This is a genomic window from Budvicia aquatica DSM 5075 = ATCC 35567 (assembly GCF_000427805.1).
In the GTDB taxonomy this organism is placed as follows: Bacteria; Pseudomonadota; Gammaproteobacteria; order Enterobacterales; family Enterobacteriaceae; genus Budvicia; species Budvicia aquatica.
On sequence record NZ_ATYS01000011.1, the window covers coordinates 115343 to 157572 of the forward strand.

Genomic DNA, 42230 nt, shown 5'->3' on the forward strand with positions numbered 1-42230 from the left:
TACGCTCCATAACCAAAACGTTTTCATGGCAGTAATCAGAATAAATTTCAGGAATATAGAGCATCGGGCTGCCGTCAAAATTACGGCGAAGCTGGATAGTATTTGCTGCCTCACGCCGCAGATTCAGCTCATCTAACAGTGTTTTTTCATACTCACGCACCACTTCGCGCGGCTTTAAGCGGCGGCCATCAGGCAGAAGTTTAGGAAGCCATCCTGCCAGACGATACATCAGACGAATATCAGCTTTTATAATCGGTTTGATATCCGGTCGAATAACTTTTATCACCACTTCTTTGCCGTTACTTTTTAAAACGGCAGTATGGACTTGAGCAATGGAAGCCGACGCTAATGCATTAATATCAAAATCATCAAACCACTGCTCGATACTTCCACCCATCGAGGATTCTATTTGTTGACGGGCAAGCACGCCGTCAAACGGTGCTACCTGATCTTGCAATAACGCAAGTTGATCGGCAATCACTGGCGGGAACAGATCCCGGCGGGTGGACATCATTTGCCCAAACTTAATCCATACCGGGCCTAAGGTTTGTAGCGCCAGACGCAGACGTTCCCCCAGCTCTTTCTCAGGATACTGGTTTCTCATCCAAAACAATAAACGACAACCAAATCTTAATGGCCAGGTTAAGCGCATTTTAGGAATCAGTTCATCTAAGCCATGGGTGAGAAAAACGCGAATAATCACATAGAATCGGAAAAATTCAGACGGGGTCATAGGGATTTCTCCAGCTTTTCTATTCTTTCTATTAGGGAATCAACCTGTTGAGAAAGCACTTCGGTTTCATCACTAAAATGAAGAACTTCTAGTCTGCCGGGAGCTAAACGCCACTCTTCCGTTACAGCCTGAGCCAGATAGGCCTGTTTTTGCTCTACCCAATGTTTAGCCTTGCGGCTACCGGACTGAACGCCCTGACTGATAGTTTCAGCAGCAACGTCGCCGATATAAGGAGATAACCATTCGGCCGGATCCCATTCTGCGAGATCAATCAACGTCACAAATTGCTGTATAACCTGTATATCACCTTCAACCACGACTTCGCCTTCACGAAGTAAGGCTGAGAGGCGCTGGCGATCGCGTAAGGAAAAAAGAACGGGTAATTGTGTTATCAGTGTGCAATCCGCCGGTTGTTCCCACTGGCTCACAACATCGATATGGTTCACGCTAAATACCAGCGTCAGCGATGTTGATAATTCTTGCAAACTTAGCTTGAGAGTCTTACCTGACAGCCGATGGCTGGCAGACTGCATACTGCGATCGCGAAAGAGTAAATTATTCAGAGAGGTTTCTATCACTCCGGCAATCAAGGGAACAAACAGCATAGTGATCCTTCGCTAAAACTTGAAACCGCGGTGAAGTGCAACAATGCCCCCGGTTAAATTGAAGTAGTTAACATTATCAAATCCTGACTCTTCCATCATCCCTTTCAAGGTTTCCTGATCGGGGTGCATACGAATAGACTCAGCTAAATAACGGTAGCTATCAGCATCTTTGGTAATCATTTCACCAATTTTAGGCAAAATGTGGAATGAATAGGCATCATAAGCACTGTTCAATACTTTGATCACTGGCTTAGAAAACTCTAACACCAATAAACGACCGCCCGGCTTTAATACACGGAACATCGATCTTAAGGCTTTATCTTTATCAGTCACGTTCCGCAAACCAAAAGAGATAGTAATGCAGTCAAAATAATTATCAGGGAACGGTAATGCTTCTGCATTAGCCTGAACATAGTTTACGTTACCGACAATGCCCATATCACGTAACTTAGAACGCCCCATTTTTAGCATAGAGTCGTTGATATCGGCTAAAACGACTTCACCTTTTTCACCCACTAAGCGTGAAAACTTGGCCGTTAAATCGCCAGTACCACCGGCTAAATCAAGAACCTTCTGCCCTTCGCGAACAGCGCTACAGTCGATAGTAAAACGTTTCCAAACTCTATGGATACCAAACGACATTAAGTCGTTCATCAAATCGTATTTTGATGCCACAGAATGGAATACATCGGCAACCATAGCCACTTTTTCATCTTTATCTACAGTGCGGAAACCAAAATGCGTCGTTTCCTGCGAGTCCTTCATCATTTTTTTGCCTGATTTATTACAATATGAATTGGTTTATTCTATCAGAAAGCAGCGATAACCGGCTCACTGATCTAACTCTTTTTTACTATTATCCTTTAATATCAGAGTAATCCTCTAACCCTGTCGGTTTTTCCGCCAGTTCTGACGAGGATTCGGCTAGTGCCTGCTCAGATATTATCGGATTAATGGGTCTTTTGACCTCAACCCCCAAAGAACGGAAACCTTCAACCTGACCGATTAGGTTACCACGACCTTGGGATAATTTATTCATTGCCTGACGATAGTTATCCTGAGCCCTGTCGAGACTTTGCCCTAAAGCGGACATATCATCAACAAACAGGCGTAATTTGTCATAAAGCTTAGCCGCCCGATCGGCAATCTGCTGGGCATTCTGGCTCTGATGTTCATAACGCCATAAATTACTGATAGTACGCAGAGCCACTAGCAGCGTTGTCGGACTGACCAGCATAATATTATTCTGCAGTGCTTCGCTGATCAATTCGGGCTGTCGATCAATGGCCAGCAGAAACGCGGGTTCGACAGGAATAAACATCAGCACATAATCTAAAGATCGTAATCCGGGCAACTGCTGATAGTCTTTTCGACCCAGCAGCCGAATATGCGATCGTACAGAGCCAATATGTTCACTGATGGCCTGATTGCGCTCCTGCTCATCGTCGCTATTAAAGTAGCGTTCGTAGCTGACCAGTGACATTTTAGCATCAATAACGACATCTTTCCCCTGCGGGAGGTGAACAATAACATCGGGTTGCTGGCGATTGCCTTCTTCCCCACGAATATTCACCTGAGTCTGATACTCATAGCCCTCTCGCAATCCGGAAGCTTCCAGTACCCGACTCAGCACCACTTCCCCCCAGTTACCCTGAGTTTTATTATCCCCTTTCAGGGCTTTAGTCAGGTTGATAGCCTCACGGGCCATCTGGGCATTCAACTGCTGGAGATTACGGATCTCATGAGCCAGCGTGTGGCGTTCTTTCGCTTCCTGCCCATAGCTGTCCTGAACCTGACGCCGAAATCCATCTAATTGCTCACACAATGGAACTAACAGGCGATCTAAACTCTGCCTATTCTGCTCATCAACCTTACGGCCGCTTTGCTCAAAAATCCGGTTAGCTAAGTTTTCAAACTGAACCGTCAGGCGCTGTTCACTGTTAATTAATAATCGCTGCTTTTCATCGGAGGCAAAACGCGTTTCTTCAAGGCGGGTCGTCATTTCACGCAGTTCAGCCTCTAGGGCACTATTAATGCTTTGGAGGTTTCTCAGTTCCTGATTCAGGCGTTCACATTCTTCATACCAAAGCAGCTGTTGCTGGGATTTTTCCTGCAAAGCAGCCAGTCGGGCATGTAAATCTCTAAGTTCAAGCTGCCCCTGTCGTAGCTCCTGAGCCTGCAACTGTTCTTCGGAGAGTAAGTGCTGATTGTCAGCTCGCACTTGCTCAAGCTGAGAAGAAAGTAATGCAATATGATTTTCCTGCTGCAGGCTATGGCGCTGATTGTAGATAGCCAATGCCAACGCCCCTATCAATAAGCCGATCGCTGCAGCAGCAATAATAATTATCAGGCTGGTATCCACCGCGCCTCCGAGCATGAGTGCTTAATAACTGCTAAAAGTAAGAGAATACTGTATAAATGTCCAGACCGTTTTATTTCACTTTGCACAACATCCCGCAAAATCACGATGTCAGAAACTGAAATATCGCTCTATCCAGTGCAAACCAAAGGCACCGGGAGCCAGTATTAAGAATGCCCACAGCATGGCTGAAGTCAGATTAACGATCTGAAACGATTTTATATTCATACCACAAATGCCAGCGACCAACGGCACTGTAGCCCGTAGAGGACCGAAAAAACGGCCAATAAATACGCCAGGGGTTCCCCAACGTTCAAAGAAATGTTGACCACGAACCAGCGTTTGAGGATTGCGCGACAGCGGCCACATATGAGCCACCTTATCTTTATAACGCCAGCCAATCCAATAGGATATCCAGTCACCGAAGAAAGCGCCTGCTGCCGCCGCAAGCCAGAGAGGCCAGAAGGCAATGCCGCTTTCACCAATAATGGCACCAAGGCCCAGCAAAATAACGGTAGCCGGAATTAACAGCGACAAAAAGGCAATCGACTCGCCAAAAGCCAGAAAAAAGACGATTGGGGGCCCCCACGCCTGATGGTCTCGTACAAAATTCATCGTCAAATGGACAACGTTATCGAGCGTCACACCACTACTCCCAGTTAAGTAAACGCCACATTTAGCAAGATAATCTCGGCTAAAATCAACATTCTTTTATTTTCTATTGGTTGGCTATTTTTGTTTTCAATGAGCCAGCCCGTCCTCAAGACTATTACCGGCTATCGGAACGCGAATAATAATCCGGGTAAATTGCTCGGTTTCACTTTCAACGGTAATACCATACTCATAGCCATAGCGAGTTTTTATTCTACGATCGACCAGATTCATACCCAGTCCGTCGCCGTTTGGCCTTGGTTGATATAGGCCGGCGTTGTCTTCGACAATAAGTACCAGAACCTGTCGACCAAGATCGGCCACATCATGATAGCCTTTAATAGTGATCCGCCCTTCCGTCAGCATTTGTGAAGTACCATGCTTAATGGCATTTTCAACAATAGGCTGAAGGGAGAATGCCGGTAATGATAAGGAAAGCAGGGCTTCGGAAATATCAATATCTACCGTCAAACGGTCGGAAAAGCGCGCCTTTTCAATCTCTAGATAAGCATTAATATGTTCAAGCTCATCACTGAGGCTAACTTCATCATTACTGCGTTTTAGATTTTTACGAAAGAAGGTAGACAGCGACAAAACCAAACGTCTTGCATGCCCGGGGTCTTTTCGAATCACTGCCGATAAAGTATTCAGCGCATTAAACAGAAAGTGGGGATTCACCTGAGCGTGCAATAACTTAATTTCCGACTGGGAGAGTAGCTGCTTTTGCTGATCCAGCGTACCGGTTAATATCTGAGCGGAAAGAAGATGAGCAATACCTTCTCCCAGCGTTCTATTTATTGAGGAAAATAATCGGCTCTTAGGCTCATACAATTTGATAGTACCAATGACCATCTGTTCTTCACCGCGCAGCGGAATAACCAATGTTGAGCCTAATTTACAGTTAGGTGTAAGAGAGCAGGCGTAATCAACCTCGTTACCATCGGCATACACCACCCGATTATTCTCAATCGCATTGTGGGTGTGATGGGAAGTGATAGCGGCCCCCACCAAATGGTGATCGTCACCAATACCAATAAATGCCAGTAGCTTTTCCCGATCGGTAATAGCCACTGCGCCAACCCCGAGCTCCTCATACAGGATTTTGGCAATTCTCATACTATTTTTCTGATTAAATCCCTGCCGCAGAACCCCTTCAGATCGGGCTGCTATTTGTAAGGCTTTAGCTGAAAAAGCGGTAGTATATTTTTCAAATATCGCCCGCCGGTCCAGCAGAATCCGCATAAACATAGCGGCTCCGATGGTATTGGCGATCATCATCGGTAAGGCAATATCATTGACCAAATGCAGCGCCTGTGAAAAAGGTCGAGCCACGATCAGGATAATCAACATCTGCAAGACTTCGGCTAACAACGTGATTGCCGCAACCATCAGCGGTTGAAACAGCAAGTCCATACGGTTACGGCGAACTAAATAACTATGCAAGAATCCGCCGATTAGACCTTCAGCAATGGTCGACAACATGCAGGCCGTTGCGGTCATACCGCCCATAGAGTAACGATGTAATCCCCCCGTCAGGCCAACAAAGAAGCCCACCGAAGGCCCGCCAAGAACCCCACCTAATACCGCCCCCATCGCCCGCGTATTGGCAATAGAGTCATCAATTTGCAAACCAAAGTAGGTGCCCATAATGCAGAACATTGAGAAGGTGAAATAACACAATAGCTTGTGGGGAAGTCGAATCGTGACCTGCATCAGCGGAATAAACAGAGGCGTTTTACTTAACAGGTAGGCAATGACCAGATAGACACACATTTGTTGTAATAGTGAAAAAATGAGGTCAATCTGTTTGATATCCATAATGCTTATTTCTCGGGCGATGGCTTGAATTCGCCGCTATTTTAACACTAACTGGCGACTGAACAGCACCCTAAAATCAGGATAAAAAAAAGCCAGCTCAAGGCTGGCTAAAATAAACACTGGAAGCAATGTGAGCAATGTCGTGCTTTCCTGAGGTGAGCATGAATGACCGCCCCTTGAAAACATGTAAATAATAATCATTATCAATAGGACCTGTAAAGCTCTTTTTGAACAAAAAATGAATAAAAAAATAAAAATTATATAACTTGTTATATTTCATTGTGTTAAATGGCTTTGTTGAGTAATTATTAACCATGTATATTGTAAGTTAATAGATTAACACCATAGTAAATAGATAAGCCTTACACTATTTACCGATCCAATCGCTAAGGAGCACGCTTATGGCCAGTGGCTGGGCATCCGATGGTGCCGTGCAGGATCAAATCGACAGCACTATCTCTGATGCAGTCGAAAAAGCCAGATCTCAACTCAGTACGGGAGAAGGCACCATACATTGCCAGGAGTGCGGAGAAATAATCCCGGAAGCCAGAAGAAAAGCGTTACAGGGCATTCGATATTGTTTAGCCTGCCAGACTGAACTGGATAAGAAAAATATTCAGCAATCCGGCTATAACCGCAGAGGCAGTAAAGACAGTCAGTTACGTTAACTCGCCCGAAAGGATAAAAAATATCAATATGACTCAGAAACCCTCACCTCAAAAAATCATTATAGATACCGACCCGGGCGTCGATGACGTCATTGCCCTATTAATCGCCATGGCAGATAAGGAGCTGTTAGATATCCTTGGTATCACGACGGTGGCAGGCAACGTAACCGTAGATAAAACCTCTCGTAATGCCCGCCTGGCCAGAGATTGGGCCGACAGGCCTGATATTCCTGTTTATGCAGGAGCCTCTGAGCCTATTATGCGGGAGCCTATTTATGCGGCAGATATCCATGGTAATGAAGGTCTTAGCGGAATTAAGATCGACACGCCTAAATATCCTCTGGCCGAAGGGCATGCGATCAACTTTATTATCGACACGTTATTAAAAGCCGAGCCTAACAGCGTTAGTATCGCCATGTTGGGTCCTCAGACCAATATGGCACTGGCCTTGAAGCTGGCTCCGGAAATCAAACTGGGAATCAAAGAAATCGTTCTGATGGGAGGATCCCATTTCAGCAGCGGTAATATGAGCCCGGTGGCAGAATTTAATATTTTTGCCGATCCGGATGCGGCTAAAATTGTTATCCAAAGCGGTGTTCCCATCACCTATATTCCATTAGACGTCACAGGAAAAGTGCTGACCAGCAATAGCCGTATTAAAGCGATTACCGACCTCAAGAATAAAGCCGGTCAGATTGTTGTCGATATTCTTAAACAGTACATTACCCATGATATGAAAGCCTATCATCTCAGTGGTGGTCCTATTCATGATGCCAACGTTATTGCTTACCTGCTCCGCCCTGACTTATACACCGGCAAGAAAGTTTATGTTGATGTTGACCATCGACCAGGTATATCTCAGGGCCAGACGCTGGTTGACTGGCGTAATAAGCTTAAACAAGCGGCTAATGTTAATTGGGTTTACGATGCCAAAGACCAAGAGATTTTTGATTTATTTAACAGGCAACTGGGGTTGTTGAAATAGATAACGTTGATGCGATGGCCGGAATATGGCCATCGCAATAATAGTCCGATGCTTTACAACGCAGGAACTAGTTCCCATGTGCCATAAGGATTGCTAAACAACGATTCCTCACCATAATCCACCCCCTGATATTCTCTTAAACGATAAATATCAGATTCGGCATCGACAGAAAATGTCTGTCCGGCTCTCAATTCAGGCGATTCAGTAAACTGATACCACGTAAATACCCTTAGTAGCTCAACGGCTTGCTGCTTATCATCAATGGTTGTAATAGCATCCCACAGACCTAAATTGTGCATTCCACATGAATAAACCTCATCTTGCCCGGTGATATAAACAACTAAGGCCCGATGAGCAGAAAATTGGGCGAGGTTCTGACACATTTTAATCCATGCATCAGGGCTATGAGCCAGGCCAGCACTTTCGACCTTTACGCCAAGTCCGCCAGCTTTCAGTAACGCTTTAGCCGCCAGCATCGTCGCCTCGGCATCTTCACGTGAACCACCGTCGCTAATAAGATAGACCACTGACTGATGAGTGGCGATGGCCGCCATCTCAGCCGTATCAGACCAATGCCCGCCTGCGGCCTGAAATGCACCAATCATTTGAGGATCCCGATCGCAATAATCGAGCTCACAAGAGTATTCTGATGTGAGATTCATCAAAATACGACCGGCAAAAATATAGCCTGAATCGCAGTTCACGATACTCGTTATCAGTTCACTGCGATCTTTCCACGGTCCGGGGATACACAATATCATTTCCGGATTCTCATTCATTTCCATATCCTTATGTTTTAGAAAGTTACATTATTTCGACTTACCAATCACCGCCTGAGCACAGGCCCAGGCAGAACTCCATGCCCATTGGAAATTATACCCGCCCAGCCAGCCGGTCACATCCATGACCTCGCCAATAAAATAGAGCCCCGGTACCTGTGAAGACTCCATGGTCTTAGAGGACAGCGCCTTGGTATCAACACCACCCAGCGTCACTTCTGCTGTACGATAGCCTTCAGTTCCATTGGGCTGAATCTGCCACTGCTGTAGAGTATCTATCAACTGTTGCTGCTGAGTCGCTGAAAGCTGTTTTAGCGTTAGCTCCGGGACTTTTCCCAGCGTCTGTAAACACTCAACTAAACGTTTAGGAAGATGCTTAGCCAGGGTGTTCTTCAAACTCTGATTAGGATGAGATTCCCGCTCGGCATTTAAAAAATCATCAATATTCAGTTCGGGAAACAGATTAATAGACACTGATTCGCCCGGCTGCCAGTAACTTGAAAGCTGTAGCACCGCAGGCCCCGACAGCCCTCGATGAGTAAACAGAAGGCTCTCTTTAAAGCTCATGCCCCCCTCTGTTGCAATGGTTACCGGAGCAGCAATGCCCGATAAAGTCTGTAATACTTCAAGCAGCGGTTTATGCAGCGTAAAAGGAACCAGGCCGGCACGCGTCGGTAAAACGGGCAGGCCAAACTGTTCGGCAATTTTATAACCAAAGGGCGTAGCCCCCAGCCCCGGCATAGACAAGCCACCACTGGCAACCACTAAAGATTTAGCCTGAATCTCAGCACCGGCAAGTTTAATCAAAAAGCCTTCGTCATTGCCTTCAACCGCAAGAATTTCGCTGCGCATACGCAAACGAACATTACCGTCATCGCACTCCTTGAGCAGCAAATCGACAATCTCTTCCGCTGAGTTATCGCAGAATAATTGCCCAAGCGCTTTCTCGTGATAAGGAATACCGTGACGGTTAACCAACTCGATAAAATCCCATTGGGTATAACGGGCAAGCGCTGATTTACAGAAATGAGGGTTATTAGAAAGGTAAGCCGCTGGCTCAGCGTACATATTAGTAAAATTACAACGGCCGCCACCGGACATCAATATTTTGCGCCCCGGTTTTTTGCCGTTATCAAGAACTACAACGCTGCAACCAGCCTGCCCTGCTTGAGCAGCACAAAATAACCCTGCGGCACCTGCGCCAATAATGACCACATCGACTTGTTCTGACACAAAAACCTCTTATTGCACTGAGCGGCTAAATCATGAGTCGTTCTATTTCTGAGGCGGATTGTATTCGGCATCGCTTTTTATCGCCAGTACAACGATATTTATTATCATATTTAAATAGGCCAAAACATTAGACTTATCATATAGAAAACATAACTTTACGAATCTTTAAGATTGCAGAGAACACCGCAAAATCAAAAAAAAGGTTAATTTTTCCTTTTCGGATGAGCTAATTGTGCTGATAATGCGCCGGTCACCTCCATTACTGACAGTAAGGTTTATGCTTAATATATTTGCTGGACTAGAAATTCATACTGCCCTAATGCTGGGTCTCGCGTTATTGTTCGTTCTATTCTACGAGGCCATAAATGGCTTCCATGATACGGCTAACGCTGTCGCCACGGTTATTTACACCCGCGCTATGCGCGAACAGCTGGCCGTTGTTATGGCTGGCGTGTTCAACTTCCTTGGAGTTTTGCTTGGTGGACTAAGTGTGGCTTATGCCATTGTGCACTTATTACCTACCGATTTATTGCTCAATATCAGTTCTACTCATGGCCTCGCCATGATGTTCTCTATTTTACTCGCTGCCATTATCTGGAACTTAGGTACATGGTATTTCGGTATTCCTGCATCTAGCTCACATACGTTGATCGGTGCGATTATCGGCGTTGGTTTAACTAATGCACTAGTCACTGATTCATCTGTGGTTGATGCATTAAATGTCCCAAAAATGATTCAAATTTTCCTGTCTCTGATCCTATCGCCACTAGTGGGATTAATCATTGCAGGTATTTTAATCTTTATACTGCGTCGTTGCTGGAGCGGTAATAAAAAGCGTCAACGTATCCATCTAACGCCTGCAGAACGTGAAAAGAAAGACGGTAAGCGTAAGCCACCATTCTGGACCCGTATCATGCTGATCATTTCGGCCATTGGTGTGAGCTTTTCTCACGGTGCTAATGACGGGCAGAAAGGTATTGGTCTGTTAATGCTGGTATTGATTGGTGTTGCTCCGGCCGGCTTTGTGGTTGATATGAGTGCCAGCGGTTATGACATATCCCGTACCCGGGATGCGTTAGGCCATCTTGAGCAATATTATGAAACCCACCGCGATGCGATTCCTCACATCGTAGGTCAAAGTAATACCGATACTCTTCCGGCCATGCAGAGCGAAACTGAATATCACTGTGATAACTCAAGAGCGATGGTTGCCATCGGCCACTCTCAGCAGTTACTTCACGGCGTGGAGAGCTTCCAACAGTTAGCGCCTGAACAACGCAGTCAACTTCGTCGTTTACTGCTGTGCGTTGCTGATACGGCGGCTAAAGTAGCTAAACTGCCAGAAACCACGCCTGAAGATAGACGTTACATCAAAAACCTACGTGAAGATCTGTTAATCACCGTTGAGTATGCTCCAATCTGGATCATCATTGCGGTTGCAACAGCTCTGGCATTGGGAACAATGGTTGGCTGGAGACGTGTTGCTGTCACTATCGGTGAGAAGATAGGTAAGAAAGGCATGACTTATGCGCAGGGAGTTTCTGCTCAGGTCACCGCCGCGGTATCTATCGGCGTTGCCAGCTACACCGGTATGCCCGTATCTACGACACAGGTCCTGTCCTCCGCCGTTGCCGGTACCATGTTGGTTGATGGCGGTGGCGTACAGAGCAAAACCATTAAGAATATTTTACTGGCTTGGGTATTCACCTTACCGGTCGCTATTTGCTTATCTGGTGGTCTGTACTGGATTGCTTTAAAGCTGATTTAATCTTTATTAGTTAGCTGAAAAAACCGCCGAGCTTACGCAAGGCGGTTTTTTTATGGCCAATAAAATACCCCAACCTCAGGCGGTCACTACCTCTAAATCTAACAACAACGGTGGATAATAAAGAGTAAAGAGGTAATATTGCACACCAATATATTTCGAATGTTGAAGTAGTACATTGAAATACTGCACTCAGAAACTTAAGGATTAAGATAATGAAAACAGTAGGATATAAGATTGTTGCCACCTGTTTAACGCTGATTTTTTTGGCATCATTTAGTGTCAATGCGTCAGTCACCGAGCAGCAGATTCAACAGGACTGTAAAAAAACTGCCCGCTATTCAGCAGACGGCAATAAAGCATATAAGAATAAAGATTATGATAAAGCCAGGGAGCACTTTACCACTCAGGCAGCCTGGAGTGAGTTTTGCCAAGAAACAGATGATAAAACCTCAACCGCTTACAACAACGTAGCCCTGACTTATATCCACCAAAATTCACCTCTAAAAGCCAAGGCTTGGCTGAACCTTAGTCCTAAAAGTCAAAAATCACAGTACAACTTAGCGCTAATTAAAGAGCCATTAGCCACATTACCGGCCCCGACTGACTTCAGTGGGGAATATTGGCAATATGCCGGATTCGGCCAGTGGAATACCTTTACCGTTACCCCTAAAGGGCCGAAATATCAGATTGAATTTAACGGCCTGTATATGCCTAATATGGCGCTATATTACGGGCCCAATATCGGTGAACTATCAGGACTCATCACCGTCCACGACAATAAAGCAATTTATAAGGGTTCAGAACAATCAGACGACCCACAAAGCACCTGTCAGATTTCGATAGACTTCAGCGAGAATAAGAATAAAGTCTCCCTCATGACTGACGGCGAGTGCGGATTCGGTTTTAACGTTGTTGCATATGGTGACTTTGAGCGCGTAACATCACAATAATCAGCACCAATCTGACTTTGTGCTACAAAAGTGAAGATCTATAGACTATCGTTATTTTGGTATACTTAAGATATTCATTCTTCTTAAGAATCAAAATTAAGACTATTCACCAAGAAAAGCTCACACCATGTGATCGATATACCACTTTGATAACACTCATTGGTGCTATTATTTAACTTAAGTTATTGGATATTACGGAAGGAGTTTTCTTATGGCATATAAACACATTCTGATAGCAGTTGACCTATCTCCGGAAAGCAGCGTACTGGTAGAAAAAGCTGTTTCTATGGCTAAACCATATAATGCGAAGGTTTCTCTGATTCACGTAGATGTCAATTACTCCGACCTGTATACCGGCCTGATCGACGTCAATATGGGCGATATGCAAAAACGCATCTCTGAAGAGACCCATCATGCATTAACTGAACTGGCGCAAAACGCAGGTTACCCAATCAGTGAAACCCTGAGCGGTAGCGGCGATCTTGGTCAGGTACTGGTTGATGCAATTAAGAAATACGATATGGACTTAGTCCTTTGCGGACACCATCAAGATTTCTGGAGCAAGCTGATGTCTTCAGCGCGTCAGCTAATTAATACGGTTCACATTGATATGCTGATTGTTCCATTACGTGACGAAGAATAATTGCTTCCGTCATGTAAAACGCCCGCTTCTGCGGGCGTTTTTATACTGCGTCCCATGGCTCCGATCGCCGTTATAACTACGATATTCGCCCCAATTCGTTAATTAAAATTAATATCTATTCCTTCACACAACGCTAGTCATAAATACTAGCTGTGTGGTTATCCATATCAACAAATAACCAGACAAGCGCCAATAGCCGTCGCTATAAAATCAATATGGCTATATTAATCAGATGATTAAATTATCAAGCATCAATTCAAATTAGACTTATTAATTATAATTTACAGATAATTATGCATTCTAATATTTGATTACCCATCAGAGTAATTATTAAATTTGTTTGAAAAAACGGCTTGCATTATGCCTATATTCTAATGTTATAGTCAGGAAGCACATACATCACACATCATGAATCCCGCTTATATTCGCCTCATTGAATAGCGTTATTTCGTGGATAAAATAAAAAGATTGTAAGGACAGACATGAATCATTATGCAACCGTAGATGATTTTCTACTCATGCTCCAAAAACGTGACGGCCAACAACCTGAATTTTTGCAGGCGGTCCGCGAAGTATTCACCTCTCTATGGCCGTTTTTAAAAGATAATCCCCGTTATACCGAACAGTGCCTTCTTGAGCGTCTGGTCGAGCCTGAACGCGCTATTCAGTTTCGCGTTTGCTGGATGAACGACAAAGGAGAAGCGCAGATTAACCGCGCCTGGCGGGTTCAGTTCAACTCAGCTATCGGCCCGTTTAAAGGCGGGATGCGTTTTCACCCGTCGGTTAATTTATCGATCCTTAAATTCTTAGGTTTTGAACAAACGCTGAAAAATGCCCTGACCACGCTACCTATGGGCGGAGGTAAGGGGGGATCTGACTTCGATCCTAAAGGCAAAAGTAATGCAGAAATTATGCGTTTCTGTCAGGCGTTAATGACTGAATTGTATCGCCACCTTGGCCCGGATACTGACGTACCCGCCGGAGATATCGGCGTTGGCGGCCGTGAAGTGGGCTACATGGCAGGTATGATGAAGAAGCTATCAAATAACAATGCCTGCGTATTCACCGGCAAAGGCATCTCATTTGGCGGAAGCCTGATCAGACCTGAAGCCACAGGCTATGGCTTGGTTTACTTCACCGAAGCGATGCTGAAGCGCCATGGTTCTGGCTTCGCAGGAATGCGGGTTGCAGTATCTGGTTCAGGTAATGTCGCGCAATACACCATCGAAAAAGCAATGGAGCTGGGCGCGAAAGTCGTGACGGCCTCTGATTCCGGCGGTACAGTGGTTGATGAATCCGGTTTCACCACCGACAAACTCGCCCACCTGATCGATATTAAGAATAGCCAATACGGCAGAATTAAAGATTATGCCGCTGAGCACGGGTTAACCTATCTGGAAGGCAAACGCCCTTGGGGAGTGCCCGTTGATATAGCTCTGCCTTGCGCCACCCAAAACGAACTGGAGCTGGCCGATGCTGAAGTTCTGATCCGCAACGGCGTTAAGGCCGTGGCAGAAGGCGCTAATATGCCAACCACCATTGAGGCGACTAAGGCATTAATGTCTGCCGGCGTCCTTTTTGCACCCGGAAAAGCCGCCAACGCCGGTGGCGTAGCAACCTCCGGTTTGGAAATGGCTCAGAATGCGGGCAGAGTTAGCTGGAGAGCAGAAAAAGTCGATTTACGCTTACAGCACATCATGCATGACATTCATCAAGCCTGCGTAAACTACGGCGGTGAAGCGAAGCAGACGGATTATGTCAGCGGCGCCAATATCGCTGGCTTCGTTAAAGTCGCCGATGCCATGATCGGTCAGGGCGTACTCTAAAATAGAAAACAGGTAGCGCAATGCGCTACCTGTCAGACTAATGACAAAGTGATCTAATTTGATTTCAGTGCAAATTTCGTCCGCATAATCATTATTGGAATATTTATTTTTTCTATCGGCCGAAGGGCGAGGTTTTGAGCTTTGAGGGCTCCGGGCCTACCTTTCCTAGGGGCCCTCCGGCAACTAAAGTTGCTACGACCCCAACGGAAAGCTCTCCCTGCGTTTAAGTTTTTTAACACCTAAATTTTAGTATTTGAGGTTTGTCAGCAATCTGACAGGTAGCGCAATGCGCTACCTGTTTAAATTTAAATCATAAGACCTATCTTCACGGCTTAACCCGTACATCTCTCAAATTGTTATGTACAAATCAAACCGATGGCTCTTGGTCGTTATCGAGGCCTGAGGCTTACGCTCAGCTAAATAAGGCGCATAGTCAGGGCGTTTTACCACCACCCGCTTCTTAGCCAAACCACAGGCTGGCATTAATAAACCATCAGCATCTAAATCTTCACCAACCAAAGACTGAAACACCCGCATCTCTTTCTTCACCAGCGCACTTTTTTGTCGATGAGGAAACATAGGGTCCAGATAAACCACATCCGGCGCCGGCTGAACCGATGACAATGCGGTCAAGCTTGATGCGTGTAATAATGTCAGACGTTCTCTCAGCCAACCGCCGATCTCTGCATCATCATATCCCCGACGCAGACCATCATCCAACAGTGCGGCAACCACCGGATTACGCTCCAACATTCTGACCTTACATCCTACGGCTGCCAAAACAAAGGCATCTCGCCCTAAACCGGCAGTCGCATCTACCACATCCGGCAAATAACCACTTTTGATACCTACCGCTTTGGCAACGGCCTCTCCCCGTCCGCCACCAAATTTACGCCGGTGGGCCATGGCACCGGAGGCAAAATCAACATAAATAGCCCCCAGTTTAGGTTCATCAAGTTTACGCAGTTCAAGACGTTCCGGCGTCAGCACTAGCGCCATAAGAGCTTGTTCATCGGAGACCAGCCCCCAGCGCTCAGCCAGAATAGATAAGGCGCCGGAATCGGCGCCTGTTTCACATATCAAACGAATCGACACGGTGCGAATTACCCTTTAATGCCGTAATGACGCAACATCGCATCTAGCTGAGGTGCACGGCCACGGAAGTTCTTAAACAGGGTCATTGGTTCATCAGAGCCACCTTGAGATAAGATGCAGTCAAGGAATGAGCGCCCGGTGACCGGATTAAAAATTCCCTCTTCTTCAAAGCGGGAGAACGCATCAGCCGACAAAACTTCCGCCCACAAGTAGCTGTAATAACCGGCCGCATAGCCGCCGGCAAAAATATGGCTAAAGGCATGCGGGAAACGTCCCCAGCTAGGTGAAGGCATAACCGCAACTAATTTTTTAACCTCAAGCAGCGTTTGCAAGATCTTCGCGCCCTGAGCCGGGTCATATTCGTAATGTAAACGGAAATCAAACAGGCCAAATTCCAGCTGGCGCAGAATAAACAGCGCTGCCTGATAATTTTTAGCCGCCAGTAATTTGTCTAACATTTCCTGAGGCAGAGGTTCTCCGGTTTGATAATGGCCGGAAATAAATGACAGCGCCTCAGGCTGCCAACACCAGTTCTCCATAAACTGGCTTGGTAACTCAACCGCATCCCAAGGCACACCGTTAATGCCTGATACACCGGCAGCATCAATCTTGGTCAGCATATGATGAATGCCATGGCCAAACTCATGGAACAACGTGGTCACTTCATCATGAGTAAATAGCGCAGGTTTATCACCAATCGGGCGGTTAAAGTTACAGGTCAGGTAAGCCACAGGCTTTTGCAAATGGCCATCGGCATAGCGCAGGCTGGCAACACAGTCATCCATCCACGCACCACCGCGTTTGTTCTCACGGGCGTACAGATCCAGATAGAAACTACCGCGTAATTCACCGCTGGCATCAAACAAATCAAAGAAACGCACTTCAGGATGCCAAATATCAACGCCAGTGCGTTCTTTCGCGGTAATCCCAAATACCCGCTTAACGACTTCAAACAGACCTTCAACAACCCGTTGTTCTGGGAAGTAAGGGCGAAGCTGTTCGTCGCTAATGGAATAAAGATGCTGTTTCTGCTTCTCGCTGTAATAAGTGACATCCCAGGCATTGAGCTCTTTAACGCCATAATGTTTCTCAGCAAAAGCGCGCAATTCAGCCAGCTCAGCCTCACCTTGGCCACGCGCCCTTTTGGCTAAATCATTTAGAAAATCGAGTACCTGCTGCGGGCTCTCAGCCATTTTGGTTGCCAGAGATTTATCCGCATAGCTATCAAAGCCCAGCAAACGAGCCAGCTCATAACGCAGAGCCAGCATTTCAGCCATAATATCGCTATTGTCCCACTTACCGGCATTTGGCCCTTGATCCGAAGCGCGGGTAACAAACGCCTGATACATCTCATGGCGAAGCTCACGGTTATCGGCATGGGTCATCACCGGCAAATAACTTGGCATATCCAGCGTTAGTAGCCAGCCTTGCTGTTCTTTTGCCTGAGCCATTTCCTGAGCAGCCGCCAGGGCACTCTCGGGTAATCCGGCTAACTCGTTGACGTCGGTAATCAGCTTGCTCCAGCCCATAGTGGCATCAAGCACATTGTTGCTGTAAGTGGAGCCTAATTCGGATAAACGCGCAACAATTTCACCGTAGCGCTTTTGCTTTTCCGCATCCAGGCCAATACCCGATAGCTCAAAATCGCGCAGGGAATTATCAACCGCCTTCTGCTGAGCTTTCGTCAGTTGATTGAAAGCATCGCCCTGCTTTAAATTACGGTAGGCATTATACAGCCCGGCGTGTTGGCCTACCCAAGTTCCAAACTCAGATAACAGCGGCAGCGATTGCTCATAGGCTTCACGCAGTTCAGGGCTGTTTTTAACCGAATTCAGATGGCTAACCGGAGACCATATCCGAGACAAACGGTCGTCGACTTCAGCCAACGGCTGGCACAGATTATCCCATGTAAACGGTCCCGGCTGAGCCACAACTTTTTCAACGACAGCGCGACAGTCATCCAGCGCAGCGCTAACGGCAGGCACAATATCTTCAGGACGAATAGCAGAAAATGGTGGTAAACCTTGGAAAGTTAACAGTGGGTTAGTCATAGAGTCGATCCTTAAATTTGGCAATAGAACTAACATGAGGGCGATAACAGCAAAAATCAATGCTCGGCAGTACCAATCCTTCTAATAGATAATACCGATATATAAAAAATGTCCTTATTCCACGGGGCATCGGCCTCTTTGAGGTAAAATGCCAAAGAGAAGGATTTTCACTTTTTATTCAGCAGACAGTTTATACTGATTGTCACTATGTGCTTACCCCTCTTTTGGGGAAAACCTGAGCTAACTGATTACTTCAGATGATAATCAATGAGATCGGGTCATATATACCGCACAACTTAATTAATAACAGACTGATTCCTTCGATCGTCTGAATAACAACGGAAAGCATAAACACGCCATGTTAAGTTATCGCCATAGTTTTCACGCGGGTAACCACGCCGACGTAGTAAAACACACCGTACAGAGCTTGATTATTGAATCACTTAAAGAAAAGGAAAAACCTTTTCTTTATCTTGATACCCATGCCGGAGCCGGTCGTTATTTCTTAGGCAGTGAGCATTCTGAGAAAACCGGCGAATATCTTGAAGGTATTGCCCGTATCTGGCAGCGTGACGATATTCCCGCCGAGCTGGAAGCTTACATGCAGGTGATCAACTATTTTAATCGCAATGAGAACCTAAAGTACTATCCCGGCTCACCGCTGATCGCCCGCCAATTGCTAAGAGATTACGATCAAATTCACCTGACCGAGTTGCATTCTAGCGACTATCCACTGCTGCGCAGCGAATTTCAGAAAGACGATCGAGCCAAAGTATTAAAAGCTGACGGCTATCAGCAGCTAAAATCTCAGTTACCACCAATGAGCCGCCGCGGTTTTATTCTGATGGATCCACCCTATGAAATGAAAACTGACTATCAGGCAGTGGTTGAGGGCATTAAAGAAGGTTACAAACGTTTTGCTACCGGGACTTACGCGCTGTGGTATCCGGTAGTTATGCGTCAACAAATTAAACGACTTGTCCGCGAACTTGAAGAAACCGGTATTCGTCGAATTTTACAAATTGAGCTTGCCGTTCAACCAGATAGCGATCGCCGTGGAATGACCGCTTCCGGCATGATTGTGATTAATCCGCCGTGGAAGCTAGAACAGCAGATGACTAATGTACTGCCATGGTTGCACAAAGTGCTGGTGCCAAGCGGGCATGGCCACACTAAAGTCAGTTGGATTACGCCTGAGTAAAATGCTCAGGTAAAGCAGACTGTGAGTTGAGAGTTTCTATGAAAAAGAACATGGTTATTGGCGTAAGCCTTTCTGCCGTAGCGGTCGTGATTTTCGGTGGCTGGTTAATCTGGCAGTACCTATTTCCGACGCCTATTGCCCAATGGGTGTTTTACGGTGAAAAACCATCTGAAGTTCGTGGATACTCTTATCCTCCGGCAAAGGACAGTGCGACAGGCCGCGTTGAAAATAGGCCTGAAACGCCTGAGGGCGACGGTGCACTGTTAACCCAATGGGTCGATGCTAAACAGTGTTCACTGACCGTTAAATCCGGCAAAGAAAAAATCATCATAACCCGCTTCAATGAAAGTAATCAGCCAAGCGTTCAGGTTCGCTATGTGGATGCCCATAATTCAGCCAGTGAACTTAACGTACAGATTAATCAGGGCGTGAGTTTTTGGACTTATCCCGATGAAAAAAATCCGGCCGAATATATCGGTTGGAAGTTTGATAATCTTTCAGGAAAACCCATTCCGATTCGCTATCGTGGTAAAGAGTTATTGGAAGGTACCACCTATAAGCGTTTAGCCAATGGCAAGTGGTCCTATAAAAGATTCCATCACGGTGAATTGGTTGAAACTAAAGAATTGGAACAGCTACCGGTGATCTCTTCAGAACACCAAGAGCATGAACAGGAGCTGACCCGTAAAGCTAATCAGTGGCTCAGCCATAAGTTACAAAGGCTATCGGAGAGCTTATCCGTTCCCATTCCCGATCAATGGCTGAGCATCGACAGCGATCCTTGCCAGTCGGTGAATGCTGAAATATAAGGCTAGAATTGATATCTATGCCTGTAATACTTCAAAGTAATAAACAGTACGATAACCGGTTCTTTCATTCTGCAGCGCGTTATGAGAACCTTTTATTATCCCCTCTTAGCTATAGAGAGAAGTAGAAAACACCATGACTAGACATTATGACTATCTTGCTATCGGCGGCGGCAGTGGCGGTATTGCCTCTATAAATCGCGCTGCATCTTACGGAAAAAAATGCGCCATTATCGAGGCTAAATACCTTGGCGGAACTTGCGTAAACGTAGGTTGTGTCCCTAAAAAAATCATGTGGCATGCGGCACAAATAGCCGAGGCGATCCATCTTTATGGCCCGGATTACGGTTTCGATACTACCGTCAATAGCTTTGACTGGAAGAAACTCATTGCCAGCCGTAGCGCTTATATCGATCGAATTCATCAGTCTTACGATCGCGTATTGGGCAATAACAAAGTCGACGTTATCACGGGTTTTGCCCGTTTTGTTGATGCCCATACGGTTGAAGTTAACGGCGAAAAAATTACCGCTGACCATATTCTGATTGCCACTGGAGGTCGCCCAGCAATCCCATCGATTCCGGGTGCAGAACACGGCATTAATTCCGATGGTTTCTTTGAACTAGATGCCATGCCTAAGCGCGTTGCTGTTGTCGGTGCGGGCTATATTGCAGTAGAGATCGCCGGCGTATTAAACGGACTGGGTGCAGAAACTCACCTGTTTGTGCGTAAACATGCTCCGTTACGTACTTTTGATCCAATGATTGTTGAAGCATTGGTTGAAGTTATGGCGGCTGAAGGCCCGATGCTACATACCGATTCTATACCTAAATCGATTACTAAAAATGCAGACGGCAGCCTGACTCTGGCTCTGGAAAACGGAACCGAGCAGGTAGTTGATTGTCTGATCTGGGCTATTGGTCGTGAACCGGCTACTGACAACATTAATCTGGAAGCGGCGGGAATTAAAACCAACGAACGTGGCTATATCCCGGTTGATAAGTTCCAGAATACTAACGTTGCCGGCGTATATGCCGTTGGCGATAATACGGGTGCAGTAGAACTGACGCCGGTTGCGGTTGCAGCAGGCCGTCGTTTATCTGAGCGCCTGTTTAACAACAAGCCTGACGAACATCTGGACTTCACCAATATTCCGACCGTAGTCTTCAGTCACCCGCCTATCGGCACCATCGGTTTAACCGAGACTCAGGCCCGTGAACAATATGGTGACGATCAGGTTAAAGTCTATAAATCATCATTTACAGCAATGTATACCGCTGTAACCTCCCATCGCCAGCCGTGCCGGATGAAACTGGTTTGTGCAGGTAAAGAGGAGAAGATCGTTGGTATCCACGGCATCGGCTTTGGTATGGATGAGATTCTACAAGGTTTTGCCGTTGCCGTTAAAATGGGTGCGACCAAGAAAGACTTTGATAACACCGTTGCTATCCACCCGACGGCGGCAGAAGAGTTTGTTACTATGCGTTAAATCTACGCGCTAAACCTGCGCAATAAAATGTGCAGCATAAGTCACCGAAGGCCGGAAACAAAAAGTTTCCGGCCTTTTTCTTTTTAAGCGGTTACCCTGTTGTACACCGCCGCCCTCACGTTTGGTGATAAGGCGGCAACTCTGCTAATATAAATAGGATAACTATTGGTTATTCCTAGTATTTTTATTCAATCAATTATCGGCTGATATGTATGCCGGAATCAGGCAGAAAGAATTTTTCGATGAAAAGTGTCATTGCTACCACCGCCAAAATCATAGATAGAATCAAGGCCTACCCAAGCGTTGCTCACCTAATTCGGGCGACGGAACGCTTTAACGATCGCATGGGCAGCCAGTTTGGTGCGGCCATTACCTATTTTTCATTTCTGTCACTGATTCCAATTTTGATGGTGTCATTTGCCGCCGCCGGTTTTGTGCTGGCTTCAAATCCCGAGCTATTAGCCGAGCTGATTAATAAAATTGTCACCAGCGTATCCGATCCAAGCCTGGCCAATACGCTGGAGAATACGGTTAATACTGCGATAAGACAGCGTACTACGGTCGGAATCAGTGGATTACTGGTAGCACTCTATTCTGGTATTAGCTGGATGGGGAACCTGCGTGAAGCCGTCAGGGCACAAACAAGAGACGTCTGGGAACGTAATCCCGAAGATAAAGAAAAGGTCTACTTCCGCTATACCAAGGACTTTATCTCCCTTACCGGATTAGTCACCGCCCTGATACTGACCATAACCCTCACCTCGATTGCCGGCTCAGCCCAACAAAGCATCGTTAATATACTCGGTTTGGGTGATATCGCCTGGTTACGACCGGCGTTAACAATCATCGCTATGAGTATTTCCATTGCAGCAAACTACCTGATGTTTTTATGGATTTTCTGGATGTTACCCAAACAGCGGCCAAATACCCAAGCGTTGCTCAAAGGTACGCTGCTAGCCGCCATCGGCTTCGAGGTGATTAAATTTATTATGACCATCACCCTTCCTCAGTTAGCCAGATCGCCATCAGGAGCAGCCTTCGGTTCAATTATTGGCCTGTTGGCATTTTTCTACTTTTTCGCCCGCCTGACGCTATTCTGCGCAGCATGGATTGCCACGGCTAAAGAGAATAAGTAACGCTCTCTGGTACTGACGTCTGGTAACATAAATTAAAACTGAAACATTGTTTTATTTACCTTGACTATCAATCCCGAAGTTATAAAACTAACGCCAGCCAATTCATAAAATCAAGACTGGGATGCCTCAATGACGACCAAGAAAATTGCCATCATCGGCGAATGTATGATTGAACTCTCTGAAAAGGGAAGTGACTTAAACCGCGGGTTTGGCGGTGATACGCTAAATACCTCCGTTTATATTGCCCGTCAGGTACCGGCTGATGCGTTAGCCGTCCATTATGTCACTGCATTAGGAACCGACAGCTTTAGCCACGAAATGTTGGCAACCTGGCAAAAAGAGCATGTAAAAACCGATCTGGTTCAGCAAATGGACGATAAGTTACCCGGTCTTTATTACATTGAAACAGATGATACCGGCGAGCGTAAATTCTACTACTGGCGTAATGATGCCGCAGCCCGTTACTGGTTATCCAGTGATAAATCAGAGGCTATCTGCCAGCAGCTTGCCCACTTTGATTTTATCTATTTGAGCGGGATCAGCATCGCTATTCTGAATGCCGATAGCCGCAACAAGCTGGTCGCTCTGCTAAAAGAGTGTCGCAGCAACGGCGGCAAGGTTATTTTCGATAATAACTACCGCCCGCGCCTATGGCAGAACCGCGAAGAAAGCCAGCAGGCTTACCATGATATTTTATCCTGTACCGATATCGCATTCCTGACGTTAGACGATGAAGACCTGTTATGGGGTGTAGAGCCGCCTGAAAGCGTAATTACCCGGACTCAGGCTTTAGGCGTATCAGAAATTATTATTAAACGCGGCGCTGATTCGTGTATTGTCGCGACGCATAGCAGTGTGGATGACGTTCCGGCGCTCAAATTGCCGAAAGAAAAAGTGATTGATACTACCGCCGCCGGAGATTCATTCAGTGCAGGCTACCTGTCTGTTCGCCTTCTGGGTGGCAGCGTAACTGATGCTGCTAAGCGCGGGCACCTGACCGCCAGCACGGTAATCCAATACCGCGGGGCTATCATTCCTCGGGAAGCAATGCCTAAGGTATAAGCTTGCGAGTAGCATTGCAGTAAGCCAATAAATAGATAAAAAAATCCCCCGCCGCGATGATGCGCCCGGGGGATTTTTTATCGATAGTCGATATATGGCACCCGTTGGTGATTAATGTGTTTTTACGCTCTCTTCTGCTTTAGGTGTCATAATAGCGTCAAACAGTTCCGATAATGCCGTCACGTTCTCCTCAGGCTCGCCAGCGGGCTGAGTCAGTACTAACGTCGGTTTAATCGTGAGCAACTGATGAATTTTAGTGTTCACGATGGTCAAATCTAAATTATCTAAAAATTTCTGCCGTATTTGCTGATATTGCTCTGGATCTACGGTCACCGAACCGGCTTTTTGGGCTAATAGATACTTAGCCATAATCTCAGTAGTATCGGTTTTCGCGTAGGTTGAAATGGACTGGGCTAGCTCATCTTTATTAGCGCTAACTAATGCCGCCAGCTCTTCACTGGTAACGCCATCAGCATTTAGCTTAACCAGCTCAGTGGCAATGAATTTCAAACTTGGCTTAAGCGCCGGCAAAGGCGCATCAAGCGTCATATGGCATTCATTGCGCTGAAACTGCATCTGGCAGGTCAAATCTAAAATAGTCCCCTTTAGAACGCTACGGCTTAGCTTTTGGCTAAGGCGATTCTTAATCAGTTGATTGGCAATATTGCCAACCCACTGCCGCTCTAACGAGGCTGAATTAATAACCGGGTGCCATGGATCATCCCAAATTAACGTCAGACGATCTTTTGATACTACCGGCGATAAGAAATTAACCGGTTTAGCCGGTAATGCGGTCAATACGGCGATAGTTGCAGGACTGGTACGCTTACCGGTCATTCCACCAAAGGCTTTATTAATCTGATCGGCTAATGCCCTGCGGTCTACGTTACCGACAACGTATAGCGTCATAGCATCCGGCGTATACCATTTCTGATAAAAAGCCTTTAGCTGTTCGACATCTGCATCAGCAGCAATTGGCTGACCGGGCTCATGGCCCATCAGCGGAGAATTTTTAATGCGATAACGCCACCATGCGTCATTAATCCCAGCCGGAAGCGTCACCAACGGTGAAGCGGGCGTATTACGGCTGGCTTCAATGCGTTGTTCATCCAGTTGCGGATTAGCAACTGCATCCGATAGCCAGCTAAAAGCTTCTTTTAATAGCTCGGGTTTATTATTCGGCAGGCTAAGATTGTAGCGAGTGTAATCGTAAGAGACTTCAACCAACGATTTAGGATCGGTATCCGGTGTAATTTGCGCAAGCAGTGCCTGCACTTGCTCTGGTGCGAAGTTAACAGTCTGTACAACTGCTGACTGAGGGAGCAAATAAGAGAAACCAACCTGAGGAATACTTTCTTGCAGAGACCCGGCATTAATATCTAAGCGGATTTCTATTTTATCACTGGGGCGATGTGGTGTAGTCAGGACTTGCCATTTAAAACCATTCTCCAACTTCCCCTCTTGCCACGCAGGATCTGGTCGTAATGGTTCAGCCTGCACGCAGGTCCCCGCCATGATGAACAACATACCGCCAATGGCGGAAAGTAAATACTTACCCTGCATATAAATCCTCATTCACTACGTGTATCAGCCCAGCATAATAATCATAGCGCTGATAGCGGATGTCTACGTTCCTTCGTTTTTATGTCATATAAAGTAAAAACGGAGACTATCTGAGTATGGTGCAATGTTACTACCATTTGCACGATAAAACTGATGGCTGACTTGCAAATAAGGACATTATGCAGAGAATCCCGGCAGCGGCAAGCTACCGGGAAGCAAAGAGGTGACAGGTGATTAGAAATTAAACAAATTTAGTTATAAAGGAGCAATTGCTTCTTTTTTCTTACCTTGGTTGTTTAATTCGTAGTGCAATGTCTCTTCATCTATCTGACGACACCACTTGGCAACAACAACGGTTGCAACACCGTTACCAATCAGATTGGTCAGCGCACGGGCCTCTGACATGAAGCGGTCAATACCCAGAATCAGCGCTAATCCTGCCAGTGGCAAATGACCCACCGCAGAGATAGTTGCCGCCAGAACGATAAAGCCACTGCCTGTTACACCGGCAGCACCTTTCGATGACAATAGCAGCACCACTAATAAAGTGATCTGATTAAGTATCGACATTTCAGTGTTCGTTGCCTGAGCAATAAAGATTGCGGCCATCGTCAGATAAATTGATGTTCCATCCAGATTGAAAGAGTAGCCGGTCGGAATAACCAGGCCTACCACTGATTTCTTACAACCTAAACGCTCCATCTTATCTAACATACGTGGCAGTACTGACTCCGAAGAAGAGGTACCCAGTACAATCAACAGTTCTTCTTTGATATAGCGAATAAATTTGAAGATGTTGAAACCAAAACCTTTAGCAATACCGCCGATCACGAAGACGACGAAGATAACGCAGGTCAGGTAGAAACACAGGATTAACTGGCCTAACTGAACCAAAGAGCCTACGCCGTACTTACCAATGGTAAAGGCCATGGCCCCGAAGGCACCGATAGGTGCTAAGCGCATGATCATATTGATAATGCCGAAAATGACTCGGGAGAAGCTGTCGATCACGTTGAAAACCAACTGACCCTTCTCGCCTAAGCGATGTAAAGCAAAACCAAACAGAACGGCAAACAGCAGAACCTGAAGGATATTACCGCTGGCAAATGCACCTACTGCGCTGCCAGGAATAACATCAAGCAAGAATGCCACAATTCCCTGAGACTTAGCGGCTTCAGCATAAGCAGTAACCGCGGTTACATCTAACTGGCTGGCATCAATGTTCATGCCTGCGCCCGGCTTAACCACGTTAACCACGATTAAACCAATCAACAGTGCCAAAGTACTCACAATTTCAAAATAGAGTAATGCAATACCGCCGGTACGACCCACGGCCTTCATACTCTCCATCCCAGCGATACCCGTTACAACAGTACAGAAGATAATCGGGGCAATAATCATTTTAATCAATTTGATGAAACCATCACCTAACGGCTTCATTGATGCACCGATTTCAGGGTAAAAATGCCCTAACAGGATCCCGACCGTTATTGCAAATAGCACCTGAACGTAAAGCGATTTGAAAAAAGTAAATTTCATAGTGTGTCCTTAACTCATTTAGCAACACGGTATAGAGCGCTGGAAAATAACATTCAATTAACACCGTGGATATTAATTTGTGAAGGAAAGTATAGATAAACAACAGAAATATGAACTGGATCGCATCACAGAGGGGCGTCGGGCTGAATTTATAACCGGATGTGTTTATTCAAGAAATTAGAATTATATGACTAATAGTTAACATATGTATTCAGCATGTAAAAACCAGGGTGTCTCTAAAGCGTAGTTATATATCGTTGTTTAAATACATCGTAGGGCAGCGCCTGAGAGAACAAATAGCCTTGAGCAAAATTAATTCCCTGAGAGACCAGCCAGTCGGCCTGCTCTTGAGTCTCGACGCCTTCAGCCACAACCTTAAGGTCCAGCGTTTGGGCAATAGACTTGACGATCAGCACCAAGTCACCGTCTCTCGGAACGCTATCAATAAAGCTTTTATCTATTTTCAGCAGGTTAACCGGCAGGCGTTTCAGATAGTTAAGATTGCAGTATCCGGTGCCAAAATCATCCAGAGCAATAGAGATACCCAGGTTTTGTATTTGAGTTAACAGCGGCAAAACCGCAGCCAAATCGTAAATATAGGCCGTTTCAGTTAGCTCGATCGTTAACTTCTCCGGACTAAAGCTATAGCGTTCAAGCAGCAACTCCAGACGGTTAATCGCATTAGGCTGCAAAAGCTGTAGTGCAGAAATATTAACGGATAATGTAAGCGGGATCCCCTGCAGACTCCATTCAGTTAAAATCTGACACGCCTCTTCAACCACCCAATGGCCTAGTTGCAGAATCAATCCAGCCTCTTCAGCTAGGGGAATAAAATCCTGAGGGAAACGAATATCATTTTCAGCGTAGTGCCAGCGAATCAGCGCCTCTGCGCCATAAACCTTGCCGCTGACCATATTTATCTGAGGCTGTAGATAAAGGCGGAACTGATTTTCTTTGATTCCGCGAACAATCTCACTTTCCAGCCGAAGCCGCGACTGGATTGCATTGGTCATGTCCGGTTCAAAGAATAAAATCTGATTCTTGCCCCGGCGCTGAGCCAATAACATAGCGGACTGAGCGTTACCGATCAGTCGGTCAACGGTTTCACCATCATTGGGATACTGCGCAATACCCATACTGGCAATCGGTGAAAGATGAAACTCATTAATATTAACCGGCAATACTATTTGTTCCATCAATCGCTGGGCCAGTTGCATAACCTGAAGCGGAGTCTCATTGGATCTATTTAAAACTATCAGTTCTTCCCCCTGCATGCGGGCTAATACACAGTTCTCACTGAGCAGTGACTTGATGCGCCCTGCCACATCAACTAAAAACCGATCGCCCTGTTCTTGACCAACCACTCTGGACACTTCCTTTAGGGAATCAAGATTAATAAACAATAGGCTAAATACCGCTTTCGATTGCGTACTATTATTGAGCTGCTGCCGAAGAAGTTCCTGAAAAAGAGAGTAATTAGGCAAGTCCGTCAACGGGTCTCTGGTACTCATCCGGCTTAGCTGGCTATGAGCCTTCACCAAAGCCTGTTGGTTGCGGTTGTAATTACGGACCAACATACCCAGCTCATCATCCTGATGGCGAATAGGTAAAGTCAGCTGGTGGTACTGAATATTCTCGGAAGACTGCAGCCGTAAGTCATTAGCTATATTGCGCAATGGATAAACCAGTAAACGATTCAGGAACCAGCTAATAGAGATTGATAGCATCAGAGCCAGTAATAAATAGGTGGCCAGAACCGTTGATAGCTTATGCAGCGTGTATTGATATAGCTTGTATGAATCAGCTTCAAGAATCAGATATCCCATCGGCAACGGATCTATTGCATAGTGCTCCGGCGAATACAGTGGAATTGATGTGGTAATAGGCAGCGACAGAAGTTGTGAAAAATAGTCCGGAACGTTGCCGAATTGAATTCCCCGGCTGTGTATAGAGATGAGTTCTGAATGAATCACTACGCTGGCTTTACTCAACATGCCAATTTCAATCAGGCTATCCAGCGTTTTTTGAATATCTTTATAGTTTTGATCCCACAGGGCTCGTTCCAGAGGTTGGGTCACTGAATACGCTATATTATCCAGCTGAATGGCATAATCATTTTTTCTTTGTTGAATGAAATCAAACATTTGCACTATAATAAAAATGCAAATAGTCGCTAAAGCAACAATCGTCACCAATGACATCTGCTTAATAGTTAGCGAACGCTTTACCAACAATATATTCTCTCCCGATTGGCGATCTGATCGGACTCTATAATTAACCGAACCTACAGAAACCCTACTTTATACCGGAATATCTCTGTATCTCAGTAAAAAATCGAGTCACCGCCGAATATCTTCCTTTGCCTCACGGAACAATACACATTTTATCATTTAAAGTCAGCATAAGGCGTCAGTGGCTGAGGTGGTAAATCCATATCGCCCAACCAAGGTTCCAGTGAATAGCGAACATAGAGTAGGGCATGGCTCGGGGTGTAATCTTTAGCCTGCTGAATATCAATACCTGCACCAATACTCCAGTGAGAATCGATTCGACGCTCCAGCAGCGCTCTTACAGTATAGCCGGTGCCGGTGCCGCTATCGCCACTGTCCTGGGTTGTACGGTCTGGTAAATAAAGATCGTCGGGAATCAGGCCTTGTAACGGATAACGCTTACTCTTATCCGTTGAAGAGTAGGATGTTGACACCGAACCACCCAGTTCCCACGACCAGTTTTCAGTGCGCTCGCGATAGACGACAGGTACAGAGAAAGATAAATATTGTTGAGGACTGTAATACCCGCCCTGACCTAAAGTGTAACCACTCAGATCTTTCTGATAATGCCACCACATGGTATTCAAACCGACCCTGACCTGACGATTATTATCATTAATCACCTTATAGTAATAGCCGGCCATGGCCTGAAGGCGATCGTTATCTTCGACATTTTTACCGGTTAGTTGGTGGTAGCCCATATTCGCCCAAACGCCGCTGGGGCCACCCCGGTCGTAACTCAGTGCCAGTTCTGCCCCGGTTTTACGTACACCGCCCCATGTAACACCCGTTCGCGGATCAACCGTTCCACCAAATGACAGCAAAGAGCTGGAGATTGGGCGGCGTGAAGCCGTAAGCGTCCAACCAAGCTGATTAAAATCATTGCTGTAGCTGACCCCGCCAACCCAATCAACGACCTCAAAGCCCATCGGTGTGGTGCCAACATCTACCTTCCAGGTATCATCCTGCCAGCCAGTCGCAATACTGACCCCGTTAGTTTTTTGGCTCACACCGCTATAACAAGAGACTTCAGCACAGGTACCAAATTTTTCTTGATAGCCGCCGTCAGCCCCTTTTTTAAAGCTACCGGCATCCATAATCACTGAATCGCCGCGAAAAAATGCAGTGCCCTGCTTTAGCGGGAAAGCAACGTGCAGCATGGTGGTATGGGCCTTTAGGTCTGAAATTCCTTCGGTACCGCTGGAGCCCCAGTAATCATGCTCAAGGGTAACCGTTGTCGACTGTTGCTTATATAACGACTCTGCATCCGAGCGCAGGCCTCGTTTTAGCCAGTCATCGGTTTCATCATTGCGCATATAGCGGGTAAAAGTTTCATCATCAACATCGGCTGACGGAGTAATATGATAAGCCGACATCGCCTGCTTATAATCACTCAGCGCCTCTTGAGGCCGATTGGCTTTAATGTTTTGACGGGCCGCAGATCGTAAAAACATCGCGTTAGTCATAGAAGGTTCAGGCGTTGGCTGTAAGGCAGCCGCTTTTAGCTGTGAAAAAATTTGATCTGCGCGCTGATCATCCCCGACCAGCGACCATGCGTTAGCCAGCCTGCGGCCCGTGCCTAAATCATCCGGCTGAGGCTGAAACTTGAGCACCCCCAGAGCATCTCTGGCTGAATCAATATCTCCGTCAGCAATGCGGGCTTCGATACGACCTAGTTGCGCATCCTGATTGTCAGGCTCACGAGCCAGTACCTTGTCGTATTGCTCCTGAGCCACAAGATTATCTTCACGTTCCAGCGCCCACTCTGCCAGCATCAGATCTATACGGGTATTCACCGGTTGCTGACTCAGGTAAGTCATCGCTGCAGTCTCATCACCGCCATCGCGAATTTGCCGGGCATGGTCCAATATCTGCTGAACTTTCAGGCGGGCAGACAGCTCACGTAAATTATTGTTCCATTTACCGGCATCTAAAGCTTCCATGCGGGCAATCGCCTGAGCATCGTGATTGCTGTTAGATAAATATAAGGAATAGGCATAAATCCAGTCCGCATCGTTCTGATGACGACTTATTGAATCATTAAATAGCCGGTCGGCCTGGGCTATTTTGCCCTGAGCACCCATCACTTTTGCCAGCTTATAGGTCAGCCAGATATCATCCGGAGAGAGTACTTTAGCCTGTTGAAGTTTATCTTCAGCCTGCGCCGGCTTTCCTGCCGTAATCAATGCATCAGCCTGAGCGTTGAGGCTATTTGCCTGTAACTCATTTAATGTATTGCGCATGTTGTTTTTCAGAAAAGTTGGCAGACTTTGAAGATAGGCCATCGCTTTTTCTGGCGATTGTTTCTCATAGAGGGAAACTAAGGATCTGACCGCACTCTGACTATCCGGTTCGCGCCTTAACGCACGCTGATAAAAGCCTTCTGCTGCCGCTGCATTATTACGCGCCATGGCAACATCGCCTAAACCAATCAATCCCTGAGCATCAGTGCTGTTCATACTGGCAGCCTGACGATAAAGCTTTTCTGCCGTATCCAACTGCTTGTTTTTTAATGCGTCATCTGCCTGATTAATCATCAACCAGTAGCGGTTACTTTCAATCAGGCTATTGAGTTTACTGGTGTAATCACCGCTAGAATCGTTAGCTTTGGCTTTTTCAAACTGGGCAATTGCCTGCTGTCGATTGCCATCACGGGCATAAGCCTGCCCCAGCGCCGTCAGCACCTCGGCATCATTAGGGGATGCACTTAGTGCCTGCTTAAGCGATCCTATTGCATTATGACCATTACCTTTATCGACTAACTCCAGCCCTCGGGCTCTGGCGCGGTAGGCAGGATCCTGTAATAGCGTTTGTTGTTGAACCAGCTGTTGTCTGGCTTCAACGGCCTGCGGCTGTTGATCGAAAAGCGTAATAAAGTGTTGTAACTGAGCGATAGATTGCGCTGAGGCTGGCATGTCTTTCAACTTGCTATACCAAAGCTCAGCGGCACCGCTAATACCACTTGGGCTGTTGGCCATTTGCTCAAGCTGCTGATAAGCCTCTTGGTCTTTACCCTCATCAAACAACATTTTAGCCACGGTTAAACCCAGCTCATCTGAATTTTTATAACGTTTTTGTAGTCCCTGTAATTTTTGTAGTGCGACTTCCCGCTGTTCAGGTATTCGGGCGACTAATTGCCAATATTCTACAGCCAGATCCAACGTAGGCGCTTTACCATTAAATAACTCATCATAAGCAGCTTTAGCCGGAAGCAGCTGTCCTCCGGTAGACAGTAATCGAGCTTGCTGTAGCTGATTTTTACCTTCAGGTTGAGCGAGTGCAACATCCAATTTAGCCATCAGATAAGTCTCTGAATCAGGCTGTCGCTTTCCTAACTGATCAAGCTGACTGACGGCAGCATTGAGATCGCCCTGACGCAGAGAATAACGGATGCGGGCTGCCATGGTTTCAGGATTATTAGGGCTGATTTTTTCTAACTTGTAGAGTGATTCTTTAACTAAGTCGTCCCGGTGAGTGGCTTCACCAATGCGAATTTGTTCCTGCAACCAAGCGGCAGGTGAAACACTCTCTGTGGCTAACGCAGACAGAGGAGACAGCGCAAAAGGCAATAGCGCCAGTGGCAATGCAGGAAGAAAATGGTGACAGAATTTAGTATAACCCGATGAGATTATTTTATATTTTGACATGAGCCTTTCTCCCAAGACGCCTGCAACTCTCCCTGCTGATTAAATCGGTAATATTGACGATCCCATCCCAGACCGAAAAGTGTCAGAACGCTGTTATAGTAAGCGTCGGCACCGGGCAAATTATTAAGCACACGCTCACGTTGAGTACTCAAAGCAGGGTCGGTCAAAAACGGTAACAGTGCAGCAGAAAAGCCCACCGGCCCTGTGCCGTTAGCCTGACCCGTCAGGCTATCAACGCTTTCCGGAGGAAAGCCCGCCCGCTCAGTCAGTTTTGCCATTGGCTGATAATGGGCAATTAACGCCGTACGTTCCGGCAATTCGCTAGCCATCATACCAATCCACAAATAAACACGAATTGCATCATAGTCGCCGTTGGTGCCGTCTTTCTCATCAGGTTGCCAACCTTTATCTTTACGCCACATCACCCAGTCGGGTGCAATTCCTAGCGGTGCGGCTTCCAATAATAATCTCTGATTAGACTTCCCAACTTCAGCCCATACGCTCTGTACCTGACTTAGTCGAGAAAGTAGCTGAGGCGGCTGATAGCTCGGATTCAATCGCCAGCTATCCGCGTTAGCAAATCCGACCTTCCCCGGCAGTAACATATGCCCTAAGCCGGGAATATCCGCGACTTCTTCACGGGCAATACGTTGCAATAACAGCGTACCCTTTAATTGATAACCTCTGGAGTGCCAGATTCGGCCGGCTTCCAGCAGGCTATAGGCGATCCACAGATCGGCGTCCGAGGCCGAATTAGTGTCCAGAATACCCCAGCTCCCGTCGGCTCTTTTTCCCCACAGCCAGCCGGGTAAACGAGCCGAAAGATCGCCAGCCGACAGGTTATTTTCAGTCCACTCTAGCAGTTGATTAAACTGGTCTCGATCGTTAGCCACCAGCGCAAAAAACAGGCCGTAGCTCTGGCCTTCAGAGGTAGTAATATTCTTGCCATCGGACGGATCAATAACCCGCCCTTCCCGGCTAATGTACTGTTGCTTAAAGCTCTGCCACTCCGGCCAGTCACAGGTCTGTGCCGATACCTGACTCAAAGTAAACAAACAGCAAAATAGCCCGATAATGAATTTCATATTACTCATGTCCGCTGCTGTTCAAACGGCGACGACTCACCCTACGCAGGCCTCGCCACAGTAACAATGCAACTAAGATCACGCTAAATACGGCAACCACTGCCAACATCACCGGGTGAGAAGAGAGCTTGTACCACATCTTATCCCACCAAGGCAGATAGCCGACATAGTAGGTCTCTCCGACCCGAATACTGTTAACGCCGGACTCACGCACAATAGAAACCGAGCCGGCAATAGCATCACGTTTCCCGCTATCACGCCATGCTTGATCTAATAATTGATATCCCCGATCGCCACTGGCCATTAGCGCAATAACGCTTCTTTGTGGATTAAACGGAGACTGGAATCCGGTAATCGCAGCCAGCGTTCCGTCAGACGTTACCGATGCGCTTACCGCCGGATTCGATTCCTTGCGCTCAGAGTCAAAATCGATGGTTCTTAATTCAAGGTTATTCTCTACCGGCTGATTTAAACGGCTTCTGGCTTGGTCGATAAAGACTTGGGCATTACTATCAGGCTTCAGTTCGGCAGGTATACCGCCCAGCAGTAATATGTCTTTGTCTGAACCTTTGACTGAATCAAACTTATCGGTAATTTGAACCCCAAGAGAAGGATAGCCGATGCTCGCCCCCGTTTGACCAAGCACATTAAACAACAGGGTTAACTGGCCAGCAGAAGGATGCTCAGGCATCACAACCAATGTTTCAGAGAGATCGGCCATTCGGCTAAACGGAAATCCCGACTGGGCAAAGGTTTTTAATGCCGGCATGGCCAGATAATGGCGATAGCCGGAAAAATCAATGGTCGAGTCCTCATCGATTACCGCCTGATGTTTTACCGGAATCATAGTGCGGCAAACGCCTGTCGTACTGGCACCAATATTCGATACAAAATCGAAGTCAAAGCGCATTTTGTTATTTCCGCCAAGCTGAAAGGCAGGAATAGTCACTTGGTCATCGCTGCTGAGCAGCCCTTGAATCAATGGAATATGCAAAATTTGCGAATTATTCGAAGTATCAGGTTTCAGCGGGAAAGACTGTAAGAAACGGTCATTCAGACTGATATTCAAGCGAGACTCATCGACAAAAGGCGGCGGTGTATAACGATATTTCAGATTTAGGGTAATACCCTGGCTACGGAGTAAAAACAGGTCCGGTGGCAATTTCATCTCTAAATCGATCGGAGGCACACGCCCGCCTGAAACGCTGAGCTGATTAGGGTAACTGGTCAACTCGGCTAAGCGAACCATTCTGTCAGTACGAACCCAGTTAGGGGCATCATAAGGCTGACGCGCAATCAACGTTTTGACCTCATCAATACTGACGCTCTGACCGCGGAACAGCGGCTCTCCCTGCGCAATACCTTTAACCGCCATCTGCAGATCTTTATCATCCCGCCCTAATACCAGAAGTAATTTGATATAAGGATTTTCCGGATGCGCAATCATCTCAATCACCGGCCCGTCAACTTTTGGATAATCTTTCAAGAAGTCAGGACGCTGGTCGTTGGTGGCAAACACAATGCCATTCTTATCCGGCAATTGGTTATATAACACCGGAAAATCTTGTCCGCGCCACTGGGCCTGAACCCCAAACCACGAGGCCAGAATACCTGCCGCCTGCTGCACTTCCACATTCGGGCGAGCGCTGAATACCATCGGCAGCGTTAACGGCCGGGAATCCCGGCGATCGAAAAAGGGCTCAGGAAAACGGGAAAGATCGTTATTAACTTCCAGCCCTTGGTAGCTGAGAGCAATAGAACTATTTTTACTGATATCTATCCAGATACTGCTGCTAGCAGGGTCTTCACAAATATCTTTATAGTGACCGACCAGTTCGAAGCGAAGACGATTAAAATCACTGATAAAACGGGCATCCAACGGCAGGATAAGAGTTCCATGCTGGCCCGGAGCGTCCTGATTAACCGCCGCCAGCCCCATCAGCTCATCATTCATATACACTTTAATATGAGAGACCAGAGGTAACAGAGCAGGAGAAACCGTGTAATCAAGATTCAGTACTGCCTGAGTCACCACTTCATCACTGCGAACGTTAAACGTCATTTGCGCGGTGTTTTGTATACCGCTCAGCACCAGACTGCCTTCCGGCGCCAGCGTTTGAAACGATAGAGCATCGTGACGTACCGGAGCAGTTAATCCCTCAGGTTCCACCGCTAATTCAGCCTGTGGAGATGTCACTGCAACAATGGCTGATTCAGGATGTTCTGCCACCGCCTGATTGGCAGTTTGTGCATAAACTGAACCGGCTAATCCCAGCATAATAATGCCTAACCAGTGGCCTTTCTTTTGACCTAAATGAGTCACTGCAGATTTCACTATTTTCATATTATGCCACTTCTTTTTTGGGCTGATTAACACGATGAGGCAGGAATGAAATTAACCAGGCAATCACTGACGCCATCCGGCCTAATATTGAATATATAAACGGAGGTGAATACTCCACCATTCGCTGATAACCACGAAAACCTAGTTTTAAAACGTCTGCCAGACTTTGCATCGGCTTGTCTTGTGGTACGCCTTCCTGCCATAACGCCCATGTGTCCGCACGGGCAAAGGTACACTGCATAAAATCAATGTTTTCTTGCGTGGTCTTAAGCTGTAACTTAACGCCAACCATAGCGCCGAAAACCCGCATCACTACACAGCGGAAGGCAAACTCCCGGTCACCGCGTTTTAGGATTAAAACCAGTTCATCGCCCTGATTAACTAAGTCTGGTTTACCCATTTCAATTCCGACACCGCCGTCAGAATAATCGCGTAGCGTGCAGGGAAATAAGTGTCCGTCCTGACGTGAAATCGCGGCAGGCATTGAAATTTGTATGCGCGGAGAATGCCTGATTTGCTTAGCTTCAATCGATACGGCTACCGCACCACCGAGGATAATTAAGTTATAAGCTACCCATACCATACTGACCAATACGGTGGGAATTTCATTGATCGGACCGCTATAAAGCTTCCAGATACCGGCGACAATACCAATCAGGTTAAGCGACACCAGTACGAAATAAGGCCGGGAAATCACCCAGTCCAGATGACTCTCTTCAACCAACCCGCCTTTAGCCGTTACGTTAAAAGTCCCCTTCAGTGGGTCAAACAGTGCCACTGTCGTTGGTCGGGCAATATACCAAGCCAGTACTGTTTCATAGATTTCACTCCAGAAAGAGTGGCGGAACTTACCCTGTATACGTGAATTGGTCAGGCTGGCGTGAATCATATGCGGTAAGACATACAGCGCGATGGCCAACGCCGGAGCAAAAATAATATAGGCATGAAAGAACAAGAAAGCTAACGGTGCAGTCAAGAAGATCAGCCGGGGAATGCCGGATAAAAAGTGCAACATCGCGTTGGCGTAGCATAAGCGCTGAGCCAGCCTAAGGCCTTTGCCAAACAGCGGATTGTCCAACCTGAAAATTTGCACCATTCCTCTGGCCCAGCGAATACGCTGGCTGATATGGGCCGATAACGTTTCAGTTGCCAGACCCGCTGCCAGAGGAATGCGAATATATGCGGAAGTGTAGCCCTGACGATGTAAACGCAAAGAGGTATGAGCATCTTCGGTCACGGTTTCAACGGCAATACCGTTAATTTCATCCAGAGCAGAACGCCGCATAATGGCGCAAGAGCCACAGAAAAATGTGGCATTCCACATATCATTACCGTCCTGAACCAGCCCATAGAACAGTGAGCCTTCATTCGGCGTATGGCGGAAAGAACCCAGGTTGCGTTCAAACGGGTCAGGTGAAAAGAAATGGTGCGGAGTTTGTAGCATGGCTAATTTTTTATCTTTAAAAAACCAGCCCATGGTTAATTGTAGGAAAGAGCGCGTAGGAACGTGGTCACAGTCAAAAATAGCAACAAACTCGCTCGTCGCCTGCTCCAACGCATAGTTGATATTACCCGCCTTGGCGTGTTCGTGAGTCGGTCTGGCGATATAGCGAATACCGACTTCTTTAGCAAAGGCTTTGAATTCTGGGCGATTACCGTCATCCAGCAAATATATCGTTCGTTTATCCTGCGGCCAGTCGATACCCAAAGCGGCATAAATGGTCGGTTTTACTACATTCAGCCCTTCATTATAAGTGGGCACCATAATGTCAACGCTTGGCCAGTCAGTCAGATTTTCAGGCAATGGCGCAGGCTTACGATGTAGTGGCCATATTGACTGAAAATAGCCTAATACCAAAACAACCCAAGCATAGGTTTCGGCAGCCAGTAGTAGTAGGCCACAGACTAAGCTCAAGGGGTCATCCCAGTTCAGCGTAGAGGTATAACGCCACCAGATATAGCGACAGGAGATGGTTAATGATAAAACGATCATAATCAGAGAGGGAAAGCGCCCCGGAATTCTGCGCGTCACCATGGCAATGCCCCACAGCAGCAGGACAAAAATAAATTGAGCAAATAGATCAAACGGCTGTGAAATACAGATAATGGCTAATACTGCCGCCAGTACGCTACAGACGATAAAAGTAATTTTACGCACTCCGGGATTCAAACTTTTTATTCGATCTTCAGAACGGGATTCCACCTCATTTTCCTGAATACGCTTAGGCAGATGATTCAGCCAACGCGTTATGGCCTGATTCCTGTGACTACACCACGCTTTGAATTCAGTGAACTTCCGACGAATAAATAAAAACGAAGGCTGTTTTTCCTGTCTGATAATCACCAGCCACAGGCTCTGAATGGCATAACGCAATCCATCGGCAAATCGTGGACGGGAGGAGGATAGCTGTGGAAACCACTCAAGCTGTTTCTCCCTGACTTTTTGCCACGAGGGAGATTCAAAGCAAAACAGGGTCCATAGCAGTACATAACCGGCACAGTATAAAAATGACACCACTGGCGATACGTTTTGCTGACGATAGTCAGTATAACGCTTAGACACTTTGCTAAGCGGAGCGGCCGGGATGATGGCATTAAAGCCACTATGGAGCAGCCCCATCAATCTTCATTCCCATATTCAAATGACAGGCACCATTGGGCCAGCCGGTTAAATTCCTCAGCAATCAGGCTTTCAGGCTGATACTGACCAACCGGTTTCTTAACCGCCAATGATTCAGACATCGCCTCATCGGCGTGAATCACCATCGGGATTAACCCGACCAAGCGCTGCTGCCAGACGTGATGAATATCCTGCTGAATCAAACTGGTAGGCGAAAAACGATTTAACAAAAAATAGCTATCGTTGGGTAATATTCGCTGTTGCAGCAGCACGTCACAGGCAACGTCCGGATTGAGGATGCAAAGATGAATATCGGCTAATAATTGGCCTAAATTTATTAGCGGACAACGTGTTGAAGGAAGATCGATCAATATCCATTGATACCGATCAGAAAATAAACCTGATAATTGTTCAGGATATTTAACGCCCCGATCTTTAATCTGACTTAATAGTTCAGAAACACATATTTCAATTGTTTCTTCATCTAATAAACCGAAAGGCAGGTAGTCTAAATTATCAGCATAGTTAATGACGCCATTGTGTTGCTTATCTTGACTATTATTTATCATCCAGCCATATTTATTGTCATAAGGCATATCAAAATAAAGGCGTAATAAATTTTCGCGGCTAAAATCTATCACCAGAACAGATTGCCCTGCCTGTGCAAGTGACCACGCTAATGAAGCTGTCACTGATGTTGAACCACATCCACCACGGATCCCTTGAATCGCCATCGTTGTCATTTAATGACCTGCCTTTGATTCAATTCTGATAATAGCGGCCAGCGCGAAAATGCCTGACTTAACGCGCTCTGGCGAGAGAGATCGATATATCGTAGCGTAGGGAGATTATACGCCAATGCAACGGCGCTAATATCGTCCTGAAACTCACTCAGAGCTGACTGCGGCTTAAAAGTGTTTTCTGTAGTCTCGCGTCCCTGCGCTATCTCCGAATGAAAGCTTTTAACTTCATCGTTCATGTTATGGCTCGATAACTCAGGCTATGTCACTAATTTTAGCTGATAAAGAAAAACTTGCGATGGTGCTGACGCGTAAAAAAAACACGAGGGCAGGATGCCGTTTTTATTAAATACTGCAATAATTAGTAAAGCGACAACAAATAAAATTCATTTCTAACGGAAATGGTTTAAAATCATATCAGAATCCGATATAAACGACGAAACTAATTTTTTATTTTTAAATATAAATAATAAAAATAACAGGATGTTAATATAAACCATCATACTGTTAGTAGACTGCCGTCCATAATATTCATATGGCTTATCAAACAGTATTTATCACCAACGCTAATCCTATTACGACAACCGTAAAAGCGGTCACTGTGGATAACTAAAGCCGATATCATGAATAAAGAGAATATATCCTCTAAAACAGAATCATCAGACAAGAAATTGTGGACAAACTGGCGCGGGCTGCGTGGCTGGAACTACTATTTTTTAATCAAATTTGCTCTGCTTTGGGGGGGATACTTAAATTTCCATCCGCTGGAGAATCTGGTTTTTATTGCCTTCCTGCTATTCCCGCTGCCGGAAGGCTTGCTGAGAAAAACCTGGGACTGGATAGCATTCCCGGTGGGTATCATACTGTTTTATTATGATACTTGGCTTCCGGGTATCGACAGTATTATCAGTATGAACAGCCAGGCTACCGCATTGAGCTTTAGCTATATGCTGGAGCTTGCCCAACGTTTCATCAACTGGCAGTGGATTGGCGCAGGATTTGCACTGCTGGTCGGTTATCTGTTTATTTCACAATGGGTGAGGATTACGCCATTTATTGTTGGCGCCATGATATGGCTGAACCTTATTATCTTAAGCGGCCCGGCAATTTCACTGCTACCGACTGCCAGTACCGGCAATAGTACCTCAACAACAGCAACGTCCGGAACGCCAGCTACAACGACAAATAGTGCTGCTCTTAGTACCCAGGAGCCGCCAACCGATCACAACCTATCAGCGTATTACGATGGATTTATACAACAACAAAAAGAGCTGTATACCCAGTTTCCAGCGGCCTTGCCCGCCGATGCCCAACCGTTCGATTTATTAGTTATCAATATCTGCTCACTATCATGGTCTGATATTGAAGCTTCTGGCTTAGCCGATCATCCATTATGGAAAAGAATGGATATCATGTTTGATAACTTTAACTCAGCAACCTCTTACAGTGGCCCCGCGGCTATTCGATTAGCGCGTGCCAGTTGCGGGCAAACATCCCACTCAGATTTATATCAACAGGCTGACAAACGTTGTTATCTGTTTGAAAACTTAGCCCAGTTAGGATTTAAAAATGAATTAGTGATGGATCACTCAGGTCAGTTTGGTGATTACCTGAAAGAGCTGCGTGACTATGCCGGCATTCAGGCTGTACCGTTGCCGCCTGACAGTAGCGACCACAATTTAGTGGCCTTTGACGGCGAGCCCTTATACCAAGATCTTACTATGTTAAAACAGTGGCTTAGTACACGTGAAAAAGGAAGCGACCTGCGTAGTGCTATGTTTTACAACACCATTGAGCTTCATGATGGCAATCGAAACAGTACGACCAACGCTCAGGTTGCCTATAAACAGCGGTTGCAGGCTCTGCTGGATGATTTAGACCAGTTTATGACTGAGCTGGAGAAGTCGGGCCGTAAAGTGATGGTAATGATTGTGCCAGAACATGGTGCAGCGCTGGTCGGAGATAAAATGCAAATATCTGGCCTGCGTGATATTCCGAGCCCAAGCATCACTCATGTACCCGCAGCGATAAAACTGGTTGGTGCAAAATCAGCGGCTCCTCAGACTATCCGCATAGCTCAGCCAAGCAGTTATTTAGCGTTATCGGAACTAGTCAGCCGCTCACTTGATGGTAAGTTATTTACTCAAGACAGCATTGACTGGCAGAAGTTAACCGCTGATTTACCACAAACGCCGGTGATATCTGAAACATCAGGCTCGGTTGTGATGGCATATCAGGGACAAACGTATATTCGGTTAAATAATTCCAGTTGGGTGCCTTACCCTAGATAACATATCGGTTTAGGGTAGTTAAAATGTGGAATCCCCGGTGATTGACTTAATCGGGGATTTTTAATTTGATAGCTAATAAGTCATTTAATTTGCTCTCAGCGTAAGTTTCGTCCGCAAGAGCAGAATTGGAATATTGGCATTTTCTGGCGGCCGAGGAGCTATGCTTGTGAACAGGCTAAACTTCAGGCGTAAAAAAACCTGCTCGAAAGCAGGTTTCTTAAAATTGGTCGGCGAGAGAGGATGACTCATCACTGCGTGATTCGCCCTGCGGGC

General features: G+C 46.3%; 32 protein-coding genes (1 of these 32 cut by a window edge). 12 read left to right on the forward strand and 20 right to left on the reverse strand.

Features of this window, described 5'->3' with window-relative positions; genetic code table 11:
• From ubiB to YWE_RS0107275, 6 genes are all read right to left on the reverse strand, one after another.
• Positions 1–733, reverse strand: the 5' end (the start) of a protein-coding gene (gene ubiB / locus YWE_RS0107250; RefSeq protein ID WP_029093928.1) for a ubiquinone biosynthesis regulatory protein kinase UbiB. Its footprint begins 899 nt before the window's first position; the window shows 733 of its 1632 coding nt (coding positions 1–733); the start codon lies at positions 731–733; the stop codon falls past the left edge of the window.
• A complete protein-coding gene (gene ubiJ / locus YWE_RS0107255; protein WP_029093929.1) occupies positions 730–1338 on the reverse strand; it encodes a ubiquinone biosynthesis protein UbiJ in 609 nt (202 codons plus the stop codon). Before ubiJ ends, ubiB begins: the two co-directional genes overlap by 4 nt.
• 12 nt (positions 1339–1350) lie before the next feature.
• Positions 1351–2106, reverse strand: a complete 756-nt coding sequence (gene ubiE / locus YWE_RS0107260; protein WP_029093930.1) for a bifunctional demethylmenaquinone methyltransferase/2-methoxy-6-polyprenyl-1,4-benzoquinol methylase UbiE — start codon at positions 2104–2106, stop codon at positions 1351–1353.
• Between the two features lie 88 nt (positions 2107–2194).
• Positions 2195–3700: a DNA recombination protein RmuC gene (gene rmuC / locus YWE_RS26860; RefSeq protein ID WP_051323241.1), complete on the reverse strand. Its 1506-nt coding sequence runs from the start codon at positions 3698–3700 to the stop codon at positions 2195–2197.
• A 108-nt stretch (positions 3701–3808) separates the two neighbouring features.
• On the reverse strand, positions 3809–4312 hold the full coding sequence (locus YWE_RS0107270; protein ID WP_373875621.1) for a DedA family protein: 504 nt from the start codon (positions 4310–4312) through the stop codon (positions 3809–3811).
• Between the two features lie 126 nt (positions 4313–4438).
• Positions 4439–6166: a sensor histidine kinase gene (locus YWE_RS0107275; RefSeq protein ID WP_029093932.1), complete on the reverse strand. Its 1728-nt coding sequence runs from the start codon at positions 6164–6166 to the stop codon at positions 4439–4441.
• A gap of 401 nt (positions 6167–6567) precedes the next feature.
• Between YWE_RS0107275 and YWE_RS0107280 the strand changes: the two genes are divergently transcribed.
• Both YWE_RS0107280 and YWE_RS0107285 read left to right on the forward strand, forming a co-directional pair.
• Positions 6568–6834, forward strand: coding sequence for a DksA/TraR family C4-type zinc finger protein (locus YWE_RS0107280; RefSeq protein ID WP_029093933.1), 267 nt, complete (start codon positions 6568–6570; stop codon positions 6832–6834).
• 28 nt (positions 6835–6862) lie between these two features.
• Positions 6863–7819 (forward strand): nucleoside hydrolase, encoded by a 957-nt coding sequence (locus YWE_RS0107285; protein WP_036015404.1) that lies wholly within the window; start codon positions 6863–6865, stop codon positions 7817–7819.
• 53 nt (positions 7820–7872) lie between these two features.
• On the opposite strand, the gene YWE_RS0107290 is transcribed toward YWE_RS0107285, so the two are convergent.
• Both YWE_RS0107290 and YWE_RS0107295 read right to left on the reverse strand, forming a co-directional pair.
• Positions 7873–8598, reverse strand: coding sequence for a hypothetical protein (locus YWE_RS0107290; RefSeq protein ID WP_029093935.1), 726 nt, complete (start codon positions 8596–8598; stop codon positions 7873–7875).
• Positions 8599–8628: 30 nt separating this feature from the next.
• Positions 8629–9831, reverse strand: a complete 1203-nt coding sequence (locus YWE_RS0107295) for a BaiN/RdsA family NAD(P)/FAD-dependent oxidoreductase (RefSeq protein ID WP_029093936.1) — start codon at positions 9829–9831, stop codon at positions 8629–8631.
• A 277-nt stretch (positions 9832–10108) separates the two neighbouring features.
• Here YWE_RS0107295 and pitA point away from each other — a divergent pair, with 277 nt between their 5' ends.
• From pitA to gdhA, 4 genes are all read left to right on the forward strand, one after another.
• On the forward strand, positions 10109–11599 hold the full coding sequence (pitA, locus tag YWE_RS0107300; RefSeq protein ID WP_029093937.1) for an inorganic phosphate transporter PitA: 1491 nt from the start codon (positions 10109–10111) through the stop codon (positions 11597–11599).
• Between the two features lie 212 nt (positions 11600–11811).
• Positions 11812–12549, forward strand: coding sequence for a tetratricopeptide repeat protein (locus YWE_RS0107305; RefSeq protein ID WP_029093938.1), 738 nt, complete (start codon positions 11812–11814; stop codon positions 12547–12549).
• Between the two features lie 211 nt (positions 12550–12760).
• Positions 12761–13192 carry a universal stress protein UspA gene (gene uspA, locus YWE_RS0107310; RefSeq protein ID WP_029093939.1) on the forward strand — a complete coding sequence of 144 codons (432 nt, stop codon included), beginning with the start codon at positions 12761–12763 and terminating at the stop codon, positions 13190–13192.
• Positions 13193–13674: 482 nt separating this feature from the next.
• Positions 13675–15018, forward strand: coding sequence for an NADP-specific glutamate dehydrogenase (gdhA, locus tag YWE_RS0107315; protein ID WP_029093940.1), 1344 nt, complete (start codon positions 13675–13677; stop codon positions 15016–15018).
• 348 nt (positions 15019–15366) lie between these two features.
• On the opposite strand, the gene rsmJ is transcribed toward gdhA, so the two are convergent.
• Both rsmJ and prlC read right to left on the reverse strand, forming a co-directional pair.
• Entirely contained in the window at positions 15367–16122 is a 756-nt protein-coding gene (rsmJ, locus tag YWE_RS0107320) for a 16S rRNA (guanine(1516)-N(2))-methyltransferase RsmJ (protein WP_099044000.1), read from the reverse strand.
• Complete coding sequence (prlC, locus tag YWE_RS0107325) at positions 16122–18164, reverse strand: oligopeptidase A (protein WP_029093942.1); 2043 nt, start codon at positions 18162–18164, stop codon at positions 16122–16124. The genes rsmJ and prlC overlap by 1 nt, the downstream gene beginning before the upstream one ends.
• Before the next feature lie 358 nt (positions 18165–18522).
• Between prlC and YWE_RS0107335 the strand changes: the two genes are divergently transcribed.
• The 5 genes from YWE_RS0107335 (at position 18523) to kdgK (ending at position 23858) form a co-directional block, all read left to right on the forward strand.
• The gene (locus tag YWE_RS0107335) at positions 18523–19365 is read left to right on the forward strand and encodes a 23S rRNA (adenine(2030)-N(6))-methyltransferase RlmJ (RefSeq protein ID WP_029093943.1); all 843 of its coding nucleotides are present in this window, start codon (positions 18523–18525) and stop codon (positions 19363–19365) included.
• Between the two features lie 38 nt (positions 19366–19403).
• Positions 19404–20174, forward strand: a complete 771-nt coding sequence (locus YWE_RS0107340) for a hypothetical protein (protein ID WP_127526381.1) — start codon at positions 19404–19406, stop codon at positions 20172–20174.
• 133 nt (positions 20175–20307) lie between these two features.
• The gene (gorA, locus tag YWE_RS0107345) at positions 20308–21660 is read left to right on the forward strand and encodes a glutathione-disulfide reductase (RefSeq protein ID WP_029093945.1); all 1353 of its coding nucleotides are present in this window, start codon (positions 20308–20310) and stop codon (positions 21658–21660) included.
• 242 nt (positions 21661–21902) lie between these two features.
• Positions 21903–22796, forward strand: coding sequence for an inner membrane protein YhjD (yhjD, locus tag YWE_RS26865; protein WP_282705577.1), 894 nt, complete (start codon positions 21903–21905; stop codon positions 22794–22796).
• 129 nt (positions 22797–22925) lie between these two features.
• Positions 22926–23858 carry a 2-dehydro-3-deoxygluconokinase gene (gene kdgK, locus YWE_RS0107355; protein ID WP_029093946.1) on the forward strand — a complete coding sequence of 311 codons (933 nt, stop codon included), beginning with the start codon at positions 22926–22928 and terminating at the stop codon, positions 23856–23858.
• Between the two features lie 111 nt (positions 23859–23969).
• Here kdgK and YWE_RS26870 read toward each other — a convergent pair whose 3' ends face one another.
• From YWE_RS26870 to bcsR, 9 genes are all read right to left on the reverse strand, one after another.
• Positions 23970–25421: a M16 family metallopeptidase gene (locus YWE_RS26870; RefSeq protein ID WP_051323242.1), complete on the reverse strand. Its 1452-nt coding sequence runs from the start codon at positions 25419–25421 to the stop codon at positions 23970–23972.
• Between the two features lie 255 nt (positions 25422–25676).
• A complete protein-coding gene (locus YWE_RS0107365) occupies positions 25677–26960 on the reverse strand; it encodes a dicarboxylate/amino acid:cation symporter (RefSeq protein ID WP_029093947.1) in 1284 nt (427 codons plus the stop codon).
• Between the two features lie 236 nt (positions 26961–27196).
• Positions 27197–29194, reverse strand: a complete 1998-nt coding sequence (gene hmsP / locus YWE_RS0107370) for a biofilm formation regulator HmsP (protein ID WP_029093948.1) — start codon at positions 29192–29194, stop codon at positions 27197–27199.
• Positions 29195–29346: 152 nt separating this feature from the next.
• On the reverse strand, positions 29347–32877 hold the full coding sequence (gene bcsC / locus YWE_RS0107375; protein ID WP_051323243.1) for a cellulose synthase complex outer membrane protein BcsC: 3531 nt from the start codon (positions 32875–32877) through the stop codon (positions 29347–29349).
• Complete coding sequence (gene bcsZ, locus YWE_RS0107380; protein ID WP_084167023.1) at positions 32859–33971, reverse strand: cellulose synthase complex periplasmic endoglucanase BcsZ; 1113 nt, start codon at positions 33969–33971, stop codon at positions 32859–32861. The genes bcsC and bcsZ overlap by 19 nt, the downstream gene beginning before the upstream one ends.
• Complete coding sequence (bcsB, locus tag YWE_RS0107385; RefSeq protein WP_071605842.1) at positions 33964–36306, reverse strand: cellulose biosynthesis cyclic di-GMP-binding regulatory protein BcsB; 2343 nt, start codon at positions 36304–36306, stop codon at positions 33964–33966. Before bcsB ends, bcsZ begins: the two co-directional genes overlap by 8 nt.
• 1 nt (position 36307) lies before the next feature.
• The gene (gene bcsA / locus YWE_RS0107390; protein ID WP_071605843.1) at positions 36308–38926 is read right to left on the reverse strand and encodes a UDP-forming cellulose synthase catalytic subunit; all 2619 of its coding nucleotides are present in this window, start codon (positions 38924–38926) and stop codon (positions 36308–36310) included.
• Positions 38926–39669: a cellulose biosynthesis protein BcsQ gene (bcsQ, locus tag YWE_RS0107395; RefSeq protein WP_029093953.1), complete on the reverse strand. Its 744-nt coding sequence runs from the start codon at positions 39667–39669 to the stop codon at positions 38926–38928. Before bcsQ ends, bcsA begins: the two co-directional genes overlap by 1 nt.
• On the reverse strand, positions 39666–39905 hold the full coding sequence (bcsR, locus tag YWE_RS0107400; protein ID WP_071605844.1) for a cellulose biosynthesis protein BcsR: 240 nt from the start codon (positions 39903–39905) through the stop codon (positions 39666–39668). The genes bcsQ and bcsR overlap by 4 nt, the downstream gene beginning before the upstream one ends.
• Positions 39906–40289: 384 nt before the next feature.
• Between bcsR and bcsG the strand changes: the two genes are divergently transcribed.
• Positions 40290–41957 carry a cellulose biosynthesis protein BcsG gene (bcsG, locus tag YWE_RS0107410; RefSeq protein WP_029093955.1) on the forward strand — a complete coding sequence of 556 codons (1668 nt, stop codon included), beginning with the start codon at positions 40290–40292 and terminating at the stop codon, positions 41955–41957.
• 84 nt (positions 41958–42041) lie between these two features.
• On the opposite strand, the gene YWE_RS31180 is transcribed toward bcsG, so the two are convergent.
• The coding region (locus YWE_RS31180; RefSeq protein WP_029093956.1) for a hypothetical protein at positions 42042–42230 on the reverse strand (189 nt) is incomplete at its 5' end.

Coding starts and splice junctions, on each gene's coding strand:
- ubiJ (WP_029093929.1), bottom strand. CDS start 1,338: ATGCTGTTTGTTCCCTTGATTGCCGGAGTGATAGAAACCTCTCTGAAT.
- ubiE (WP_029093930.1), bottom strand. CDS start 2,106: ATGATGAAGGACTCGCAGGAAACGACGCATTTTGGTTTCCGCACTGTA.
- YWE_RS0107270 (WP_373875621.1), bottom strand. CDS start 4,312: ATGAATTTTGTACGAGACCATCAGGCGTGGGGGCCCCCAATCGTCTTT.
- YWE_RS0107275 (WP_029093932.1), bottom strand. CDS start 6,166: ATGGATATCAAACAGATTGACCTCATTTTTTCACTATTACAACAAATG.
- YWE_RS0107280 (WP_029093933.1), top strand. CDS start 6,568: ATGGCCAGTGGCTGGGCATCCGATGGTGCCGTGCAGGATCAAATCGAC.
- YWE_RS0107285 (WP_036015404.1), top strand. CDS start 6,863: ATGACTCAGAAACCCTCACCTCAAAAAATCATTATAGATACCGACCCG.
- YWE_RS0107290 (WP_029093935.1), bottom strand. CDS start 8,598: ATGAATGAGAATCCGGAAATGATATTGTGTATCCCCGGACCGTGGAAA.
- pitA (WP_029093937.1), top strand. CDS start 10,109: ATGCTTAATATATTTGCTGGACTAGAAATTCATACTGCCCTAATGCTG.
- YWE_RS0107305 (WP_029093938.1), top strand. CDS start 11,812: ATGAAAACAGTAGGATATAAGATTGTTGCCACCTGTTTAACGCTGATT.
- uspA (WP_029093939.1), top strand. CDS start 12,761: ATGGCATATAAACACATTCTGATAGCAGTTGACCTATCTCCGGAAAGC.
- gdhA (WP_029093940.1), top strand. CDS start 13,675: ATGAATCATTATGCAACCGTAGATGATTTTCTACTCATGCTCCAAAAA.
- prlC (WP_029093942.1), bottom strand. CDS start 18,164: ATGACTAACCCACTGTTAACTTTCCAAGGTTTACCACCATTTTCTGCT.
- YWE_RS0107335 (WP_029093943.1), top strand. CDS start 18,523: ATGTTAAGTTATCGCCATAGTTTTCACGCGGGTAACCACGCCGACGTA.
- YWE_RS0107340 (WP_127526381.1), top strand. CDS start 19,404: ATGAAAAAGAACATGGTTATTGGCGTAAGCCTTTCTGCCGTAGCGGTC.
- gorA (WP_029093945.1), top strand. CDS start 20,308: ATGACTAGACATTATGACTATCTTGCTATCGGCGGCGGCAGTGGCGGT.
- yhjD (WP_282705577.1), top strand. CDS start 21,903: ATGAAAAGTGTCATTGCTACCACCGCCAAAATCATAGATAGAATCAAG.
- kdgK (WP_029093946.1), top strand. CDS start 22,926: ATGACGACCAAGAAAATTGCCATCATCGGCGAATGTATGATTGAACTC.
- YWE_RS26870 (WP_051323242.1), bottom strand. CDS start 25,421: ATGCAGGGTAAGTATTTACTTTCCGCCATTGGCGGTATGTTGTTCATC.
- YWE_RS0107365 (WP_029093947.1), bottom strand. CDS start 26,960: ATGAAATTTACTTTTTTCAAATCGCTTTACGTTCAGGTGCTATTTGCA.
- bcsC (WP_051323243.1), bottom strand. CDS start 32,877: ATGTCAAAATATAAAATAATCTCATCGGGTTATACTAAATTCTGTCAC.
- bcsZ (WP_084167023.1), bottom strand. CDS start 33,971: ATGAGTAATATGAAATTCATTATCGGGCTATTTTGCTGTTTGTTTACT.
- bcsB (WP_071605842.1), bottom strand. CDS start 36,306: ATGAAAATAGTGAAATCTGCAGTGACTCATTTAGGTCAAAAGAAAGGC.
- bcsA (WP_071605843.1), bottom strand. CDS start 38,926: ATGGGGCTGCTCCATAGTGGCTTTAATGCCATCATCCCGGCCGCTCCG.
- bcsQ (WP_029093953.1), bottom strand. CDS start 39,669: ATGACAACGATGGCGATTCAAGGGATCCGTGGTGGATGTGGTTCAACA.
- bcsR (WP_071605844.1), bottom strand. CDS start 39,905: ATGAACGATGAAGTTAAAAGCTTTCATTCGGAGATAGCGCAGGGACGC.
- bcsG (WP_029093955.1), top strand. CDS start 40,290: ATGAATAAAGAGAATATATCCTCTAAAACAGAATCATCAGACAAGAAA.